At 72.4% G+C, this 56,983-nt stretch carries 53 protein-coding genes and 5 pseudogenes (2 of these 58 cut by a window edge); 10 read left to right on the plus strand and 48 right to left on the minus strand.

Features of this window, described 5'->3' with window-relative positions; all coding sequences use genetic code 11:
- The 3 genes in view from trpA to trpC are tightly spaced (at most 38 nt apart) and all read right to left on the minus strand, a layout consistent with a single transcriptional unit that may run on beyond the window.
- Nucleotides 1-283, minus strand: the 5' end (the start) of a protein-coding gene (gene trpA / locus PCA76_RS23580; protein WP_272612649.1) for a tryptophan synthase subunit alpha. The gene continues 521 nt to the left of window position 1, outside the view; 283 of the gene's 804 nt are visible here — the first part of the coding sequence; it begins with the start codon at nt 281-283; its stop codon lies off the left edge, out of view.
- Between the two features lies 1 nt (nt 284).
- Nucleotides 285-1,523: a tryptophan synthase subunit beta gene (trpB, locus tag PCA76_RS23585; RefSeq protein WP_272612650.1), complete on the minus strand. Its 1,239-nt coding sequence runs from the start codon at nt 1,521-1,523 to the stop codon at nt 285-287.
- A 38-nt stretch (nt 1,524-1,561) separates the two neighbouring features.
- On the minus strand, nt 1,562-2,365 hold the full coding sequence (gene trpC / locus PCA76_RS23590; protein ID WP_172862221.1) for an indole-3-glycerol phosphate synthase TrpC: 804 nt from the start codon (nt 2,363-2,365) through the stop codon (nt 1,562-1,564).
- 487 nt (nt 2,366-2,852) lie between these two features.
- On the opposite strand from trpC, the gene PCA76_RS23595 reads away from it, so the two are divergent.
- Nucleotides 2,853-3,122 (plus strand): hypothetical protein, encoded by a 270-nt coding sequence (locus PCA76_RS23595; RefSeq protein ID WP_272612651.1) that lies wholly within the window; start codon nt 2,853-2,855, stop codon nt 3,120-3,122.
- Between the two features lie 27 nt (nt 3,123-3,149).
- Here PCA76_RS23595 and PCA76_RS23600 read toward each other — a convergent pair whose 3' ends face one another.
- The 4 genes and pseudogenes from PCA76_RS23600 to PCA76_RS32685 all read right to left on the minus strand — a co-directional run.
- Nucleotides 3,150-3,740 (minus strand): Trp biosynthesis-associated membrane protein, encoded by a 591-nt coding sequence (locus tag PCA76_RS23600; protein ID WP_272612652.1) that lies wholly within the window; start codon nt 3,738-3,740, stop codon nt 3,150-3,152.
- A gap of 350 nt (nt 3,741-4,090) precedes the next feature.
- On the minus strand, nt 4,091-5,644 hold the full coding sequence (locus PCA76_RS23605; protein ID WP_272612653.1) for an anthranilate synthase component I: 1,554 nt from the start codon (nt 5,642-5,644) through the stop codon (nt 4,091-4,093).
- On the minus strand, nt 5,641-6,075 hold the full coding sequence (gene hisI / locus PCA76_RS23610; RefSeq protein WP_272619557.1) for a phosphoribosyl-AMP cyclohydrolase: 435 nt from the start codon (nt 6,073-6,075) through the stop codon (nt 5,641-5,643). Before hisI ends, PCA76_RS23605 begins: the two co-directional genes overlap by 4 nt.
- 180 nt (nt 6,076-6,255) lie before the next feature.
- Nucleotides 6,256-6,942 (minus strand): annotated as a pseudogene (locus PCA76_RS32685) (phosphoribosyl-AMP cyclohydrolase); the annotation flags it as partial.
- Between the two features lie 195 nt (nt 6,943-7,137).
- Between PCA76_RS32685 and PCA76_RS23620 the strand changes: the two are divergent.
- The 3 genes from PCA76_RS23620 to PCA76_RS23630 all read left to right on the plus strand — a co-directional run bounded on the left by PCA76_RS23620 (nt 7,138) and on the right by PCA76_RS23630 (nt 9,291).
- Entirely contained in the window at nt 7,138-7,881 is a 744-nt protein-coding gene (locus tag PCA76_RS23620) for an ABC transporter ATP-binding protein (protein ID WP_272612654.1), read from the plus strand.
- Nucleotides 7,878-8,633 (plus strand): ABC transporter permease, encoded by a 756-nt coding sequence (locus tag PCA76_RS23625; RefSeq protein ID WP_272612655.1) that lies wholly within the window; start codon nt 7,878-7,880, stop codon nt 8,631-8,633. Before PCA76_RS23620 ends, PCA76_RS23625 begins: the two co-directional genes overlap by 4 nt.
- A gap of 61 nt (nt 8,634-8,694) precedes the next feature.
- Nucleotides 8,695-9,291 carry a TetR/AcrR family transcriptional regulator gene (locus tag PCA76_RS23630; protein WP_272612656.1) on the plus strand — a complete coding sequence of 199 codons (597 nt, stop codon included), beginning with the start codon at nt 8,695-8,697 and terminating at the stop codon, nt 9,289-9,291.
- Between the two features lie 3 nt (nt 9,292-9,294).
- On the opposite strand, the pseudogene PCA76_RS23635 reads toward PCA76_RS23630, so the two are convergent.
- From PCA76_RS23635 to PCA76_RS23645, 3 genes and pseudogenes are all read right to left on the minus strand, one after another.
- Nucleotides 9,295-10,043: pseudogene (locus PCA76_RS23635) on the minus strand (DUF2470 domain-containing protein).
- A gap of 85 nt (nt 10,044-10,128) precedes the next feature.
- Entirely contained in the window at nt 10,129-11,910 is a 1,782-nt protein-coding gene (locus tag PCA76_RS23640) for an ABC transporter ATP-binding protein (RefSeq protein ID WP_272612657.1), read from the minus strand.
- 232 nt (nt 11,911-12,142) lie between these two features.
- Nucleotides 12,143-14,026 (minus strand): ABC transporter ATP-binding protein, encoded by a 1,884-nt coding sequence (locus tag PCA76_RS23645; RefSeq protein WP_272612658.1) that lies wholly within the window; start codon nt 14,024-14,026, stop codon nt 12,143-12,145.
- 173 nt (nt 14,027-14,199) lie between these two features.
- On the opposite strand from PCA76_RS23645, the gene PCA76_RS23650 reads away from it, so the two are divergent.
- From PCA76_RS23650 to PCA76_RS23660, 3 genes are all read left to right on the plus strand, one after another.
- Complete coding sequence (locus tag PCA76_RS23650) at nt 14,200-14,829, plus strand: TIGR03085 family metal-binding protein (RefSeq protein ID WP_272612659.1); 630 nt, start codon at nt 14,200-14,202, stop codon at nt 14,827-14,829.
- Between the two features lie 199 nt (nt 14,830-15,028).
- Nucleotides 15,029-15,904 (plus strand): terpene synthase family protein, encoded by an 876-nt coding sequence (locus tag PCA76_RS23655; RefSeq protein WP_272612660.1) that lies wholly within the window; start codon nt 15,029-15,031, stop codon nt 15,902-15,904.
- 138 nt (nt 15,905-16,042) lie between these two features.
- Nucleotides 16,043-17,869 (plus strand): AMP-dependent synthetase/ligase, encoded by a 1,827-nt coding sequence (locus PCA76_RS23660; protein WP_272612661.1) that lies wholly within the window; start codon nt 16,043-16,045, stop codon nt 17,867-17,869.
- Nucleotides 17,870-17,914: 45 nt separating this feature from the next.
- On the opposite strand, the gene PCA76_RS23665 is transcribed toward PCA76_RS23660, so the two are convergent.
- Nucleotides 17,915-19,219 (minus strand): low temperature requirement protein A, encoded by a 1,305-nt coding sequence (locus PCA76_RS23665; RefSeq protein WP_272612662.1) that lies wholly within the window; start codon nt 19,217-19,219, stop codon nt 17,915-17,917.
- Between the two features lie 159 nt (nt 19,220-19,378).
- Nucleotides 19,379-20,836: a MocR-like transcription factor YczR gene (gene yczR / locus PCA76_RS23670; protein WP_272612663.1), complete on the minus strand. Its 1,458-nt coding sequence runs from the start codon at nt 20,834-20,836 to the stop codon at nt 19,379-19,381.
- 59 nt (nt 20,837-20,895) lie between these two features.
- On the opposite strand from yczR, the gene yczE reads away from it, so the two are divergent.
- Both yczE and PCA76_RS23680 read left to right on the plus strand, forming a co-directional pair.
- Nucleotides 20,896-21,558: a membrane protein YczE gene (yczE, locus tag PCA76_RS23675; protein WP_272612664.1), complete on the plus strand. Its 663-nt coding sequence runs from the start codon at nt 20,896-20,898 to the stop codon at nt 21,556-21,558.
- 101 nt (nt 21,559-21,659) lie between these two features.
- Nucleotides 21,660-22,121, plus strand: a complete 462-nt coding sequence (locus PCA76_RS23680) for a hypothetical protein (protein WP_272612665.1) — start codon at nt 21,660-21,662, stop codon at nt 22,119-22,121.
- 5 nt (nt 22,122-22,126) lie between these two features.
- Here the strand turns inward: PCA76_RS23680 and hisF are convergent, their stop codons facing one another.
- The 12 genes from hisF to hisD form a co-directional block, all read right to left on the minus strand.
- Nucleotides 22,127-22,894 (minus strand): imidazole glycerol phosphate synthase subunit HisF, encoded by a 768-nt coding sequence (gene hisF / locus PCA76_RS23685; RefSeq protein WP_272612666.1) that lies wholly within the window; start codon nt 22,892-22,894, stop codon nt 22,127-22,129.
- A 75-nt stretch (nt 22,895-22,969) separates the two neighbouring features.
- Nucleotides 22,970-23,968, minus strand: a complete 999-nt coding sequence (locus PCA76_RS23690; protein ID WP_272612667.1) for an NADP-dependent oxidoreductase — start codon at nt 23,966-23,968, stop codon at nt 22,970-22,972.
- 47 nt (nt 23,969-24,015) lie between these two features.
- Entirely contained in the window at nt 24,016-24,447 is a 432-nt protein-coding gene (locus PCA76_RS23695; protein WP_272619559.1) for an organic hydroperoxide resistance protein, read from the minus strand.
- Between the two features lie 5 nt (nt 24,448-24,452).
- Nucleotides 24,453-24,899 carry a MarR family winged helix-turn-helix transcriptional regulator gene (locus PCA76_RS23700; RefSeq protein ID WP_272612668.1) on the minus strand — a complete coding sequence of 149 codons (447 nt, stop codon included), beginning with the start codon at nt 24,897-24,899 and terminating at the stop codon, nt 24,453-24,455.
- Between the two features lie 84 nt (nt 24,900-24,983).
- Complete coding sequence (locus tag PCA76_RS23705; RefSeq protein ID WP_272612669.1) at nt 24,984-25,373, minus strand: Rid family hydrolase; 390 nt, start codon at nt 25,371-25,373, stop codon at nt 24,984-24,986.
- Nucleotides 25,370-26,095 (minus strand): bifunctional 1-(5-phosphoribosyl)-5-((5-phosphoribosylamino)methylideneamino)imidazole-4-carboxamide isomerase/phosphoribosylanthranilate isomerase PriA, encoded by a 726-nt coding sequence (gene priA / locus PCA76_RS23710; protein WP_272612670.1) that lies wholly within the window; start codon nt 26,093-26,095, stop codon nt 25,370-25,372. The genes PCA76_RS23705 and priA overlap by 4 nt, the downstream gene beginning before the upstream one ends.
- Before the next feature lie 14 nt (nt 26,096-26,109).
- Nucleotides 26,110-26,472 carry a hypothetical protein gene (locus PCA76_RS23715; RefSeq protein ID WP_272619561.1) on the minus strand — a complete coding sequence of 121 codons (363 nt, stop codon included), beginning with the start codon at nt 26,470-26,472 and terminating at the stop codon, nt 26,110-26,112.
- Nucleotides 26,469-27,101: an imidazole glycerol phosphate synthase subunit HisH gene (gene hisH / locus PCA76_RS23720; protein WP_272612671.1), complete on the minus strand. Its 633-nt coding sequence runs from the start codon at nt 27,099-27,101 to the stop codon at nt 26,469-26,471. The genes PCA76_RS23715 and hisH overlap by 4 nt, the downstream gene beginning before the upstream one ends.
- A 13-nt stretch (nt 27,102-27,114) precedes the next feature.
- The gene (locus PCA76_RS23725; RefSeq protein ID WP_165435803.1) at nt 27,115-27,285 is read right to left on the minus strand and encodes a hypothetical protein; all 171 of its coding nucleotides are present in this window, start codon (nt 27,283-27,285) and stop codon (nt 27,115-27,117) included.
- A gap of 58 nt (nt 27,286-27,343) precedes the next feature.
- The gene (hisB, locus tag PCA76_RS23730) at nt 27,344-27,955 is read right to left on the minus strand and encodes an imidazoleglycerol-phosphate dehydratase HisB (protein WP_272612672.1); all 612 of its coding nucleotides are present in this window, start codon (nt 27,953-27,955) and stop codon (nt 27,344-27,346) included.
- A 117-nt stretch (nt 27,956-28,072) separates the two neighbouring features.
- A complete protein-coding gene (locus tag PCA76_RS23735; RefSeq protein ID WP_272612673.1) occupies nt 28,073-29,143 on the minus strand; it encodes a histidinol-phosphate transaminase in 1,071 nt (356 codons plus the stop codon).
- A complete protein-coding gene (gene hisD / locus PCA76_RS23740; RefSeq protein ID WP_272612674.1) occupies nt 29,140-30,462 on the minus strand; it encodes a histidinol dehydrogenase in 1,323 nt (440 codons plus the stop codon). The genes PCA76_RS23735 and hisD overlap by 4 nt, the downstream gene beginning before the upstream one ends.
- A 105-nt stretch (nt 30,463-30,567) precedes the next feature.
- On the opposite strand from hisD, the gene PCA76_RS23745 reads away from it, so the two are divergent.
- On the plus strand, nt 30,568-31,272 hold the full coding sequence (locus PCA76_RS23745) for an LON peptidase substrate-binding domain-containing protein (RefSeq protein ID WP_272612675.1): 705 nt from the start codon (nt 30,568-30,570) through the stop codon (nt 31,270-31,272).
- On the opposite strand, the gene PCA76_RS23750 is transcribed toward PCA76_RS23745, so the two are convergent.
- The 24 genes and pseudogenes from PCA76_RS23750 to rsmH form a co-directional block, all read right to left on the minus strand.
- Nucleotides 31,187-32,050 carry a DUF2567 domain-containing protein gene (locus PCA76_RS23750; protein ID WP_336298019.1) on the minus strand — a complete coding sequence of 288 codons (864 nt, stop codon included), beginning with the start codon at nt 32,048-32,050 and terminating at the stop codon, nt 31,187-31,189. The genes PCA76_RS23745 and PCA76_RS23750 overlap by 86 nt on opposite strands.
- A 56-nt stretch (nt 32,051-32,106) precedes the next feature.
- Entirely contained in the window at nt 32,107-33,804 is a 1,698-nt protein-coding gene (locus tag PCA76_RS23755; RefSeq protein WP_272612676.1) for a MinD/ParA family ATP-binding protein, read from the minus strand.
- A 74-nt stretch (nt 33,805-33,878) separates the two neighbouring features.
- The gene (locus tag PCA76_RS23760; protein WP_272612677.1) at nt 33,879-34,907 is read right to left on the minus strand and encodes a hypothetical protein; all 1,029 of its coding nucleotides are present in this window, start codon (nt 34,905-34,907) and stop codon (nt 33,879-33,881) included.
- A gap of 42 nt (nt 34,908-34,949) precedes the next feature.
- Nucleotides 34,950-35,894, minus strand: a complete 945-nt coding sequence (locus PCA76_RS23765; RefSeq protein ID WP_272612678.1) for an RluA family pseudouridine synthase — start codon at nt 35,892-35,894, stop codon at nt 34,950-34,952.
- On the minus strand, nt 35,891-36,505 hold the full coding sequence (lspA, locus tag PCA76_RS23770; RefSeq protein WP_272612679.1) for a signal peptidase II: 615 nt from the start codon (nt 36,503-36,505) through the stop codon (nt 35,891-35,893). The genes PCA76_RS23765 and lspA overlap by 4 nt, the downstream gene beginning before the upstream one ends.
- Nucleotides 36,506-36,569: 64 nt before the next feature.
- Complete coding sequence (locus PCA76_RS23775) at nt 36,570-36,989, minus strand: TraR/DksA family transcriptional regulator (RefSeq protein WP_272612680.1); 420 nt, start codon at nt 36,987-36,989, stop codon at nt 36,570-36,572.
- Nucleotides 36,990-37,214: 225 nt separating this feature from the next.
- Complete coding sequence (locus PCA76_RS23780) at nt 37,215-38,714, minus strand: potassium/proton antiporter (RefSeq protein ID WP_272612681.1); 1,500 nt, start codon at nt 38,712-38,714, stop codon at nt 37,215-37,217.
- A 22-nt stretch (nt 38,715-38,736) separates the two neighbouring features.
- On the minus strand, nt 38,737-39,042 hold the full coding sequence (locus tag PCA76_RS23785) for a DUF167 domain-containing protein (RefSeq protein ID WP_272612682.1): 306 nt from the start codon (nt 39,040-39,042) through the stop codon (nt 38,737-38,739).
- Nucleotides 39,043-39,052: 10 nt separating this feature from the next.
- Nucleotides 39,053-39,751: a hypothetical protein gene (locus tag PCA76_RS23790; protein ID WP_272612683.1), complete on the minus strand. Its 699-nt coding sequence runs from the start codon at nt 39,749-39,751 to the stop codon at nt 39,053-39,055.
- An 80-nt stretch (nt 39,752-39,831) separates the two neighbouring features.
- Nucleotides 39,832-40,641, minus strand: a complete 810-nt coding sequence (locus tag PCA76_RS23795; protein ID WP_272612684.1) for a DivIVA domain-containing protein — start codon at nt 40,639-40,641, stop codon at nt 39,832-39,834.
- Nucleotides 40,642-40,685: 44 nt separating this feature from the next.
- Nucleotides 40,686-40,991 carry a YggT family protein gene (locus tag PCA76_RS23800; protein ID WP_030334503.1) on the minus strand — a complete coding sequence of 102 codons (306 nt, stop codon included), beginning with the start codon at nt 40,989-40,991 and terminating at the stop codon, nt 40,686-40,688.
- Between the two features lie 30 nt (nt 40,992-41,021).
- Complete coding sequence (locus PCA76_RS23805) at nt 41,022-41,714, minus strand: cell division protein SepF (RefSeq protein ID WP_272612685.1); 693 nt, start codon at nt 41,712-41,714, stop codon at nt 41,022-41,024.
- 190 nt (nt 41,715-41,904) lie between these two features.
- Nucleotides 41,905-42,648 carry a YggS family pyridoxal phosphate-dependent enzyme gene (locus tag PCA76_RS23810; protein ID WP_272612686.1) on the minus strand — a complete coding sequence of 248 codons (744 nt, stop codon included), beginning with the start codon at nt 42,646-42,648 and terminating at the stop codon, nt 41,905-41,907.
- A gap of 9 nt (nt 42,649-42,657) precedes the next feature.
- On the minus strand, nt 42,658-43,773 hold the full coding sequence (gene ftsZ / locus PCA76_RS23815) for a cell division protein FtsZ (protein WP_110564078.1): 1,116 nt from the start codon (nt 43,771-43,773) through the stop codon (nt 42,658-42,660).
- 245 nt (nt 43,774-44,018) lie between these two features.
- A pseudogene (locus tag PCA76_RS23820) lies at nt 44,019-44,834 on the minus strand (cell division protein FtsQ/DivIB).
- A complete protein-coding gene (gene murC / locus PCA76_RS23825; RefSeq protein ID WP_272612688.1) occupies nt 44,831-46,396 on the minus strand; it encodes a UDP-N-acetylmuramate--L-alanine ligase in 1,566 nt (521 codons plus the stop codon). The pseudogene PCA76_RS23820 and the gene murC overlap by 4 nt, the downstream one beginning before the upstream one ends.
- Entirely contained in the window at nt 46,393-47,499 is a 1,107-nt protein-coding gene (murG, locus tag PCA76_RS23830) for an undecaprenyldiphospho-muramoylpentapeptide beta-N-acetylglucosaminyltransferase (protein WP_272612689.1), read from the minus strand. The genes murC and murG overlap by 4 nt, the downstream gene beginning before the upstream one ends.
- On the minus strand, nt 47,499-48,938 hold the full coding sequence (locus PCA76_RS23835) for an FtsW/RodA/SpoVE family cell cycle protein (protein WP_272619565.1): 1,440 nt from the start codon (nt 48,936-48,938) through the stop codon (nt 47,499-47,501). The genes murG and PCA76_RS23835 overlap by 1 nt, the downstream gene beginning before the upstream one ends.
- 319 nt (nt 48,939-49,257) lie before the next feature.
- Complete coding sequence (gene mraY / locus PCA76_RS23840; protein WP_272612690.1) at nt 49,258-50,382, minus strand: phospho-N-acetylmuramoyl-pentapeptide-transferase; 1,125 nt, start codon at nt 50,380-50,382, stop codon at nt 49,258-49,260.
- Complete coding sequence (locus PCA76_RS23845; protein WP_272612691.1) at nt 50,379-51,830, minus strand: UDP-N-acetylmuramoyl-tripeptide--D-alanyl-D-alanine ligase; 1,452 nt, start codon at nt 51,828-51,830, stop codon at nt 50,379-50,381. The genes mraY and PCA76_RS23845 overlap by 4 nt, the downstream gene beginning before the upstream one ends.
- Nucleotides 51,827-53,389, minus strand: a complete 1,563-nt coding sequence (locus PCA76_RS23850) for a UDP-N-acetylmuramoyl-L-alanyl-D-glutamate--2,6-diaminopimelate ligase (RefSeq protein ID WP_272612692.1) — start codon at nt 53,387-53,389, stop codon at nt 51,827-51,829. The genes PCA76_RS23845 and PCA76_RS23850 overlap by 4 nt, the downstream gene beginning before the upstream one ends.
- 52 nt (nt 53,390-53,441) lie before the next feature.
- Nucleotides 53,442-55,322: a peptidoglycan D,D-transpeptidase FtsI family protein gene (locus PCA76_RS23855; RefSeq protein ID WP_272619567.1), complete on the minus strand. Its 1,881-nt coding sequence runs from the start codon at nt 55,320-55,322 to the stop codon at nt 53,442-53,444.
- Between the two features lie 329 nt (nt 55,323-55,651).
- Nucleotides 55,652-56,256, minus strand: a pseudogene (locus PCA76_RS23860) (hypothetical protein).
- Nucleotides 56,246-56,983 (minus strand): annotated as a pseudogene (gene rsmH, locus PCA76_RS23865) (16S rRNA (cytosine(1402)-N(4))-methyltransferase RsmH) (it continues 372 nt past the right edge of the window). The pseudogenes PCA76_RS23860 and rsmH overlap by 11 nt, the downstream one beginning before the upstream one ends.

Here is a 56,983-nt window from a genome sequence, read left to right on the forward strand (position 1 = left end):
CTGGAGCGCCGGTGGCCGCCACCGCCTCGATGATCCGCAGCGTGTCCGCCGTGCGGACACCCCCGGCCAGCGCGATGTCACTGGCCTTCTGGATCACCGGCCCGTCCATCACCGGGTCGGAGTATGGGATCTCCACCTCGATGACGTCGACGCCGGCCTCGACCATGGCGGTCATCGCGGCGATGCTGCCCTCGACGGTCGGGAAACCAGCAGGCATGCAGCCGACCAGCAGTGCCCGTCCGTCGGCGCGGGCCTTGTCGAAGGCCACCCCGATCCGGCTCATCTCACCGCTCCTTGTCGAGGATGCCGAAGTAGTCGCCGGCGGTGTGCACGTCCTTGTCGCCCCGCCCCGAGAGGTTGACCACGATGGTGGGCTCCCGGCCCAGCTCGGCCGCGAGCTTCGGAGCCAGCGTGAGGGTGCCGGCGAGCGCGTGCGCGCTCTCGATCGCCGGAATGATCCCCTCGGTGCGGCAGAGCAGCTCGAACGCGGCCATCGCCTCGTCGTCGGTGACCGGCAGGTAGCTCGCCCGGCCGGTGTCGTGCAGCCAGGCGTGCTCGGGCCCGACACCCGGGTAGTCCAAACCGGCGGAGATCGAGTGCGACTCCAGGGTCTGCCCGTCGGCGTCCTGCAGCACGTAGGTGCGGGCGCCGTGCAGCACGCCGGCCGACCCGCCGGTGATGCTGGCCGCGTGCCGGCTGGTGGCCACACCGTCGCCGCCGGCCTCGAAGCCGTACAGACGCACGTCCTCGTCGCCGACAAAGGCGTGGAAGATGCCCAACGCGTTGGAGCCGCCGCCGACGCAGGCGGTGACCGCGTCCGGCAGCGTGCCGGTGAGGTCGAGGCACTGCTGGCGGGCCTCGTCACCAATGCCCCGGACGAAGTCGCGGACCATCGCCGGGAACGGGTGCGGGCCGGCGGCGGTGCCGATCAGGTAGTGCGTCTCGTCGACGTTGGCCACCCAGTCACGCATCGCCTCGTTCATCGCGTCCTTGAGGGTGCGCGAGCCGTTCGTGACCGGGACGACGGTGGCGCCGAGCATCCGCATCCGGGCCACGTTGAGCGCCTGCCGCTCGGTGTCGACCTGGCCCATGTAGACCACGCATTCCAGGTCGAACAGGGCCGCGGCCGTCGCGGTGGCCACGCCGTGCTGGCCGGCACCGGTCTCCGCGATCACCCGGGTCTTGCCCATCCGCTTGGTGAGCAGCGCCTGGCCGAGCACGTTGCGTACCTTGTGCGCGCCGGTGTGGTTGAGGTCCTCGCGCTTGAGCAGCACCCGCGCGCCGATCCTCGCGGAGAACCGCCGGGCCTCGTAGAGCAGCGACGGCGTGCCCGCGTAGTCGCGCAGCAGCGCACCGAACTCGGCCCGGAAGGACTCGTCCGCCATCGCCGTGCGCCACGCCCCGTCGAGCTCGTCCAGCGCGGCCACCAGGGCCTCGGGAACGAACCGACCGCCGAAGCGGCCGAAGTGGCCGGCGGAGTCGGGCTGCGAGCCGGCCAGCGGGGCCAGCGCGTCGGCGCTCATCGGAATTCCTCTCGGTGGGAGGTCACGCCGGTGCGGGGTCAGCGCACCGGCCGGGGCGTTGCCGGGTGGTTGCCCGCGTTGACCAGCTCAGCAACCGCCTCGCGCGGGCTCTTCTGGGTGACCAGGCCCTCGCCCACGAGGACCGCGTCGGCACCCGCGGAGGCGTACCGGATCAGGTCGTGCGGGCCACGAACGCCGGATTCGGCGATCTTGACGACGCTGCTGGGGAGGCCGGGCGCGATCCGCTCGAACACCGACCGGTCGACCTCCAGGGTACGCAGGTCACGGGCGTTGACCCCGATCACCTGCGCGCCGGCCTCCAGGGCGCGGTCGGCCTCTTCCTCGTCGTGCACCTCGACCAGCGCGGTCATGCCCAGCGACTCGATCCGCTCCAGCAGGCCCATGAGCACGTTCTGCTCGAGCGCTGCGACGATCAACAGCACCAGGTCGGCGCCGTGCGCGCGCGCCTCGTGCACCTGGTAACTGGAGACCACGAAGTCCTTGCGCAGCACCGGCACGGTGACCGCGGCCCGGACGGCCGCCAGGTCGTCCAGTGAGCCGCCGAACCAGCGCCCCTCGGTCAGCACGCTGATCGCCCGCGCCCCGCCGGCCGCGTAGTCGACCGCCAGATCGGCCGGATCGGCGATCTCGGCCAGCCGGCCCTTGGACGGCGACGAGCGCTTCACCTCGGCGATCACGGCCACGCCGGGCTTGCGCAGCGCCGCGTACGCGTCCAGTGGCGGCGGCGCAGCCGCTGCCAGTTCACGGATCCGCTCCAGCGGAACCTGCTCCTGGCGTCGGGCGACGTCCTCACGCACCCCAGCCAGAATCTCGTCGAGCACGCTTACGGACGCTGCCTGACCGGCCTCGTCCCCCTCCGCGTGCGCATGCTCAGCAGTCACCAACGGACTCCCCTCTCCGGGCGTCATGGGCCGATGCTAGGGGCACCCGACCGACGCCGGACGCCGGGGGTATGGCGCTGCTCACGAAAAGGGCTGCGGCATAATGGCCGACTTGCCGTGAACGGGATGTCACGCAGCGCCACCTCCGGTATCGACCACCGTCACGCGGTATGGAGCCTGGCGGCCACGGTCAGACCGGGCCGATCCATCGATCATGCCACCACTTTCCGGCCGACGCCTCACGACAACGACGCCGGTCGATGCTGTGAGCAAGCTCAAGGCCGAACGGACGGTCCCTGTTCACGGCCGAGACGGGACAGTTGACCGGGCGGTCACCGCGGCGAAACGTCAGCGGGCCAGCATCGTCCTCAGGCAGACTCGATGGCGCGCCTGCCCCGACCGTCGCAACTCCTCGTGCGAGGTGACCGTGAGCATTTCCGAGCCGCAACCGACCATCGGGCTGACCACCATTTCGCGGACGGTGGCGTCGCTCGCCGTCGGGGTGGTGCACACCCTGGAACGGGCCGTGGTGGGCGAGGGACGGATGCGAACCGCACGCGGCAACGCCTGGGAGGCCGTCTGCGCCGACCGCGCCCGCGCCGACCAGCGCGCCGAGCTGAACCGCCTGGTAGCCGAACTGACCACCGCGCGCGCCGCCAGTCGCTCAGTGCAGCGGGAGCGCCAGCCCGTCGGCTGACACCCGTCGGCCGCACTGGCCGTCGCGTCAGTCGGCCGTCGGGTCCTCGCCCCGGTCCAGCGCCTCCCACGCCTCGGTGGTGCGCCGCCCGGCCATCGGAGTCGGCGATACCGCCGGGCCGGCCGGCGTCGACGCGGTCTCCGGGGCGGTCCGCATCGGCCTTTCGTACCGGGCGCCCATCGCCGGCCAGTCGCCGCCGCGCAGCGCCGTCCACAGACCGCCCGCAGCGGCCAGCAGGCCACCGACCAGGCAGAGCGCCGGCCACTGCCGGCTCACCGAACCGCCGACGTCGGCAACGAGCCCGTACCCGCCGCCGGCCGCCACGGCCAGACCGAGCGCGCCGAGCAGCACACCGAGCACCCGGCGCAGTCGACCCCGGGTGGCCAGCACCGCGCCACCGCCGGCCAACGTCACCAGGGCCAACGCCGGCAGCCAGGGCAGCAGGCCCGCACCGCTGCGGGTGTCGCGCACCGGCGGCAGCGGCGCCGGGCGTACCGTCAGCTCGACCGACCAGTTCCGCGTCGCAGCCCACAGCGCCAGGCCCGCGCCGGCCAGACAGAGCAGGACGGCGTACGTCAGCTCGCGCCGGCCCACCGCGGACCTCTCGCCGGCACTCACCGGTCGTGCCTTTCGCTCGCGACTGCGGGGCTCCGCTGCGCTGCACTCCTCGCGCTCACCGAACTGGCCTTTCGCTCGCGACTGCGGGGATCCGCTGCGCTGCACTCCTCGCGCTCACCGAACTGGCCTTTCGCTCGCGACTGCGGGGCTCCGCTGCGCTGCACTCCTCGCGCTCACCGAACTGGCCTTTCGCTCGCGACTGCGGGGATCCGCTGCGCTGCACTCCTCGCGCTCACCGAACTGGCCTTTCGCTCGCGACTGCGGGGCTCCGCTGCGCTGCGCTCCTCGCGCTCACCGAACTGGCCTTTCGCTCGCGACTGCGGGGCTCCGCTGCGCTGCGCTCCTCGCGCTCACCGAGCTGGCCGCAAAGTCTCGGCGGCGGCAATCGCCGCCAGCACGGCGGCGGCCTTGTTCCGCGTCTCCTGGTCCTCGGCGGCGGGATCCGAGTCGGCGACGATCCCTGCCCCGGCCTGCACGTAGGCACGGCCGTCGCGAATGAGCGCGGTCCGGATGGCGATCGCCATGTCCAGGTCGCCGCCGAAGCCGAAGTAGCCGACCGTGCCGCCGTAGAGGCCGCGGCGGACCGGCTCCAGCTCCTCGATGATCTCCATGGCCCGCACCTTGGGCGCGCCGGAGAGCGTGCCGGCCGGGAAGGTCGCGGCGAGCGCGTCGAAGGCCGTCTGGTCGTCACGCAGCGTGCCGGTGACGGTGGAGACGATGTGCATGACGTGGCTGTACCGCTCGATGGTGGCGAACTCGGGCACCTCCACGCTGCCGGGCTGACAGACCCGGCCCAGGTCGTTGCGGCCGAGGTCGACAAGCATCACGTGCTCGGCCCGTTCCTTCGGGTCGGCGAGCAGCTCCGCGGCGAGCGCGGTGTCGGCGGCGGGGGTGCCCCCGCGCGGACGGGTGCCGGCGATCGGGTGCAGCAGCGCCCGGCGCCGCCCGTCCGCAGCTCCGGTGACCTTCAGGTGCGCCTCCGGGGACGAGCCGACGATGTCGAACCCGTCGAAACGCAACAGGTACATGTACGGGCTCGGGTTGCTGGTACGCAGCACCCGGTAGACGTCCAGCGGGTCGGCGTGGGTCGACCGCTCGAAGCGCTGGGAGAGCACGATCTGGAAGCACTCGCCGGCCCGGATCGCCTCCTTCGCCGCCTCCACCGCCTTCGGGTAACCGCCGTCCGGCGTACGACAGAGCACCTCCCCGGCCGGCGGACGCTCCACAGTGGAGATCATCGGTGGGATGGGCCGGGACAACGCGCTGGTCATCGAGTCCAGCCGGCCCACGGCGTGGTGGTACGCGGCGGCGACCTGCGGGGCGCGGTCCGGGGCGTCCAGCGGCGGCAGCACCGCGTTGGCGACCAGGATCGCCGAGCCGTCGTAGTGGTCGAGCACCACCAGGTCGGTGGCGAGCATCATGCCCAGCTCCGGCACGCCCAGGTCGTCCTCGATCAGCTCGGGCAACCGCTCGAAGCGACGAACCAGGTCGTAGCCGAGGTAGCCGACCATGCCCCCGGTCAACGGCGGCAGACCGTCGGACGGGTCCCCGACCGGGCCGGCCAGCGCCGCCACCGTCTCCCGCAGCACGCGCACCGGGTCACCCTCGGTGGGCAGCCCGGCCGGCGGCTGACCGAGCCAGGTCGCCACCCCGTCCCGCTCGATGAGGGTGGCGCTGCTGCGTACGCCGATGAACGAGTACCGCGACCAGGCCATGCCGGCCGAGCCGACGCCCTGCTCCGCCGATTCCAACAGGAACGTGCCCGGTCCACCGGCCAGCTTCCGGTAGACCCCGACCGGGGTTTCCGCGTCGGCCAGCAGCCGCCGGGTGACCGGCACCACCCGCCAGTCGGCGGCCAGCTCGGTGAAGGTGGCCAGGTCGGGGCTGACGGTGCCGTCGGTCATGGCCGTGCCTCCGGGGCGGTGACGGGCAGTTCGGTGAAGAAGCAGGTCCGGTGCCCGGTGTGGCAGGCGGCGCCGACCTGGTCCACGCTCACCAGCAGCGCGTCCCCGTCGCAGTCCAGTGCGACCGAGCGGACGTACTGGTGGTGCCCGGAGGTGGCGCCCTTGACCCAGTATTCGCGTCGGCTACGCGACCAGTAGGTGGCCCGGCCGGTGGTGAGGGTGCGGTGCAGGGCCTCGTCGTCCATCCAGGCGACCATCAGCACCTCGCCGGAGTCGTGCGCGCGGACCACGGCGGCGACCAGACCGTCGGCGCTGCGGCGCAGCCGGGCCGCGATGGCCGGGTCGAGCCGGGACGGGCGGGCCGGGACGGGCGCCACCGGGTCGCTCGGAACGCTGGGGTCGCCGGTCACCGGCGGGTCAGGTACGGGCACAGTGACCAATTGTCCCGCACGCGGTGCGGGCACCGGCGACCGCTCCCGTCTGGGCTGCGACGGAAACCCCGCGGGCCGGGCCAACTGGGCCACGTAGCGATCCAGCCGGCCGTCGACCAGGGCGGCGGCCAGGTCCGCGCCGGCCGTGTCGGCGATCTCCTCGGCGTACGGCCGGATCAACGGCAGTGTGCCGGCGACCAGCCGCACGGCGGCGGCCCAGAGCTGGCCGGTGGCACTCGGGCGCAGTCCGAGGCAGAGCAGCATGTCCGCCCGGTAGCCGGGTGGGGCCACCGGCAGTTCCAGGGCCGCCGCGAAGGCCGCCCGGCGGGAGTAGACCCGCACCGACGGGTTGGCCGGGCGCAGCACCGATGGGCAGAGCCGGGCCAGGTCGGCGACGGCGAGCCGGACCCCGAGGCGGTCGTTGGCGGCCCGGGCGGATGCGGCCTTACCCAGCGTGGCGATCAGCTCCTCGAGTCGGGGTGGCTCGGCGGGCTGGCAGAGCACCGGGAGGTCGATCCGGGGCCGCCAGTGCGGGTCGGCCCAGAGCAGCCGTGCTGGCGCGGTGACCGGCAATCCGAACGCCCAGTCGGCAGGTTCTCCGAGTCGGTGCACCCAGGAGCGGACGTCGCGGGCGGCTACCGAGACGTGAGTGACCTGGCCTGCGGATTCGGCCAGGTAGGCCCGCCGGGCGGCGTACGGGGCGCCGCCGACCAACACGTCGAGGTCGACGTCGCTGTGCGCGGTGGCGGCGCGGCGGGCGTGACTGCCGCGCAGCAGGATGCCGACGACCGGCCGCTCGGCGGCCTGCCGCAATCGCGCGGCCCAGTCTTCAAGAAAACCGCTATCCGGTAACGGAGCGTGACCCACCGAGCCATCGTGCCGTACGTCCGATCGGTACGCAATGCCCGTTGGCGGACTCGGTGTCCGGTCCGGAGCCTACTGCCCGTTCTCGCGCTCGGCGCAACGGTAGGCGGTCAATCGCCGGTCGTGGCGGTTGCGTCGGGATCCGAATTTCATCTAGCGTTGAGTTCAACGGATGATGAGTTTCCTTGGAGGTGCGTGATGGACGACGCGATAGCCGTCCACGACCTGGTCGTCGACCGGGGCGGACGACGGGTGCTGGACGGCATCAGCTGCACCGTTCCGCGCGGCGCCGTCACGGGGCTGCTCGGCCCCAGTGGCAGCGGCAAGACCACGTTCATGCGCGCGGTGGTCGGGGTGCAGATGGTCAGTGGCGGGACGGTCACCGTCCTCGGTCAACCGGCCGGCTCCCCCGCGCTGCGGCACCAGGTGGGCTACCTGACCCAGGCGCCGAGCGTCTACGCCGACCTGACCGTCCGGGAGAACGCCCGCTACTTCGCGGCCCTGTACGGGCGGGGCCGGGTCGAGGCCGACCGGGCGATCAGCGACGTCGGGCTGGCCCAGGCGGCCGGCCAACTCGTCGCCACCCTCTCCGGCGGTCAACGCAGCCGAGCCTCACTGGCCTGCGCCCTGGTCGGGGAGCCGGAGCTGGTCATCCTCGACGAGCCGACCGTCGGTCAGGACCCGGTGCTCCGGGCCGATCTGTGGGCCCGGTTCCACGCGATGGCCGCCGCCGGCACCACCCTGCTGGTGTCCAGTCACGTCATGGACGAGGCGGCCCGCTGCGACCGGCTGCTGCTGATCCGCCAGGGCCGGTTGATCGCCGACGACAGCCCGGCCGCCGTCCGCGCCGCCGCCGGCGTGGACGACCTCGACGAGGCGTTCCTGCGCCTGATCCGCGCCAGCGAGGCCGGTCACGCGACGACCGGACAGGAGAAGTCATGAACCCCCGGATCCTGGCGGCCACCACCGGCCGCATCCTGCGTCAACTCCGGCACGACCGGCGGACCATCGCGCTGCTCGTGGTGGTGCCGGCGGCCCTGCTCACCCTGGTCTACTTCATGTACGCCGACCAGCCGACCCCACCCGGGCAGCCGACGACGTTCGACCGGATCGCGCTGGTGATGCTGGGGATCTTCCCCTTCGTGATCATGTTTCTGGTGACCAGCATCGCCATGCTCCGGGAACGCACCTCCGGCACCCTGGAACGGCTGCTCACCACGCCGCTGGGCAAGCTCGACCTGCTCTTCGGGTACGGCATCGCGTTCGGGCTGGCCGCCGCCGTGCAGGCCGCGGTCGCCGCCGGTGTGGCGTACTGGATCTTCGATCTGCACACTGCCGGCAGCATCGGGCTGGTGATCGGGATCGCGGTCGTCGACGCCGTGCTCGGTGTCGCCCTCGGGCTGCTCTGCAGCGCCTTCGCCCGCACCGAGTTCCAGGCAGTACAGTTCCTGCCAGTCGTGGTGATCCCCCAACTGCTGCTCTGCGGGCTGTTCGTGGCCCGCGACCAGATGGCCGGCTGGCTCCAGGCGCTCAGTGACGCCTTCCCCCTGTCGTACGCCGTCGAGGCGTTGCAGGAGGTCGGCGCCCACGCCGAACCGACCGGCAGGATGTGGCGGGACGTGGCGGTGGTGCTCGGCGCGGCGGTGCTGGCTCTGGTGCTCGCGGCGGCCACCCTGCGCCGGCGCAGCGGCTGAGACTGCGACGCCGTGGGCCGGCCGGCCCACGGCTGCCCAGGTGGACGAACGAAGGGCGGCGATGACGCGGCGGACCGGCCGGCGACCCGGCAACCCGGACACCCGGGAGGCGATCCTCGACGCCGCGCGGACGGCGTTTGGCGAACGCGGCTTCGACGCCGCCTCGATCCGCGCCATCGCCGCCACCGCCGGGGTCGACCCGGCTCTCGTGCATCACTACTTCGGCAGTAAGGACCAGCTCTTCCTCGCCGCGATGAACGCGCCGATCGACCCGGCCGAGATGCTGCCGAAGGTGCTCGCGGGCGACCGGGACGGCATCGGCGAACGGCTGGTACGCGCCTTCCTCGCCATCTGGGACTCGCCAGCCGGCACGGCCGCGCAGGCACTGTTGCGCTCCGCGGTGAGCAACGAGTGGACCGCCCGACTGCTGCGCGAGTTCGTCACCACCCAGGTGCTACGCCGGGTGCTGGAGCACCTCGACGTCGATCCGGCCCAGCTGCCGATGCGCGGCTCCCTCGTGGCCACCCAGATGATCGGCCTGGCCATGATGCGGCACGTGGTGCGCCTGGAACCGGTCGCCTCGGCGGACCCGGAGACCCTGGTCGCCGCGATCGGGCCCACGATCCAGCGCTACCTCACCGGACCGCTGCCCTCCTAGGGGTCAGCGCGGCGGGCGGGCGTCGGCCGGAAGTCGCAGCGGCGGCAGCAGCCGCGGCAGCTCGGCCGGGTCGGTCACCGGGCCGGGGAACGCCAGCCGGATCCGACGCCGGGCTCCGGGTCGGCCGATGGCGACCACCAGCCCGTAACGGTCGATGCGCACCACCCGCGGCGGCCCGTCCGGGGTCTGCTCGGTCAACCCGAGCTGGCGGCGCAGGTACTCGGTCACCTGGGCGCCGTCGCGCTCGGCGAGGTCGGCGAGCAGGCGCGCCTCGACCGGGTGCACCGGGTCCGGCTCGGCCTCGGCGTACGCCACCGGGTCGACCCGGTGCACGACGCCGGCCCGCTCCCAGCGGACCTCGACCACCTCGAAGCGGAACAGCCGGAACCGGGTGCCCAGGTCGAGCAGGTCGCCGGTCGGCTCCACCACGGCGAAGTCGACCGCCGCGTCACGGGCCTCGTCGCCGCGCAGCTCGGCAGCCCAGCCGGAGACCCACGCCCGACCCAGGCCGGGCGCACCGGCGGCGGGCGGCAGGTCGAGCACGTCGAGCACCACCGCGACGTCGCTGCCCCCTCGGCCGGTTGCAGTGCCGCGGCCAGGTGGCTGGCCACCGGCACCAGCAGCAGCACCTGCCCGTCCGGGTCGGTCACGTGCCGGGCGTGGTGCGGGCCCGGCCGGTGGGCCAGGTGGACGAGACCGGGCAGGCGGCCGGCGACGAGGGTCCGAACGATCTCGGCGGGGTTGGGCCGCATGGGCGCGACTCCTTCAAAGGTTAGGCTTACCTAACCCGGAGCCTAGAGCACCCGGCCAGCGACGTCCACCACAACAGCGCCCTCGTTACCGGGTCTGCTCCAGCCAGGAGGCGTAGAGCAGCCCGTACACCGAGTCGGCGTCGCGGACCAGCTCGTCATGCGGACCGCGTTGCACCACCCGTCCCCGGTCCACCACGATCACCTCGTCGGCGGCCTGCGCCGTGGAGAGCCGGTGCGCGATCGCGAGGGTGGTCCGACCTCTGGTGACCGCGTCCAGGGTGCGTTGCAACCGCACCTCGGTCGCCGGGTCCACCGCGCTGGTCGCCTCGTCCAGCACCAGCAGATCCGGATCGGCCACGTACGCCCGGGCCAACGCGACAAGCTGCCGCTCCCCGACGCTGAGCGCCTCACCGCGCTCCCCGACGGGCGTGTCCAGACCCGCTGGCAGCCCGTCCAGCCAGTCCGACAGGCCCAGCTCGGTGAAGGCGGCACCCAACTGCTCGTCGGTCAGCTCCGGCCGGGCGAACCGGACGTTGTCCCCCACCGTGGCGTCGAAGAGGAACCCGTCCTGCGGCACCATCACCACCCGGGAACGCAGCGAATCGAACCGGACCTCCGCCAGCGGCACCCCGGACAGCAGCACCGCCCCGGCCGACGGGTCCATCAGACGCGTCAGCAACTTGGCGAAGGTGGTCTTGCCACTGCCGGTCTCGCCGACCACCGCCACCCGACTCTTCGCCGGGATCTCCAGGTCGATGTCGTGCAGCACCGGCGGGCCACCCGGGTAGGCGAACCGCACACCCGCGAACCGAATGTCCAGCGGCCCGCCCGGCAGCTCCCGACCCTGCTCCCCCGGGTCGGCCACGTCCGGAGCGACGTCCAACACGTCCAGCACCCGACGCCAGCCGGCGATCGCGTTCTGCGCCTCGTTCAGCACCTCGGTAGCGATCTGCACCGGCTGGATGAACAGCGTCACCAGGAAGAGGAACGCGGTCAGCTGGCCGATCGACAGCGTGCCGTCCACCCCCAGCGTCACCCCGAGCACCACCACACCGGCCAGTGCCAGCCCCGCGGCCAGCTCACCGACCGAGCTGCCCACGATGCTGATCCGGATCGCCCGCTGCTGCGCCAGGCGCTGCCCGTCGATAGCCTCGTCCAGCCGCCGCGCGGTACGCCCCGCGATCCCGTACGCCCGGATCACCGGCGCGCCCACCACGCTCTCGCCGATCGCGCCGAGCAACGTGCCGGTGCGCTGGCGCACCGTCGCGTACGCCGCGCCCAGGCGACGTTGCAGCTGCCGGATCACGAGCACCGCCGGCAGGAACGCCGCCAACACCACCAGGGTCAACTGCCAGGAGTACGCGAGCATGACGGCGGTCGTGACCACCAACTGACCGAGGTTGACCAGCAGGATCACCCCGCCCCACTGGAGGAACTGGGTGATCTGGTCGACGTCGCTGGTCACCCGCGAGACCAGCGAGCCGCGCCGCTCGGACTGCTGGTGCAACATCGACAGGTCGTGCACGTGCCGGAACGCCCGCGTCCGTACGTTGGCCAGCGCGGTCTCGCTGACCGTGAACAGCCGGCGCATCATCAGGTAGCCGCAGATCGTCGTGATCGTCAGGATCGCCGTCGTGATCGCCGCCACCGACCAGACCACATTCAGATTCAGGCCACCGACGATCCCCCGGTCGATGCCCTGCTGGACGGCGACCGGCACGGCCACCCGACCGACCATGTAGACCAACGCCAGGGCCAGCGTGCCGGCCAGGCCGGTCCGTAGCTCCGGCGAGAGCGCCAGGCCCCGACGCAGCGTCTGCCAGGTCGTCTCGGCCCTCTCGTCCCGCTCATCAGTCTTGGCGCTCACCGGGCTGGCCTTTCGTTCGCGACTGCGGGGCTCCGCTTCGCTGCACTCCTCGCGCTCACCGGGCTGGCCTTTCGTTCGCGACTGCGGGGCTCCGCTTCGCTGCACTCCTCGCGCTCACCGGGCTGGCCTTTCGTTCGCGACTGCGGGGCTCCGCTTCGCTGCACTCCTCGCGCTCACCGGGCTGGCCTTTCGTTCGCGACTGCGGGGCTCCGCTTCGCTGCACTCCTCGCGCTCACCGGTCCACCTCGATTTCCAGGCCCGAGGGCAGCGGTGCGACCTCGTCGCCGTACGAGCTTTCCTGCGCGCGTTCGACCTCTGCCTGTTCGTAGGCGGTGACCAGGTCGACGTAGCCGGGCACGCTGGCCAGCAACGCGGTGTGTGTGCCCCGGGCGACCACCCGCCCCTGCTCCACGTAGATGACCTCGTCGGCGAGCGCGATGGTGGCCCGGCGGTACGCCACCACCAGGATCGACGCCGCCGGGACCCCCGGCTCGGCCGTCGACGATCGCAGCCCGGCCAGGATGGCCGCCTCCACCCGCGGGTCCACCGCGCTTGTCGCGTCGTCGAGCACCAGCAGACGCGGTCGGCCGGCCAGCGCGCGGGCCAGGGTGAGCCGTTGCCGCTGCCCACCGGAGAGCGAGGTGCCCCGCTCGCCGACCATGGTGTCCAGACCATCGGGCAGCGCGGCGACGAACCCGTCCGCCTCGGCCAGCCGCAACGCCGCCCAGACGGCCTCGTCGTCGATGCCCGCCCGGTCCAGGGCGATGTTGGCGCGGACCGTGTCGTCGAAGACGAACGGCACCTGGGCGACCAGGGCCACCGTGCCGGCCATCGACGCGGCCGTCAGCTCGCGCACGTCCAACCCGTCGAGGGTGACCGCGCCGGAGTCCGGGTCGACGAGGCGCACTGCCAGCGAGGCGATGGTGGACTTACCGGCACCGGTCGGCCCGACCAGGGCCACCGTCCGGCCGGCCGACACCGTGAAGCCGACCTCGCCGAGGACCTGCGCGCCGGGCTGGTGCGCCTCGGCCGGCGGGTAGGAGAAGTGCACGTCGCTGAAGGTGAGGGTGGCCGGGCCAGGGCTGGCCGGGTCGAGCACGCGCTGTCCGTACGGCATCTCGCCGGTCGCGTCGAGCACCCGGCGGACCCGGTCCCAGCCGGCGACGCTGCGCGGCAGCTCGGCCAGGACCCAACCGATGGCCCGCACCGGAAAGGCCAGCACGGTGAAGAGGAAGGCAACGCTGACCAGCTCGGTCACGCTGATCGCGCCCTGGCGCAGCCGGAACGCCCCGACCACCAGCACGGCGAGGGTGCCGAGGCTGGGCAGCGTCTCCAGCAGTGGGTCGAAGACGCCGCGCAGCCGGCCGACCGCGATCAACGAATCGCGCAGCTCGCCGGCGCGGCCCGCGAACCGGGCGGTCTCCTGGGCCTCGCGGCCCATCGTCTTGACCACCAGGGCGCCGTCGAAGCTCTCGTGGGCGATCCCGCTGACCTCGGCGCGCAGGCGCTGCGCTCGGGCCTGCCGGGGTGCCATCCGGCGGGAGTAGACGACGTTGAGCGCGAACAGCGCGGGGAAGACCGCGAGGCCGACCAGGGCGAGCGCCCAGTCGGTGGCGAAGAGCGACACGATCGCGCCGACCAGCATCACCAGCGTGCCGACGGCGAAGGGCAGCGGCGCGATCGGGTACCAGGCCGCTTCCACGTCCGAGTTGGCGTTGGACAGCAGGGTGCCGGTGGAGTTGCGGTGGTGCCAGGACAGCGGCAGCTCCAGGTACCGACGGGTGACCCGGCGGCGGTAGGAGGCCTGGAGCCGGTACTGCATGTAGCCGGCACCGATCCGGCGGCCGAAGATGCCGACCACCCGCAGCACGCTGATCCCGAACAGGGCGGCCGCGGCCAGCCACAGGGTGCCGGCGCCCACCTCGCCGCGCTCGATGGACGGAAGCGCCACCTCGCCGATGACCGTCCCGACGACCCGGGCACTGACGATGATCATTCCACCGAACAGCACGCTACCGACGACCGCCACCGCGAAGATCCGCGGCTGCTCGCGGATCGCCTGCCGCAGGACCCCCAGCCCTCGACTGAGCACGTCCCGACTTGTCCTGCTCGCCACGCTCTCCCCCGCCGTAAGCCGCAATTATCTCCCTCATCCTTACCGGTCCGGGCCAGCACCGCCGACCCCGAAGGGATATGTCGACCGTCACGTACCGGACGGCGGCGAGCGGCAGACATCGACCCGACGTCCGCTGTCGCGCGCCGACGGGACGACGGGCCTACGATCGGGTCATGCCCCGTTATGCCCGAGCCGAGCGCGAGGCGCTGGCCGATCTCCTGCTGGCCCTCGGACCGGACGCCCCGACGATCAACGAGGGCTGGGCCACCCGTGACCTCGCCGCGCACCTGGTGTTGCGGGAGCGCCGCCCGGACGCGGCGGGCGGCATCGTGCTGCCACCGCTGCGCGGCTATGCCGAGCGGGTCCGTCAGCAACTCGCCGCGCGGCCCTACCCCGAGCTGGTGGCGCAGGTGCGACGACCGCCGCTGTGGAGCCCGATCAGCAACCCGGTGACCGACGAGCTGGCCAACACGATGGAGTTCTTCATCCATCACGAGGACGTGCGGCGGGCCGGCACGGGCTGGCAGCCCCGCGACCTGCCCGCCGGCCTGCAGAGCGTGCTCTGGAAGCGTGCGGCCCCGATGGCCCGCCTGGCACTACGCCGCTTTCCGGCGGACCTCCACGTGCAGGCGCCCGGTCATGGCGAGATCTCCGTCGGCCGCGGCGGCGAACCGCTGCGAGTGGTTGGTGCCCCGGCTGAGCTGGTCCTTTTCCTCTCCGGCCGGCAACGGGTGGCGAGGGTCCAACTTGACGGTCCGGCGGAGGCCGCGCGACGACTGCGCGTCGCCAGCCTGGGCATGTGACCGTCTGTACATAAACGGTCGCAAGTCCTGTGTGGAGTTCCGCACACCCAACGAAACATGCCGATACCTCCTCCCGTACGCTTCACCGCGCCGCTCCGCGCCGGGCGGCAAGAAGTGGGGGCGCACTGTGCGGAGTTTCGCGATTTCGGCGCTGCGGCAGCCCCCGTTTCCCACGGGGCGCCATGGGGCCACGGAGCAGGTGGCGAGCGAGAGCGTCGAGTGGGCGCGCACGTTCGGGCTGGTCGATTCCAGCCATCGCGTGCACCGACTGCAACGGGCCGACGCGGCCGGCCTGGCCGGCCGCGCCTGCCCGGACGGATCGGTGGACGGGCTGCGGCTGCTCACCGATCTGATCAGCTGGCTCTTCGTGATGGATGACGCCTGCGACGAGGACGGCCTCGGCGCCGACCCGGTCCGACTGGGGCCGGCGATCAGCACCCTGCTGGACGTGCTGGACCACTGCGGCGACCCGGACGTCATACCACCCGCCGTGGGGCCGCTGGGTGACGCGTTGCACGACCTGTGCCGACGGGCCCGGCTCAACGATCACGCGCCACTGCTGCTGCGGTTCGTCAGCCAGATGCGGGAGTACCTGCTGGCGCTGCTCTGGGAGGCTGCCAACCGGGAGCGTCGGCGCGTGCCCGAGGTGGCGGAGTACGTCCAACTGCGCCGGCACATCGGCGGCGTGCACCCCTGCCTCACCCTCACCGACCTGGCGTCGGCGCAGCCACCAGGATCGACCCAACGCGCCGATCCGGCGCTGGTCGCCCTGGATCTGCTGGCGGTGGACCTGGTCTGCTGGTGCAACGACCTCTTCTCCTACAGCAAGGAGAGCCAGGCGGATCCGGACGCGCACAACCTGGTGACGGTGATCGCCCAGGACAGCGGTGCGGACGAGGCCGCTGCGCTGCAGGCTGCGGCGAACCGGTTCAACCAGGGGCTGGCGACGTACCTGGATGCGGAGGAAGCGCTACTGTCCGCCGGGGACGACGGGATCCGGAACGCGCTGGCCGCCCGGCGCAACTGGGTCCGGGCCACCTACGACTGGTCACTCACCGCTGCCCGGTACGCCTGATCCGACCGCACCAGCTGGTGGAATGGGACGGCCAGACGATCACCAGGGCTAGCCGATGCACGGTGCCAGGCAATACTCTTCGGTAACCATCATGACGTGACGACCGTCACGCCACCACCCCCGAAGGCGGCTACAGCGATGGCTCTCGATGTACCGTACCGTTCCATCCCGGACATGTTCCTCAAGCGTGTGGCGGCCACCCCCGACCGGAATGCGTTTGCGTCCCCGAACCCCGACGACTCGGGACCCGTCTGGCTGACCTGGGACCAGGTCGGCCAGCGCGCCAAGGCGGTCGCCGCCGGCCTGCACGGCCTGGGCGTCGGCCAGGAGGATCCGGTAGCGATCCTCGCCAACACCCGGCTGGACTGGGTGGTCGCCGACCTCGGCATCATGTGCGCCGGCGGAGCGACCACCACCGTCTACCCGACCACCGAACCGGCGGACGCGACGTTCATCATCGCCGACTCCGGGTCGAAGGTGTTGTTCGCGGAGAACCCGGCCCAGGCGGCGAAGATCGCCGGCGCCACCCTGCCCGCGCTGACCCACGTGGTGCTCCTCGACGGTGCCGCCGACCCCAGCGCGGCGATTCCGCAACTGACGCTCGCCGAACTGGAGGAGCGGGGCACCAGCGCGCTGGCCGCCGAGCCGGATCTGATCGACATGCTCGTGGCCGGCATCGGCCCGGACCACCTGGCCACGCTGATCTACACCTCCGGCACCACGGGCCGACCCAAGGGCGTCGAGTTGCTGCACGGCGGCTGGTGCTGGGAGGCCGTGGCGCAGGCGGAGGTCGGGCTGCTGCGTGACGACGACCTGCAGTACCTGTGGCTGCCGCTGGCCCACTCGTTCGGCAAGACGCTGCTCTGCGGCGCCATCCACGTCGGGCTGCCGACCTACGTCGACGGGCGGGTGGAGAAGCTGGTCGACCTGCTGTCGGTGATTCGTCCGACGCTGATGTGCGGTGCCCCCCGCGTGTTCGAGAAGGTCTACAACCGGGCGGTGACCACCGCGCAGAGTGGCGGCGGCGCGAAGGCGAAGATCTTCGCCTGGGCCGTTGGCGTCGGCAAGGAGAAGGTGACCCTGGAGCAGGCGGGCAAGCCGGTGCCGGCGGGGCTGAAGCTGCGCTACGGGCTGGCCGAGAAACTGGTGTTCAGCAAGCTCCAGGCCCGCCTGGGCGGCCGGATGCGGGTGCTGGTGTCCGGCGCCGCGCCCCTCAGCCCGGAGATCGCCACCTTCTTCGCCGCGGCGAACCTGCCGATCTCCGAGGGCTACGGCCTGACCGAGACCAGCGCCGGCAACTTCGTCAACCCGCCGTCGGGGCTCCAGATCGGCACGGTGGGCCAGGCGATGGGTGACCTGGAGTGCCGGATCGACAGCGACGGGGAGATCCTGGTGCGTGGTCGGCCGGTGATGCGCGGCTACCACAACCTGCCGGAGGAGACCGCCGCCTCGTTCACCGAGGACGGCTTCTTCCGTACCGGCGACATCGGCACCCTCGACGAGCGGGGCTACCTGCGGATCACGGACCGCAAGAAGGACCTGGTCAAGACCTCGGGCGGCAAGTACATCGCACCGTCGCACATCGAGGGGATGTTCAAGGCCATCTGCCCGTACACCTCGCAGGCGGTCGTCGTCGGGCAGGCTCGCAACTTCTGCACGATGCTGGTCACGCTGGACCCGGACGCGATCCAGGGCTGGGTCGCCGGCGGCCCGTTGGAGGGGCGCAGCTACACCGAGATCGTCGCCTCGCCGGAGGCCCAGACGATGGTCGAGGGATACGTCGCCCAGCTCAATGCGCAGCTCAACCGCTGGGAGACGATCAAGAAGGTGGCCATCCTGCCACGCGACCTGACGATCGAGGATGGCGAGATCACCCCGTCGTTGAAGATCAAGCGGCGTGGTGTGGAGAGCAACTTCGCCGCCCAGATCGACAAGATGTACGCCGGCACCCTCGCCGAGCTCTGATTCCACCGAGGGTCCCGTGCCCGGCTCCCCCCGGGCACGGGGCCGTCACAGGTGGCGGCCCCGCCACCTCGTCTGTTCCTCCTCCACGGCGAGCTGCTCCGCCAGCGCCACCTCACGGACCCCCCGCCGACGCCGGGAGTCGACGATCGTCTGCGCCCCCACGGCCAGCCAGGTGGCCACGGCCAGCATGGTCAACGCAAACATCTCCGGCAGCGAACCGGCCACCGGCACCAGCGCGAGCAGCAGCAGGATCCCGCCGATCGTGGGCCAGCGGGGGGCGGCGAGCATCAGCCGGCCGAGCACGATGAGCGCAAGCAGGTAGAGCGCGACCCCACCGTAGAGCGCCAGCAGGTCGAAGCTCGGCAGCGGAATGCCCCAGCTCGGTGTGCTCAGATCGGCGCCCTCGTGGATCAGCCCCTTGAGTCCGAGCGCGAACAGGATGACGCCGGCGATGACCGGCAGGTGCAGGTAGCTGTAGGCGTTCCGAGCCAGGGTCGCGCGGGCGACCGGGTCGCGAGTCCGGTGCAGGGTCTGTTCCATGCCGAGCGCCAGGGTGTCGAAGTACGCCCACCACAGCGCCGCTGCCACCGCGATGCCGAGCACCGCGGCGATGAGCACCGGCCAGGTCAGCGGCAGAACGGCGGCGCCGCCGGGAGCGAGCCCGAGCGCGATGATGGCCTCGCCGAGGGCGACCAGGACGATCTGACCGTGCCGCTCCGCCCAGTGCCCGGCGGAGAGCACCGTCCACCCGGTGCCACGCAGCGCCAGCCCGGCCCCGTACTCCACGGCCAGGGCCGCGAGCCAGAACACCAGCCGGGCCACCATCTCGGCCGTTCCGTCGAAGAGCCGTTGTGGCAGCAGCGCGGCGGTGACGATGAGCGACGTGGCCAGCAGCGGCGGCAGGGCGAGCCGCAGCCAGCGTTGACGCACATCCCGGTTCCGGCGGCCCAGCCAAATGAAGATCGACGTCTCGCTCACCCGGACCAGAAAGTAGCCGGCCGCGAAGACCAGCGGGCCGGGCAGCCCGCCGGGGCGGTCGACGAACGCCTTCGGCAGGCTCAGCGCCAGCACGAAGGCGGCGGCCATGGTGGCGAAGCCGACCAGCGGGACGATGCCCTGGTCGGCACGGATCAGGTTGCCCAGCACGGCGAAACCTGTCCAGCACCACCAGAGCAGCGCCAGCACCACCAGGCACTGGACCAGACCACGGACGGTCGGATTGCCGGCGGCGGCCGTGGTGACGTTCAGGAAGGCGAAGACGAAGATCAGGTCGTAGAAGAGTTCGAGGCGGGTCGCCCGGGAGCCCGGCGCGCTCCGCTGGACCCCGCGCACCCACGCACCCTCGCCCACCAGCAGATTGTGGCAGTCACGAGCGGGTCGAAGACTCGTTCCCGGCAGACCGGCGGACGGCGGCGATGCCCGCTCACCCGGCCTCGGTGGTCCGCGACGAGCGCGGACCGGTTCGGAAACCTGGCCGGGCTGGGTCCGGTCGGTCGCGAACCCGGCGGCTCAGGCGATGACGGCCGGCTCCCGCCAGCGCTGCCGGTCGGTGCGGTCCAGGTCGTAGCGGACCGCCGCGATCCGCCCGACGGCCTCCACGAGGTCTGCGGCGGGCAGGGTGAACGGCAGCCGCAGGAAGCGCTCCAGGGTGCCGTCCAGGCCGAACCGGGGGCCGGGTGCCAGTCGTACGCCGACCTCCTCGGCGGCCCGGGCCAGTGCGCTGGAGACCGGGCCGTCCAACTCGGCCCAGAGCGTCACGCCACCCCGTGGCACGGTGACCCGCCAGTCCGGCAGCCGGTGCGCCAGGGCGCCGAGCAGGGCGTCGCGCTGGGCGGCCAACTGGACGCGGCGGTCGGCGACGATGGCGTCGGCATCGGCGAGCAGGTGCACCGCGACCAGTTGGTCCAGCACCGGGCTGGCCATGTCCACCCCGACCCGGACGGCGGCCAGTCGCTGCACCTGTGGCGCGGAGGCACGCACCCAGCCGATCCGCAGGCCACCCCAGTACGGCTTGCTCATCCCACCGATGGTGATCACCCGGGAGTGCCGGTCGAAGGTGGCCGTCGGCGGGGGTAGTTCGGTGCCGTCCAGCGGAAGGTCCACGAAGGACTCGTCGATGACCAGGTCGGTGCCGACAGCGTGGGCGGCGGCCACCACCCGCTCCCGCAGTGACGCCGGCATCAGGTGCCCGGTCGGGTTCTGGAACTCCGGGATCAGGTAGGCCAGCTTGGGCCGGGTCTGCCGGAGGCTGCCCAGCAGCAGGTCGGACTCCCAGCCACCGGCGTCGGCGGCCAGGCCGTGGGTGGTGATCCGGGCCCGCCGGCCGGCCAGCGCGGCGAGCGCGTTGGGGTAGGTCGGGGACTCGACCAGCACACTGCCGCCGGGGGCCAGGGCGAGTCGCAACACCAGGTCGAGTGCGTGCTGGGTGCCGCTGGTGACCATGATCTGGTCGGCCGAGGTGGGCAGACCCCGGGCGGTGTAGCCGTCGGCCACCGCCTCGCGCAGCTCGATGATGCCGGTGGGGTGGTAGCCGGCACCGCCCAGATAGCGGGGCAGGTCCTCGGCGGCGGCCCGGGCGGCCGCCAGTAGTTGCGGCGGGGCGGCCAGCGCCGCGACACCGAGGTCGATCATCTCCCTGTCGTCCAGCGGGGTCCAGAGGCCGGTGCTGGCCACCCGGTGGTTACCGGGCAGCATGGTCCAGCTCCCGGCACCACGACGGCTGGCCAGGTGCCCCGTCTCGCGCAACTGCCGGTACGCGGCGGTGACCGTGGTGCGGCTGATCCGCAGCGCCTCTGCCAGCTCCCGTTCGGCCGGCAGGCGGACACCCAGCGGTAGCCGGCCGTCGGCGAGCAACCCGCGCACCGTGCCGGCCAGGGCGGCGTAGTCGGGGCTGCGCCGACGGCCCGGCAGGGCGTGCCACTGCCCGAGTAGTCGGGCCAATTGGACGCCCCGTAGCTCACCCGTCATGGCCACTCCTCCGATATTGGCCTCTCCCTCCGGGAGGATTGGCACCTAGGGTGGCATGCATGGCACTGATTGGCAATCTTCGGCACCGGCCGGTGCGACGGCTGGCCCAGCTCTACGTCGGGCTGGTCCTCTACGGGGTCAGCATGGCCCTGATGATTCGCTCCGGCCTGGGCCTCGACCCGTGGGACGTGTTCCACCAGGGGTTGTCGAAGCTGACCGGGCTCTCCTTCGGCACGGTCACCATCGCGGTCGGCGCGCTGGTGTTGCTGCTCTGGATCCCACTACGGCAGCGGCCCGGTCTCGGCACGGTCAGCAACGTGGTCGTGATCGGCCTGGTGGTGGACGCCACACTGGCCCTGATGCCGTCCGGCGGCCCGCTCGGCCTGCGGATCGTGCTGCTGGCTACCGGGATCGTCGCCAACGGGGCCGCCACGGGCATGTATCTCGGCGCTCGGCTGGGCCCGGGCCCACGCGACGGCCTGATGACCGGCTTCGTGGCCCGCCGGCCCGGCTTGTCCGTCCGGCTGGTGCGCACGGTCATCGAGGTCACCGTGCTGGCGCTGGGCTGGCTGCTTGGCGGCAAGGTCGGTCTGGGGACCGTCGCGTACGCGCTGGCAATCGGTCCACTGGCCCAGCTCTTCATCCCGCTGTTCGCGGTGCCCGAACCGGACACCGCCGCACCCGCGCCGACGACTGTCGCGCCGGCCACGCCGGCCGTCTGAGCCCTCACCGACCGTCCGCGAACCGGCACGCCGTGGTCGTGCAACGTGCCGGATGGAGGGTGGGTGTTCCCTTCCGCGACGCGCGCCGTCATCATCTCTGCATGGGGGAGAATGGTTGGCGTTGGTCGGACGCCTGGATCTTCGTGTCGCTGGTCATCGCGAGCGGGGCCGGGCGACACCATCGGTCGGCGACGAGCCGACGGCCGGAGGGTGTCCGCCTGACCGATGTGCTCTCCACAGCCGACCATCTCAACCACGCGATCCCGCAGCGGCACGAGGTGGAGGCCGCAGTCCAGCGGCTTGTCGGCGCCGGGTTGGTCAGCGTCGCCGACGGCTGGTTTCGGATCACCGCCGAGGGTGAGCAGCTCTGGCGTACCCGCCCGCGCGCGGGTGTGGCGACCATGGTGGACACCGTGCAGGGTGTGCTGACCCGCCGGCACGCCCCCGGAAGCGCCGACTGGAGCCTGGACGAGGCCGACCACGCGGCGGCCGTTCAGGAATACGCGGTCCGCTCGATCCCTACGCCCCGCCGGTCACCGGAGGGGCAGTCGGGCGGGCACTGACCGGCTCAGCGCACCGCGTGGCCGCTGTGGCGCAGCGCGTCCTTGACCTCGGCCACGGTCAGCTCGCCGAAGTGGAAGACACTGGCGGCGAGGACGGCGTCCGCGCCAGCCCCGATGGCGGGCGGAAAGTGGGCCACCTCGCCGGCGCCCCCGCTGGCCACCACCGGCACGTCCACGACCGCTCGCACCGCGGCGATCAGCTCCAGGTCGAAGCCCGCCTTGGTGCCGTCGGCGTCCATGGAGTTGAGCAGAAGCTCCCCCGCGCCCAGCTCGGCGCCCCGGTGCGCCCACTGCACCGCGTCGATCCCGGTGCCGCGCCGACCGCCATGCGTGGTGACCTCGAAGCCACTGGGCGTGCCGCCGCCCGGTGCCCGGCGCACGTCGAGGGAGAGCACGAGCACCTGCCGGCCGAACCGGTCGGCGATCTCGGCGATCAGCTCCGGCCGGGCGATGGCGGCGGTGTTCACGCCGACCTTGTCCGCCCCGGCGCGCAGCAGCGTGTCCACGTCGGCGACCTGCCGGACCCCGCCGCCGACGGTCAACGGGATGAACACCGACTCGGCGGTGCGGCGTACCACGTCGAGCATGGTGCCCCGGTCGCTCGAGGACGCGGTGACGTCGAGGAAGGTCAGCTCGTCCGCGCCGGCCCGGTCGTACGCGGCGGCCAACTCCACCGGGTCACCGGCGTCGCGCAGGTCGAGGAAGTTGACCCCCTTGACCACCCGCCCGGCGTCCACGTCCAGACAGGGGATCACGCGTACCGCCACCGACATGCCGTCAGCCTATCCCTCCGTGCGGCGACGGTGGCCGACCCGTCGGGCCGGCCACCGTCGGTGCTGTTGCCGTGCTCAGACGCGGACGAGCATCTTGCCGAGGTTGTCGCCGCGCAGCAGGCCGAGGAACGCGGCCGGGGCGTTCTCGATGCCGTCCACGATCGTCTCGTCGTAGGACAGCGTGCCCTCGCGGAGCCAGCCCGCGACGTCGCGGACGAACGCCGCACGCACGTCGTTGTGGTCGTTGACCAGGAAGCCGCGCAGGGTGAGCCGCTTGCCGATGACCAGCGCCAGGTTGCGCGGCGCGGCCGACGGCTCGGTGGCGTTGTACTGCGAGATCATGCCGCAGATCGCGGCCCGACCGTGCAGGTTCATGGCCGAGATGGCCGCCTCCAGGTGGTCACCGCCGACGTTGTCGAAGTAGACGTCGACGCCGTCCGGGGCGGCCGCCCGCAGCGATTCGCGGACCGTCCCGTCGTGGTAGTCGAAGGCGGCGTCGAAGCCCAGCGCCCGCAGCCGCTCGACCTTGGCCGGCGAGCCGGCGCTGCCGACCACCCGGCCGGCGCCCTTGAGCTTGGCGATCTGACCGACGAGGCTGCCCACCGAGCCGGCCGCGGCGGAGACGAAGACCGTCTCGCCGGGCTTCATCGCGGCCACCTCCAACAGGCCGGCGTACGCGGTCAGGCCGGGCATGCCCAGCACGCTGAGGTATGCGCTGACCGGGGCGAGGCTCGGGTCGACCTTACGGGCGGCGGTGGCGTCGAGCAGCGCGTACTCGCGCCAGCCCAGCCCGTGCAGGACGGTGGTCCCGACGGCGACGTCCGCCGCCTCGCTGGCCACCACCTCGCCGATCGCGGCACCGTCGAGCGGCGCGTCGAGCGCGAACGGTGGCACGTACGACTTGACGTCGTTCATCCGTCCGCGCATGTACGGGTCGACGGACATGTACTGGTTGCGGACCACGATCTGGCCGGGTCCGGGCGCCGGGACGTCGGTGTCGACGAGCCGGAAGGTGTCTTCGGTGGGCCAGCCCTGCGGGCGGCTGGCCAGGTGGATCTCGCGGTTGCTGGTCACGGGGTGGTGGTCCTCTCGTCCGCGGTGGGGGGTCTCGGTCCGCGACGTCACGCGGCCGAGGTCTCCCGGACGGTCAGCGTGACGTCGATGTTGCCGCGGGTCGCGTTCGAGTACGGGCAGACCTGGTGGGCCTGCTCGACGATCTGCTCGGCGGTCTCGCGGGAGACGGCGGGCAGGTCGACGACGAGCTGCACGGTGAGCCCGAAGCCACCATTGCCGTTCGGGCCGATGCCGACCTCGGCGGCGACGACGGAGCCGGTCACGTCGGCCTTGGCCCGGCGGGCCACCAGCCGCAGGGCGCTGTGGAAGCAGGCCGCGTAGCCGGCGGCGAAGAGCTGCTCGGGGTTGGCCGCGCCACCGGCGCCACCCATCTCCTTCGGCACGGCCAGGTCGAGCGCGAGGGTGCCGTCGGAGGTCTCGACGTGGCCGTCGCGGCCGTCGCCGCTGGCGGTCGCGGAAGCGGTGTAGATAACCTGCATGATGGTCACTGCTCCTTCTGTCGGTGGATGGTTTCGGTGACCCGGGTGAGGGTGTCGCGCAGCGCGACAAGCTCACTGATGCCCAGCCCGGTGGCCTGCGCGATCCGCAGCGGGACGTCGCAGAGCTGCTCGCGCAGCGCCCGACCCTGCTCGGTGAGGCCCACCTCGACCCGCCGCTCGTCGCGCGCCGACCGCCGCCGCACCACCAGACCCGCCGTCTCCAGCCGCTTGAGCAGCGGGGAGAGCGTGCCGGAGTCGAGCCGCAGCTCGCCGCCCAGCTCGGAGACCGTGGGTGCGTCGTCGGGGCGCTCCCAGAGCACCAGCAGCGCCAGGTACTGCGGGTAGGTCAGCCCGACCTCGTCGAGGATCGGCCGGTAGACGTCGGTCAGGGCGCGCGACGCGGCGTAGAGCGCGAAGCACACCTGCCGGCGCAACAGCAGATCATCAGTCACCGCTGAACCGTAGCCCACAATTAGATTGCGCACAACCGATCGGCCTGCGAGCCGGCCATGACGACGGTCACCGCCGGGCCGACCTCAGCGATCGCCGAGGTACGCTTCCACCTCCACCTCGACCAGGTGCTCCGGGTCCAACAGACCGGCCACCACCACCAGCGTCGCCGCCGGCCGGACCGCGCCGAAGACCGCGTTGTGCGCCCGGCCCACCTCGTCGGCGTGCAGCCGGTCGGTCACGTACATCCTGGTCCGGACCACGTCGGCCGGCTCCACACCCACCTCGGCGAGCGCGGCCAGCGCGATCCGCAGCGCCTGCGCGGTCTGCGCGGCGGCATCACCGACGTGCACCACCCGCCCGTCCACCGTGGCCGTGCAGCCGGCCGTCCAGGCCCGATCGCCGGCCCGAACCACCCGGGAGTACCCGTACCGCTGTTCCCACGGACCGCCCGAGCCGAGCCGGGTGGTCGTCACGCCTCAGCCAACGTCCGCAGCGCCTCGGCCACCGTGAAGGCACCCGCGTAGAGGGCCTTACCGGCGATCACGCCCTCCACCCCGACCGACTCCAGGGTGGCCAACGCCCGCAGATCGTCCAACGTGGACACCCCACCGGAGGCGATCACCGGCCGGTCGGTACGGGCGCACACCTCGCGCAGCAGGTCCATGTTCGGCCCGCGCATCGTGCCGTCCTTGGTGATGTCGGTGACCACGTACCGGCTCGCGCCCGCCTTGTCCAGCCGCTCCAGCACCTCGTACAGGTCACCGCCGTCGCGGGTCCAGCCCCGCGCCGAGAGGGTGTGACCACGCACGTCCAGCCCGATGGCGACCCGGTCGCCGTACTCCTCGACCACCCGGTCACACCAGACCGGGTCCTCCAGGGCCGCGGTACCGATGTTCACCCGGGCCGCCCCGGTGCCCAACGCCGCGCGCAGGGACTCGTCGTCGCGGATGCCGCCGGAGAGCTCCACCTTCACGTCCAGTTGACGCACCACCTCGGCGAGCAGGTGCGCGTTGGTGCCCCGACCGAAGGCCGCGTCCAGGTCGACCAGGTGGATCCACTCGGCACCGTCCTGCTGCCAGGCCAGCGCGGCGTCCAACGGGTCGCCGTAGATGCTCTCGCTTCCGACGGCGCCCTGCACGAGGCGGACGGCCCGGCCGTCGGCGACATCCACGGCGGGTAACAGGGTGAGGCTCAAGGTCTTCTCCTCGATCAGGTACGACGGTCCAGGGCGATCACGACGATCGCCGGCAGTACAAGCAGCAACAGCACGATCAGCGCGACACGCAACGCCAGGTTGTCGACGAACGTCCAGATCAGCAGCAGCGCCGCACCGGTGAACAGCACGATCGTGGCCCGCTCACCCCGAGTGTGCCGGGCCAGCCGTCCGGAGCGGCCCCGCCGCACCCGCGGCGTCAACCGGCGGACCACCGCGCGACGACGCTGACGGCGGGCCACCTGACGCTGCCGGACCGCCCGCTCCCGGGCCTGTTCCGCCTCACGCTCCGCCCGCCGGCGGGCCGTTCCCGGCTCACCGCGACACCCCTCGGCAGGGCACCGGGCAACGACGCTCAGCCACCGCTGGGCAGCGTGGCGAGCCAGTTGCGCAGCAACGCGGCGCCGGTGTCGGCGGACTTCTCCGGGTGGAACTGGGCCGCCGAGAGCGGCCCGCGCTCCACCGCGGCGACGAAATCCGTGTCGTGGTGGGCGGTGGTCACCGTAGCACCGGCAGCGGCCAGCGCCGCCGGGTCGCCCATCGCGTACGAGTGGACGAAGTAGAACCGGCTCTGCTCCGGCAGCCCCGAGAAGAGCACCGACTCCCGAGGTGCGCGGACCGTGTTCCAGCCCATGTGCGGCAACCGGCTGGCGGCCAGCCGGGTCACCCCGCCGGGCAGCAGGCCGAGCCCCTTGGTCACCACACCGTGCTCGTCGCCGTGCTCGAAGAGCACCTGCATGCCCACACAGATGCCGAGCACCGGCCGACCGGCAGCCACCCGCTCGGCGATCACCGGGCCGGCGCCGAGCGCCTCGATCCCCGCCATGCACGCGGCGTACGCACCCACCCCCGGCACCACCAGACCGTCGGCGGCGGCCGCGACGGCCAGATCATCGGTGACCCGCACGTCCGCGCCGGCGGCGGCCAGCGCCCGCTCCGCCGAGCGCAGGTTTCCCGAGCCGTAGTCGAGCACCACCACGTCGCTCATGTCGTCACCCCGATCACCCGTTCTCCGGCAGCAGCCGCAGAACCCCGGCGACCGTGGCGAGCACCGCGAGCGCCGCGGTGACCAGCACGGCGGCCTTCGGCGCGCCCTGCCGGTAGAGCGACCAGGTGCCACCCACCAGCACCCCGGCCAGGATCAGCAACAACGTCGGCAACGCGGCACCCATCAGAGCCACCTTCCATTCGCGGCTGCGGGGCTCCGCTGCGCTGCACTCCTCGCGCTCATCAGAGCGCGCCCTTCGTGCTCGGGATCGCCCCAGCGGAACGCGGGTCGATCGCGGTGGCCTCGCGCAACGCCCGGGAGACCGCCTTGAACTGCGCCTCCACCACGTGGTGCGCGTCCGGGTGACCGCCCGGCCGGGCCGCCCGCAGCACGTCGACGTGCAGCGTGACCCGGGCCGCCTGACCGAAGGTCTCCCAGATGTGCCGGGTCATGCTGGTCGCGTACACCGGCCCGATGTACGGGGCCAGCACCGGCTCGTCGTGCACCACGTACGGCCGGCCGGAGAGGTCCACCGCGGCCCGGACCAGCACCTCGTCCATCGGCACGGTCGCCGAGCCGTACCGCCGGATGCCGGCCTTGTCGCCCAGCGCCTGGTCGAACGCCGCGCCCAGGGCGAGCGCGGTGTCCTCGATCGTGTGGTGCGCGTCGATCTCCAGGTCACCCACGGTGCGCACGGTCAGGTCGAAGCCGCCGTGCCGGGCGATCTGGTGCAGCATGTGGTCGTAGAAGCCGACGCCGGTGCTGATCTCGGCGGTGCCGGTGCCGTCGAGGTCGATCTCGACGAGAACCTTGGTCTCCTTGGTGATCCGCTCCACGCGGGCGGTCCGGCTCATTGCTGTGCAACCTTTCGTTCGCGACTGCGGGGCTCGCAACACCGGCTCACTCCTCGCACTGACCGGACCCTCCGGGTCGCGACTGCGGGGCTCACAGGCTCACTCCTAGCGCTCCCACTACACAGTCTCCATTGCCGCGAGGAAGGCGTCGGTCTCGGCGGCGGTGCCGGCGGTCACGCGCAGCCAGCCGGGCAGGCCGACGTCGCGAACCAGCACCCCCTGTGCCAGCAGAGCGTTCCAGACGGTGGTCTGGTCGCCGCCCACCTCGAAGAGCACGAAGTTGGCGTCGCTGTCGGCGACCCGCAACCCGCGCTCGCGAAGCGTCGACACGATCCGGTCCCGCTGCGCCATGATCGCGCTCACCGTGCCGAGGAGGGCATCGCGGTGGGTCACCGCCGCGCGAGCGGCGGCCTGGGTCAGCGCGGAGAGATGATACGGCAGTCGGACGAGCTGCACCGCCTGCACCACCGCCGGGTCGGCGGCCAGGTAACCCAGCCGCCCGCCGGCGAAGCCGAACGCCTTGCTCATCGTCCGGGTGACCACCAGCCGCGGGTGGCCGGGCAACACCGCGAGGGCGCTCACCGTCCCGGGTCGGGCGAACTCGGCGTACGCCTCGTCGACGACCACCATGCCGGGCGCGGCGTCGAGCACCGCGGCGATGACCGCCGGGTCCAGTGCCGTGCCGGTGGGGTTGTTCGGGGAGCAGAGGAAGACCACGTCGGGCCGGTGCTCGCGGACCTGGGCGACCGCCTCCTCGACGGTCAACCCGAAGTCGACGCCGCGCTGGGCGGGCACCCACCGGGTGCCGGTGCCGAGGGCCAGCAGCGGGTGCATCGAGTACGCCGGCACGAAGCCGAGCGCGCTGCGCCCCGGCCCGCCGAACGCCTGGAGCAGCTGCTGTTGGATCTCGTTGGAGCCGTTGGCCGCCCACACCTGCTCGACAGTCAACCCGTGCCCGAGATATTCGGCCAGGTCGGCGCGGAGCGCCACCGCGTCCCGGTCCGGGTAGCGGTTCAGCTCACGCAGCTCGGCCGCGAGCGCCTTGCCGATCGCCTCGACCACCGGCTCCGGCACCGGGTGGGAATTCTCGTTGGTGTTGAGCCGCACCGGCACGTCCAACTGCGGCGCCCCGTACGGCGACAGCCCCCGCAGGTCGGCACGGATCGGCAGATCGTCCAGGTCGCTCACGCCGGCCCTCCCGGAAAGCGGGCCTGGACGGCCTGACCGTGCGCGGGCAGGTCCTCCACGTTGGCCAGGGTGACCACGTGCGGGGCCACGTCGCGCAGCGCGGCCTCCGTGTACTCGATCAGGTGCACGCCGCGCAGGAAGGACTGCACGGACAGGCCGGAGGAGTGCCGGGCGCAGCCGCCGGTGGGCAGCACGTGGTTGGACCCGGCGCAGTAGTCACCGAGCGACACCGGCGACCAGGCGCCCACGAAGATCGCCCCGGCGTTGCGGACCCGCAGAGCCCACTCCCGGGCGTCGACCGTCTGGATCTCCAGGTGCTCGGCCGCGTACGCGTCGACCACCCGCAACCCCGCCTCAAGATCGTCGACCAGGACCACGCCGCTCTGCTCGCCGGTCAGCGCCGTGGTCACCCGCTCGGTGTGCTTGGTCGCCGGCACCTGCCGAGCCAGCTCCCGCTCGACCGACTCGACCAGCGCCAGCGACGGGGTGACCAGCACGCTCGCGGCGAGCGGGTCGTGCTCGGCCTGACTGATCAGGTCGGCGGCGACGTGCGCCGGATCGGCCGTGTCGTCGGCGAGGATGGCGATCTCGGTCGGCCCGGCCTCGGCGTCGATGCCGACCACGCCGCGCAGCAGCCGCTTGGCGGCGGTCACCCAGATGTTGCCGGGGCCGGTGATCAGGTCGACGGGGTCGCACCGCAGCTCGCCCGCCGGGTCGACCGCCGCGCCGTAGGCCAGCATCGCCACCGCCTGGGCTCCACCCACGGCGTACACCTCGTCGACGCCGAGCAGCGCGCACGCGGCGAGCACCCGCGGGTCGGGCAGGCCGCCGTTGTCCTTCTGCGGTGGGCTGACCACCACCAGCGACCGCACCCCGGCCGCCTGGGCGGGAACCACGTTCATCACCACGGTCGACGGGTACATCGCCAGGCCGCCGGGCACGTAGAGACCGACCCGGTCGACCGGCAACCACCGCTCGGTGACCGTGCCGCCGGGCACCACCTGCGTGGTGTGGTCGGTGCGACGCTGGTCGTCGTGCACCCGACGGGCCCGGGTGATCGACTCCAGGAGCGCGGCGCGCACATTCGGGTCGAGCACCCCCTCGGCCTCGGCGATCGCCTCGACCGGCACCCGTAACACCTCCGGGGAGATACCGTCGAACCGCTCGCTGGCCTCCCGGATCGCCGGGTACCCATGCTCGCGGACCGCCTCCACCAGAGGCCGGATCCGCTCGACGGCCACCGAGACGTCGAGCTGGGCACGGGGCAGCAGGCGGCGCGGGTCACCCAGACCGTTGCGCAGGTCGATCCGATTCAGCACCCTTACGAGTCTAGGCGGCCGGCCCGAGTCCACCCGAGCCGCCCGTCCGCCGCCACGGTGAGCCGGGCCACGCCCACCGGGGCGAGATTGGTTAGGCTCGACCATGTGACCGCACGGCTGCCGGTGTTCCCGCTCGCAACAGTGCTCTTCCCCGGGTTGGTGCTGCCGCTGCACATCTTCGAGGAGCGCTACCGGGCGCTGGTCCGACACCTGGTCGACCTGCCCGAGGGCGCTCCGCGTGAGTTCGGCGTGGTGGCCATCCAGTCCGGCTGGGAGGTCGCGTCCGCCGGTCCCGGCGCCCGTGCGACGCCGAGCGTGGGCGAGGTCACCCTGCACGAGGTGGGCTGCACCGCCGAGCTTCGCCAGGTGACCGAGCTGGCCGATGGTGGCTTCGACATCGTCACGGTCGGCCGGCGCCGTTTCCGGATCGCCGATGTCGACGACAGCGCCACGCCCTACCTGACCGCCGAGGTCGAGTGGCTGCCCGAGCCAACCGGGCCGGACGAGGTGGCCGAGCTGCTGGCCGCCCGGGTGATCGCGGTGTTCCGGCAATACCTCGGCCTGATCCGGTCCGACCCGGAGGAGCTCTCCGAGCAACTACCGGAGGACCCGACCGTGCTCTCCCACCTGGTGGCGGCGACCGCGGCGCTCACCGTCGACGACCGACAGCGGCTGCTGGCGATCGACGACACCGCCTCCCGGCTCCGCGCCGAGCTGCGGCTGCTCAACCGCGAGGCGGCTCTGCTGCGTCAGGTGCGGGCGGTTCCGGTGCCGCTGGCGGAGCTGGCGTCTCCGCCGACACCCAACTGAAGCCCGGCGGGTCGGGCTCCGGGCGCAGCCCTGGCCACCGCGACCAGCCGGCCAGCAGGGTGTACATGATCGCGGCGCCGAACGCCGGGAGCAGCAGGTTGCCGTGCGGCACCGGCAGCACGCCGAGCAGCCAGTCGACCCCACCGGCCCGCAGGTCGGCGGGTTTGGTGAAGGCCTGCCCGGCCGGGGCGGTGGCCAGCAGCCGGTCGAAGGTGGCCAGACCGACCCGCCGTCCCACCTGCCAGGCCACCGGCGCGGCGACCAACGCGCCGAGCACCACGGCGAGCAGCCCGACAGGGCCGCGCCGCCGACGCAGCACGAACCACAGGGCGAGCGCCGCGAGCAGCCCGAAGGCGAGCCCGAGCAGGCTGAACCACCCGTCCGCGGCGATCGGCTGCTCCGGCTGCGGGTCGGCGTAGATCGCCCCCTCGGCGGTCTTGAGCACCGGCGTGTCCGGCGCGAGCACGGCCCAGAGCAGCCCGAACGGCACACCCAGCACGGCCAGCGCGAGCACCGCTCCCAGCACCGCCACCACGGCGCGCAGCGGGCGCCGCGGCTCGTCGAAGGTCAACTCCAGCGAGCTCTGGTACGCCGTCGAGGGTGCGGCATCCGGCGAGTCGAGGTAGGCCGGCGGGCCAGCGTACGCCGACGGGCCAGCGTAGGCCGGCGGCTGGGCAGAGGGCTGCGTCTCCGGCGGTGTCGCCCCCGACTGGGCGGGCGGAGCGGCCCGGTCGGGATCGTCGACGGGCCGCTCAGGGTCGGGGTTGTCCGGGCTCACCCGATGATCCTCTCAGGCCCGGTGCGAGGGCGGGGCTCCGGTGGCGGCAGACCAGCTCACCGGGCGAACGGCTCCACCATCATGGCCGCCGCACGCAGCCACGCCTGCCGGGTCTCCGGCTGGAGTTGGTGGTATTCGATCGACGACCCGGTCTCCAGCGCCGGGTCGTACGGCACCACTGCCACTCCACGGGTACGGGTGGCGAAGTGCCGCTCCAGGTCGTCCTGCAAGGCCGAGCGGCCCGGGGTCGGGCAGGAGATGAGGGTGATCGCATTGTCCGCCAACTCGCCCATGCCCTCCTCGTGCAGCAGGTCGAGCATCCAGTCCGCACTGAACGCCGCGTCCTCACGGGGCACGGTGGTCACCACCAGCTGGTCGGCGGCCTGCATCACCGTGCGCCAGTTGGGGCTCTCCACGTTGTTGCCGGTGTCCACGCAGACCACGTCGTGGGTGCGCCGCAGCAGCTCCAGCACACGCCGGACGGTGAACTGGTCCAGTCGCTGGGCGAAGCGCGGGCTCTCCTCGCCGGCCAGCACGTCGTACGAGCCGTCGGAGGCGTGCCGCAGGTAGTCGTCCAGCCGATCCAGCAGGGTCGCGTCCTCGAGGATCTCGATCTGGGCCAGGTCGGTGATCAGGTGTCGGATCGTCCGGGCGTGCCGGGCGCTGCCCGCACGCAGCCCGAGGGTGCCGCGCAGCTCGTTGTCGTCCCAGGCCAGCACGCCCTGCCCGCGCACGCTGCCGACCGTGGCCGCGGCGAGCACGGTGGCGGTGGTCTTGTGCACCCCGCCCTTGGGGTTCGCGAAGGCGAACACCCGGGGTGTGCCCAGGTCACGCCGGAGCACCCCGTCGGCCCGCTCCTGCTCCTGGTCGACGCTCTGCGGGCGCCACTCGACACGAGTCGGATAGGCGCGCTCGGCGATCGCCGAGCCGACCGTCGGCGCGACCGGCGGGGCGGGTGGCGGGGCAACTGGCGGTGCCGGTGGCGGCGCGACCGTCGGTGCGACGGGTGGCGCGACGGGTGGGGGCGACGGTGCGGACACCGGGTAGCCGGTCTCCGGCTGGTAACCGGTCTGCAGCAGGGCGTACCGCGACTCCACCGGCGGGTCGCCCGGCCGGTAGCCGTTGTCCAGCAAGGCGTAGCGCGACTGGACCGGGTCGGTGCCGCGCGGCGGCGGCTCGGGCTCGGCCCGGTACGTCGGTTCGGCCCGGTAGCCAGGCTCGGCCCGGTAGTCCGGCTCGGCCCGATAGCCCGGCTCCGCGCGGTAGTCCGGCTCAGGCCGGTAGTCCGGCCCCACCCGATAGCCCGGCTCCGCCCGGTAATCGGGCTCAACGCGATAACCCGGCTCGGCCCGGTAGTCCGGCTCCGCCCGATAGCCCGGCTCGGTCCGGTACGCCGGCTCCGACCGGTAGTCCGGCTCGGGCCGATAGCCCGGCTCCGCCCGGTACGCCGGGTCGGCCCGGTAGGCGGGGTCGACGCGATAGGTCGCCTCGGCACGGTAAGCGGGCTCCGCGCCGTACGACAGCTCGGCCGGATGCCCGACGGCGGGTGCCCGCCCGGCGTACCCGTTCGGGGCCGCGCGCCGAGGCAGAGGGTCCGGCGGCGTCTCGTCGGCCCGCCGGTCCGCCTCGGTCTGCTCCGCGCCGCGACCGCCCAGCCGGGCGCGGTCCAACAACGCGCGCCACCGCGGCGCTGGTTCGGCCGGCCGGCCCCAGCCGGTGTCACTGCCCTCCACGGCCCGCCCTCCCAGCGCCATCGATCTCCGTCTGACAGGCTACGAACCAAACCCTATTCGGACCACACCTCAGAGCGCACACCAGCCGACGCCGATCACGACGCCATGGGTGCCGGCGGCTCGGCCTCGGCGGTGTCTGGCGAGGTGGTCACGCTCGGCGGCGCCGACTCGGTGGGCTCGGGCGACGACGGTTCGCGTGACGGAGTCGTCACGACCGGTGCGGGTTCCGACGATTCGCCCATAGACGCCGAGGGCCCCGGCAGGCCCGGTGTCGGCTCCGACCGTTCGACCGGGGTCGGCTCAGGGCTCGACCCGGTGTCGGCCGGCGGCCGCACCACATCGTTCTGCTCGGGCAGTGGCGGCGTGAAGACCGTGCGGTCCAGCCGGTACACCTCGGGGGCGGGGTCGACCGCCCGCACGTCCGGCCGGCCCGCCACGTCGCGAAGCGCCACCGGCGTCGCCCGCACCACCGCCGCGTAGACGCAGGCACAGCCGGTGCGGTACGCCGCCGCCTCGGCGGCCGCCACCTCGGCGCCGCTGGCGTAGCGCGCACGCAGCTCCCGCTCGCCCGCACCGTCACCGTCGACCGCGGCGGCCCTGGCCCGGTAGTCGGCGGCTTCGGTGTCCTTGCGGACCGCCACCTGCTTCATACCGGCGACCACGTCGTCCGGCACCCGCAGCGCGGGGATCTTGACGATCTCGGTCTGACGCCCGGGCAGCGGAACCCGCCCGAAGACGGTCGAGACCGGAACGTCGCCGAGCACCGTCACCAGGCGCTGCGGCGGCAGGTACGCGTCAAGCGTGACCAGCGCGTAGGTGCCGTCCCCGGGAGCCGGGGCCGACGCGGGCAGCGCCGCCAGATCGGCCGCGGCGGACCGCAGGTAGCCGGGGACGGAGTCGCCGTCGGTCACCCCGACCCGCGTCACCTCGCCCACCGTGCGGTCGCCAACCGACGTGTCGTCGGTGGCCCAGACCGCGGTGCCCAGCACCGCCGCCGCGGAGAACACGGCGGCCCAGGTGAGCACCCCGGACCGCGCCGACCGGTTGCCCAGCCGCGCCACGGCCCGGGTCAGCGGCGGCAGCAGCCGTTGGTCCAGCTGCCGCAGCAGGTTGCCGGCGCGCACGGGCGGGATCCCCTCGTTGGATCGGTGTCGGGCGGTCGCCGCTCAGTCACGCAGGATCTGGAGCGCGCGGTCCAGGTCGTCAGGGTAGTCGCTGACGAACCGGACCTCGTCCCCCGTTCGGGGGTGCAGGAAGCTCAGTTCGCGGGCGTGCAGCCACTGTCGGGCCAGGCCGAGACGAGCCGAGAGGGTGGGATCGGCGCCGTAGGTGAGGTCACCCACACAGGGGTGCCGCAGGGTGGAGAAGTGCACCCGGATCTGGTGGGTCCGGCCGGTCTCCAGTCGGACGTCGACCAGGCTGGCCGCCGGGAACGCCTCCAGGGTGTCGTAGTGGGTGATGCTCGGCTTTCCACCGGAGACCACCGCCCAGCGGTAGTCGTGGGTGGGGTGCCGGTCGATCGGCGCGTCCACCGTGCCGCGCAGCGGGTCCAGGTGACCCTGCACCACCGCGTGGTAGCCCTTGTCCACCTCGCGGTACTTGAAGGCCCGCTTCAACGCCGTGTACGCCTGTTCGCTCTTGGCCACCACCATGATCCCGGTGGTGCCCACGTCGAGCCGGTGCACCACGCCCTGCCGCTCGGCGGCGCCACTGGTGGAGATGCGGTGGCCGATCGCGGCGAGGGCGCCGATCACCGACGGGCCGGTCCACCCGGGGCTGGGGTGCGCGGCCACTCCCACGGGCTTGTCGACCACGACGATGTCGTCGTCGGCGTAGACGACCCGCAGTCCGGGCACCGCCTGCGGCACCACGGTCGGCGGTGCGATCGGGGCAGGCAGCGTGACGTCCAGCCACGAGCCGGCCTTGACCTTGTACGAGTTGGGCCGGGCGATGCCGTCGACCAATGCGTCCCCGGCATCGACCAGGGCGGCGGCGGTGGTGCGGGAGAGCCCGAACAGACGTGCCACCGCCTGGTCCAGTCGCATGCTGTCGAGACCGTCCGGCACGGGCAGGGAACGGTGATCGCCGCCAGCGGCGAACGCGGAGGTCATGCCCGCTCCCGCTGGTCGGCGGCCTGCACGGCGTCGGTCTCGGCCGGGTCGCCGTCGCGGCCGGCCCGCCGGCCGTCACGCTGGCGGCCGGTCAGCTCCAACAGGACGGCCAGCAGCACGCCGCAGACCAGCGAGCTGTCCGCCAGGTTGAACACCGGCCAGACCTGGCCGTACGGGTTGAACAGGCTGATCATGTCGACCACGTGCCCGTGGAAGGGGCCGGGCGCCCGGAAGATCCGGTCGACGAGATTGCCCAGTGCGCCGCCCAGCACCAGGCCGAGCGAGATCGCCCAGGGCAGCGAGCGCAGTCGCAGTGCCATCCAGACGATCCAGCCGACCACACCAATGGTGATCAGCGGGAAGATCCAGGTGTGGTCCGCGCCGATGCTCCAGGCGGCTCCGCTGTTGCGGGTCAGGCTCAGGTAGACGAACCCCCCGAGCAGCCGGACCGGCTCCCGGTCGGTCAGCGCGGCCAACGCGAGGTGCTTGGTGACCAGGTCGGCCAGCAGGGCCACCAGGGCGACTCCGGCCAGAATCGCGACGGCCCGGGGCCGGCGTGTGCCGCCTCCCGGGTCGGTGCGGCCGGGTTCGGCGGACGGTGCTGCGGTCATGCGCTCCCCATCGACAGTCTTGGCGGTGATCACTCACCGTCTCATCGCCGCCGGGGAACGGACCTCAGCGCCGCTCCTCCAGCTGCTTGCACGTCACACACTGGGTGGCCGACGGGAAGGCGGCGAGGCGCTCGACCGGGATCGGGTTGCCGCACCGCTCGCACCAGCCGTAACCACCCTCGTCGAGACGCTCCAGAGCGCGCTCAACCTGCGTGATCCGTTCCAGAATGCTGTTGGCGAGTGAAATCTCCTGCTCCCGCTCAAGCGTCTTGGTGCCCGTGTCGGCCTGGTCGTCCCCGGCCGAGTCGGTCAGCCGCTCGCGCTGCAGCTCGGTGATCTCACTCAGCGTCTGATCGTACTCGGCGCGAAGCTCGTCCCGCCGCGCCGCCAGCGCCGCCCGGATCTTCTCGGTCTCCGCCGTGCTGCGGGTGGCCTTGGCCACCGGCTTGCGCCCGGCGGTCCTGGTGTCGGCTGGCTTCGCCATGGGTCGCTCCCTCGGCCGCGGAACCGCGTGGTCTGCGGCACCTGGTCAGGGGGCGCCGACCAAGGCGTCCCCTATGTACGAAAAGGGGCGCACGGCGACGATGGCCGCGCACTCCCGAGGTTGGCAAGAATACGGAACGTACAGGCGTCCGACAACGTGCCGCACCGTCGCACCGCTTAACAGCCCCTAGCCCTGCCGAACTGGGGCAAAGGGAACGCTAGCAGATCAACCGACCGCCTCATCCCCGTACTCACCAAACCATCGGGCCAGGCGGCCCCGCCGACTGACCGCCCGCAGCCGCCGTTCCGCGGCGTCCCGCACCCCGGCTGTCGCCACGATCAGCAGACTGTCGCCGGTCTTCAGCCGGGTGTCCGGCGCGGGCACGAAACCCACCCCGTCGCGCAGCACCAGGGTGACCGATGCGCCCAGCGGGAGCCGCAGTTCGTCGACGTGTACGCCCGCCAACCGCGAGCCCGGTGGCACCTCCAACTGCAGCAGGTCCGCCCGCATCCGCTCCAGCGGCGCGGTCTCCACGTGGATCTCGGCGGCCTCGGCCGGCGCGGTCACCCGCAACCAGCGGGCGAACGGCCCCAGTGTCCCCGTCTGCACCAGCGTGAAGATCACCACCAGCACGAAGACCACATCGAAGAGGCGCTCCGCTCCGGGCACCCGCTCGGAGAGCGGAATGGTGGCCAGCACGATCGGCACCGCCCCGCGCAGCCCAGCCCAGGACAGGAACGCCTGTTCTCGGAGGCCGACCCGGAACGGCAGCGCCGACACGGCCACCGACAGCGGCCGGGCCAGCAGCACCAGAGCCAGCCCCGCGACCACCGCAGGCAGCACCGCCGCGTCCAACCGGCCCGGCGAGACCAGCAACCCGAGCAGCACGAACAGCCCGATCTGAGCGAGCCACGCCAGCCCGTCCGCGAAGCCGAGGATCGCCTGCCGGTGCGACAACCGGGCATTGCCGAGCAGCACCCCGGCCACGTAGACGGCGAGGAACCCCGAGGCGTGCAGCACCGCCCCCGCGGCGTACGCCAACACGGTGATGCCCACCGCGGCGATCGGGTAGAGCCCGGCCGAGGGCAGCGCGGCCCGGCGCAGCGCCCAGGTGCCGGCAACGCCCGCCCCCACGCCCACCGCCGCACCGACGCCCAGTTCGTAGCAGAGCAGCGCGACCTCGTACCACCATGGGTGCGACCAGCCGTGATGGGACAGCAGCACCACCAGCAGCACCACCGGGGCGTCGTTCATGCCCGACTCGGCCTCCAACGTCGCCACCAGCCGGGGCGGCAGCCGCAGCCGGCGCAGGGTGGCGAAGACGGCCGCCGCGTCGGTGGACGAGAGCACCGCGCCATAGAGCAGTCCCAACCGCCAGTCCAGCCCCAGCAACAGGTGCACGGCGACGCCGACCACCAGAATGCTGACGACCACCCCGACCGTGGAGAGCGCGGAGGCCAGCCCGAGCACCGGGCGCAGCGTGGTCCACCGGGCGGTGAGGCCGCCCTCCGCGATGATCACGATCAGCGCGCAGAAGCCGAGGGTCCGGGTCAGCTCGACGTCGTCGAAGCGGATGCCCAGCCCGCCCTCGCCGATCGCCACACCCAGCGCCAGATAGACCAGAAGGCTGGGCACGCCGAGCCGGGAGGAGAGTCGCACCGCACCGACCGCCACGAGCAGCACAGCCGCGCCCAACAGCAGCGCGATATCCAACCCGGGCGTCACGGCTTCCTGGCCTGGGCTTTCCTCACTCGGCGGATCCGTCGCGCAGTCGGCGCAGCACCCCGGACAGCTCCGGGCCGGGCCGATCGACGAGGAAGAGCTTGTCCCGACTCGCCGCGCCGGCGCGCAGTGACACCGCGGCCGGTCGGACCCCCAGGGCCCCGGCCAATGCCCGGCGAGCCGCCTCGGTCGCCCGGCCGTCGACGGCCGGGTCGTGCACCGCGATCACGAGGGCGGGCCCGTGCGGACCATCGAAGCGGCCGCCCACCCGGTCCCGGGAGGCACCAGGCTTCACTCGTACCGCCACGGTGAGCGTGTCCTGCGCGGGCACCGGCGCCGCTTCAGATCGGCCGGGCGTCGGCGAGCAGAGCGGTGGCTGGCGCGCAGTGCGCGCACGGAGTGAAACCGAGCTCCACGGCCTCGGCGACCGGCAGTGTCTCGGGTACCTGACCAACGAGGTGCGGGCAACTGTCGAGGTGGTAGCGGGGGCGACCGTCCACCACCTGGACCGGATCGGGAAGTCGAGCCACCCGGGCCGCCTCGGCGGGGGTGACCGGCTGCTCGGCCGGCTCGTCGACTGCCGGGGCGTCACGGCGGAAGGCGTCGTCGGTCGACGCCGCGAACGGCGACGCCGGGCTGACGGGTCTGGCACGAGCGGACGCGTCATCGGCCGGAGTCACGAACGGCGCCCCCTGGTCAACCGGCGGCGCGGGTGGTTGCCGCCACCCGGTGCCGCCGGTACCAACCGTCGTGGGCATGTGCTGGACCGGCACCTCCGGCTCGACCAGCGGTGGCCCGTACGCGACATCCGGCGTGGCCTGGCTGGCCGTGCGGGGTGCGTCGGGGTGCCGCCGGCCGGTCCGGCCGGGATCCGCCGTAGCGCGGTTGGCGGCTGCCTGGCGGGCGCCCACCACCAACGCCACGGCGGCCAGCAGACTGGCCGCGATGGAGATGATCAACATAAAGCTGGAACCACCGGCCAGACCGAGCACCAGCAGTACCACCGCGACGAGGATGAGCAGGAGACTTGCGACTATCACGGCTCACCCCCGCCGCGTCGTACCGTCCAGACAAGGCCGGCGACCGTCACCATTGGCGGACAGCGATCGCCGGCCGGTGCTCAGCGTCCGGCTTCGAGGGCGCCGGAGCGCCCGCCGCCGCCGTAGGACCCGGCGAGACCCGCAGCAGCGAGCCCGTTGCCGCCAGCGACCCGACCTGCCTCGGAACGGGTCATCTCGGCCTCGAGGCCCTGGCCGCGACCGTCGAGGTCACGCAGCTGGCTCTCCAGGTATGCCTTGAGCCGGGTGCGGTACTCGCGCTCGAACTGCTTGAGCTCCTCGATGTGCTTCTGCAGCGCCGTGCGCTTGGCGTCCAGGCCGCCCATGGCCTCCTGGTGCCGCTGGCGTGCGTCCCGCTCGAGGGCGTCAGCCTTCGCGCGCGCCTCCCGGGTCACCTCCTCGGCCTTGCCACGGGCCTCGGACAGCAGCTGGTCGGCCTCGCGACGAGCGTCGGACACGTGGTCGTCGGCGGTGCGCTGGGCCATCATCAGCACGCGCAGGGCCTGCTGCTCACCGTCACCGGTGACGCCGCCGGCCGGGCCGCCGGTCGCGCGGACCTGCTCCAGCTCGGACTGCATCGCGCGGGCCGCCTGCTCGGCTGCCGACTTGTCGCGCTGCACCCGGTCCAGTTGGGCCTTGACGTCGTTGAGCTCCGCCGCAAGTCGGGCGTCGCCGCCGGGGCCTGCGGGGGCACCGCCACGGCCGCCGCGCTCCACCTGGGCGCGCAGCTCGTTGTTTTCCTCGATGAGACGGGCGAGCTCGCGCTCGACCTCGTCCAGGAAGGCGTCGACCTCCTCCTCGTCATACCCCCGTTTGCCGATCGGCGGCTTTTTGAAGGCGACGTTGTGGACGTCGGCCGGGGTCAGCGGCATCGAAACTCCTCGGGTCAGTTGCGGCCGCGAAAGCGCGTCGGTCATCAGGCAGATGCCCTGATCGACGGCCCTAACACGAACTCCATCAGCACGAACAGGATAACCAGGAGCACAAGGGAGGCCAGGTCGATGCTCACGGTACCAATTCGCAGCGGAGGGATCACACGCCTCAACGCGTTGAGAGGGGGATCAGTGACGCTCCACACGGATTCCAATCCTGCCGATGCGCCACGCCCCGGTTGCCAGCGGCGGCCGTACTGCAGGACGGCGCTCAACACGAACCGGGACAGAAGAAGGAGCAGGAAGACATAAAGGATCAGGTACAGCACTTGCAGTAAGATCGACAACACGGTCAGCGACGTCCCTCGGGTCGGGCGGGGTCAACTCAGACTGAAAAAACCGCCCTCAGCGATCTTGGCCTTGTCCTCAGCGGTGACCTGGACATTAGCCGGTGAGAGCAGGAACACCCGATTGGTCACGCGCTCGATCGTACCGCGCAGGCCGAACGCCAGACCGGCGGCGAAGTCCACCAGACGGCGGGCATCGGCCTCATCCATCTCGGTGAGATTGATGATCACTGGAACACCGTCGCGGAAGTGCTCACCGATCGTGCGCGCCTCCCGGTAGGTGGTCGGGTGCAGGGTCGTGATCTGGTAGCGCTGCTCCTCCTCGGGCAGCGCCCGCTCCCGCGACGTGACCTGCGGCGCGAGGGCCAGATTGTCCCGGGTGTGGTAGGTCAGCGCGCCGGAGGTCTCGCCCGCCGACGACCGGGTGATCGATCGGACGCTGGCCCGCTCGACCCGCTCCGGACGCTCGACGTCACCACGCTCGGACTCGCTCAACCGCCCGCTCGCACGCTCGGAGAGTCGACCCCGCTCACTGGCACGCGGCCGGGGAGCCGGCGGCTCCTCGGTGTCGTCCTCATCCTCGTCGGCGAACTCCTCGGCGTACCGGCTCTGCCGGTAACGCGAGTCGCGGTAGCCACCCTTGTCGTAGCCACCGTCGTCGTAGGCCCGCTCGTCGTCTTCTTCGACCAGACCGAGCCAGACCCCCGCCTTGCGCAGTGCACCCATCCCGCGCCCTTCCGTCCGCCGTGCGGCACGCGCCCCCGTGCCATGTCGCCCGTCGCGAGTGGACAACCATGCCCATCGGACCGGGATGGCAATCCCCCGGCGCGCGATTCGCGTCGCACGCCACGACCCCCGACTAGGAGACGCCACCCCTGAAACAACACTGATGTAATTTGCATGTCTCGCGGTCAGGCTACCGCAGCGTGGGACGCATTCCGAGCAACGCGCTACCGACGCGGACATGTGTCGCGCCGTATCGGATCGCGATGTCGAAATCTCCGCTCATTCCCGCGGAGAGGTCAGTCGCTCCCGGATGGACTGCCCGAAACACGCCGGCAACCTCGGCGAGTCGGGCAAAGGCCCGGTCCGGCTCCCACCCCAGCGGCGCCACCGCCATGAGACCCACCAGACGCAGGCCTGGCGCTTCGGCGACCGCCTCGGCCACCGGTTCCAGCCCGGCACCCGGATCGGCCGAACCGGGCAGCGCTCCGCCCCGGGCCGCGTCGCCGTCGATGCTCACCTGGATCATGGCGTCGAGCGGCACCTCCCGGTCGGCGGCCGCGGTGGCCAGCGCCCGGGCCAGCCGGACACTGTCGACGGACTGCACCACGTCGGCGTACCGGACCACCGAGCGGGCCTTGTTGCGCTGCAGCTGGCCGATGAAGTGCCAACGGGGACGTACCCCGGCCGCAGCCACCTCGGCGGCCTTACCGGCTGCCTCCTGGTCGCGGTTCTCCCCCATGTCGGTCACGCCGAGCCCGGCCAGCGCCACCACGTCGCTGGCCGGGTAGGTCTTCGTCACCGCGATCATCGTGACCTCGGCGCGGTCCCGGCCGGCCTCCGCGCAGGCGTCGGCGATCCGGGATCGGACCTGGGCCAGGCCGGCCTCGAGTTCGGCGTGCCGGTCCGGCCGCACCGTAGCTGAGCTGTCGGTCATCGGCGGTGCTCAGGACCCGTTCTTGAGGAAGTCGGGAACGTCCACGTCGTCGAAGAGCACTCGGCGCGGCGACTGGGCCGGAGCCGGGTTGGTGGCCGGTGCCGGCACCGGGGTGCTCTGCGGCGCCGGCTGGTTGGTGTTGGTCTTGCGGGTCGGCTCGGCCGCCTTGTACGCGGGCGTGCCGCCGTCGAAGCCAGCCGCGATGACCGTCACCCGCACCTCGTCGCCGAGCGCGTCGTCGATGACCGCGCCGAAGATGATGTTGGCGTCCGGGTGAGCCGCGTCAGTGACCAGCTGGGCAGCGTCGTTGATCTCGAACAGGCCCAGGTCGGACCCGCCGGCGATGGAGAGCAGCACGCCGCGCGCGCCGTCCATGCTCTGCTCCAGCAGCGGGCTGGAGATGGCCGCCTCGGCCGCCTCGACCGCGCGATTTTCCCCGCGGGCGCTGCCGATGCCCATCAACGCGCTGCCGGCGCCGCTCATCACGCTCTTGACGTCGGCGAAGTCCAGGTTGATCAGACCCGGGGTGGTGATCAGGTCGGTGATGCCCTGCACACCCGAGAGCAGCACCTGGTCGGCCGTGCGGAACGCGTCCATCATGCTGATGTTGCGGTCACCCAGGGCCAGCAGCCGGTCGTTCGGGATGACGATCAGGGTGTCGCACTGGTTGCGGAGTTCGTCTATTCCCGTCTCGGCCTGCACCTGGCGGCGCTTGCCCTCGAAGGAGAACGGACGGGTCACCACGCCGATGGTGAGCGCGCCGAGCTTGCGGGCGATGTTCGCCACGACGGGCGCGCCGCCGGTGCCGGTGCCGCCGCCCTCACCGCAGGTCACGAAGACCATGTCGGCGCCCTTGAGCACCTCCTCGATCTCGTCGCGGTGGTCCTCGGCGGCGTTCTTGCCGACGTCCGGGTTGGCGCCGGCACCCAGGCCGCGGGTCAGCTCCCGCCCGACGTCGAGCTTGACGTCGGCGTCACTCATCAGCAGCGCCTGCGCATCGGTGTTGATCGCGATGAACTCGACGCCCTTGAGCCCAACCTCGATCATCCGGTTGACGGCGTTGACGCCGCCGCCCCCGATGCCGACGACCTTGATGACCGCCAGGTAGTTGTGCGGAGGTGTCATCTCCGGTCCTTTCCTTCGAGATTGGCTTCGGCCGACCGGGTACGGCGTGGCCAGACCAGCGGCCGACGACAGCTGTCACCAGCGAGGATCAGAGGTGAACCTTAACCCTCTACTAGAGGCTTACAGTTATGTCAACCACTGATCCTCTTCGGGGCAACGTAAGCGCCACCGCCCGATGAGCCAAGGACCCGAGCGGCGTGTCGCCGCGCGGAGCGTGACGGGTCACCTCCGCGCACGCTCCCAGGTCACCGAAAGGTCACCACGTCCGGCGCGCTCACGTCGATCCGGTCGGTGTCCTGATCGAGCAGCGCGGTGGCCACCCGGGCCTTGTCCGTACCCCGGGTCGCGTCGCCCCAGACCACCGTCCGATCGCCCCGCAACCGCAGGCTGATCCGGGCCAACCCCTCCACGCTCACGTCCACCAGCTCCGCGCGCAGCTGCGGGGTCAGCGCGACGAGCACCTCCAGCGCGGCCTTGGTGCCCGGGTCGTCGGCGGCCGGGTGGGCCACCGTCACCTGCGGCAGCTCGGCGGGGCGTCGGTCCACCGTCCGGAACGCCACCCCGCTCCGGTCGATCACGGCGAACACCTCGCCCTGCGGCACCACCGCCACCGGGGACCGCTCGGTCACCCGCACCACCAACGTGCCAGGCCAGTCCCGGGACACCGTGGCCCGCTCCACCGGGGGCAGCGCGCCAACCCGGCGGGCGGCGGCGGCCAGGTCCACCCGGGCCAGCGGCACCCCGTCCGGCACTCCGACCGCGTCGTGCACCTGGACCTGGGTGACCAGGTCGGCGCCCTCCACCCGGACCTCCCGGACACCGAACAGCCCGGTGCCGAGCACCGCCCAGGCGACCAGGCCACCCAGCGCGAACACCCCGGCAGCCACCGCCCACGGCAGCGCCGCACGCATGCGACGCTGCCGGGCACGGGCCATGAACCGGCGGGTCGAGGGGGCACCGCGTCACGGCCCGCCCGGACCAGCTGCCAACGCCGGGCCGGACCGCGGCGCGGGCGCCGCCGTCGGCGGCGCTGGTCCGCCCCGGGCCGGGCCGGGACTCATCCGGCCGTGGGCGCCGTGCCGCCGGGTGCGGCGGTGCGACCGAGGGCCGCCCCGTCGCCCCCGGCAGTGGCCCCACCCGGCACCGGATCACCGATCGCCGGGGCGATGGCCACCGGGTCGACGGTCGCGGTCGGCGCGGAGCCGGCGCTGCGCTCACCCAGCGCGGCCAGCAGCTCGTCACCCATCAGCGAGATCGGCGGGGCACCCATGGTCACCACCACGTCACCCGAGCGGGCCCGACGGGCCACCTCGACCGGCGCGGCCTCCCACGAGTCGACGAAGACCTTGCGGTCGGCGGGCAGCGCCACCGCCGCGATCAGCGCCGCCGAACCCTCGCCGGGCTGGCGCAGCTCACCCGGCCCGAAGACCTCCAACAGCACCACCTCGTCGGCGATGGCCAGCGCCTCGGCGATCTCCGCCTGGGAGTCGCGGGTGCGGTACAGCCGGTACGGCTGGAAGACGACGATCAACCGCCCGTCGCCGGCCACCTCGCGCAGCGTCTGCATCGCCAACGTCATCGAGGTCGGGTGGTAGGCGTACTCGTCGTAGACCAGCACGCCGTCCGCGATGCCCTTGCGCTCGAAGCGTCGTCGCACGCCGGGGAACACCGCCAGCGCGGCCTCCGCCGCCTCCAACGGCAGTTGCAGCAGGTACGTGGCCAGCACCGCGGCAGCGCTGTTCAGTCCCATGTGCCGCCCCGGCACCGGCAGCCGGAACTCCCCCAGCGACCGGCCGTCGATCGAGGCCAGGTAGCGCACGCCACGCGCCGAGGAGACGACCTCGGTCAACCGCAGGTCGGCATCGGCCGCCTCGCCGTAGGTGAACACCCGCCGCCCCTCGGCGCGCAGGCTCTCGGCCAGCCGGCGACCGCCCGGATCGTCTGCGCAGGTGATGATGAACCCGTCCGGGTCGGTGAGGCGGGCGAACTCCACGAACGCCGCCTCCAGCGTCGCGTAGTCGCCGTAGGTGTTGAGGTGGTCCGCCTCGACGTTGGTGATGATCGAGACGTACGGGCGGTAGATGAGGAACGAGCGGTCGCTCTCGTCCGCCTCGACCACGAAGTGCTCGCCGGTGCCGTGGTGGGCACCCGAGCCGACCTCGGAGATCTCCCCACCGATCACGAAGGACGGGTCCACACCGGCCTGCTGGAGCACCATCGTCACCATCGAGGTGGTGGTGGTCTTGCCATGTGTGCCGGCGACCGCCACCGCCCGACGGCCGGTCATCGCCGCAGCGAGCGCCTCCGAGCGGTGCAGCACCCGCAGGCCACGCCGACGCGCCTCGACCAACTCCAGGTGGTCCTGCGGAATCGCCGACGAGTAGACGACGGTGTCCACACCGTCGAGGTTGCTCACCTCGTGACTGAGGTGGATGGTGCCGCCGAGCGCCCGCAGGCCCGCCAGCGAGGGCCACTCCCGCAGGTCGCTGCCGGAGACCCGGATGCCACGGGTGAGGAGCAGCCGGGCCACGCCGAGCATGCCCACCCCACCCACCCCGATCAGGTGGACGGCGCCCAGATCCTCGGCGGTGAGCGTGCCGGCCGGGGTGAACTGCGCGGTCATCGGGCCACCGCCTCGATGACGAAGGAACGCAGCGCCTCGTCACCGTCGCGCCGCCCGTACGCTCCTGCGGCGGCGCCCATCGCGTACAACCGCTGTGGGTCGCGGATCAGTGGAATGACGGTGCGCTCCAACCAGTCCGGGGTGAGTTCGGCGTCGTCGACCAGGAGCCCGCCGCCGGCCTCCACCACGGGCAGCGCGTTGCGCCGCTGCTCCTGGTTGCTGTGCGGGTACGGCACGTAGATCGTGGGCAGCCCGATCGCGGCCACCTCGGCCACGGTCATCGCACCGCCCCGGGCCAGCATCAGGTCGGCGGCGGCGTAGCCCAGCTCCATCTCGGACAGGTACGGCAGCGTCACGTACGGCACCGGCAGGTCGGTGGGGATCGGCACCGGCTCGTTGCGGGCACCCATCACGTGCAGCACCTGCACGCCGTTGCGGGCCAACTCCTTGGCCGCCCCGGAGACCGCCAGGTTGATCGAGCGGGCACCCGACGAGCCGCCGGAGACGAAGAGCACCGGCAGGTCCGGGCGGAGCCCGAAGTGGGCGCGGGCGGCGTTACGCAGCGCGTACCGGTCCAGCCCGGCGATGGCGCGGCGCAGCGGCACCCCGACCACGGTGGCGTCGCGCAGCGACTCGGCCTGGCTCGGCTGGTGCGGGAAGCCGACGGCGATGTTCTTGGTGAACTTCATGCCCAGCCGGTTGGCCACGCCCGGGGGCACGTTCACCTCATGGATCACCATGGGCATCTCCCGACGCCAGGCGGCGAGGTAGGCCGGCACCGAGACGTACCCACCGAAGCCGACGACCACGTCGGCGCGCACCTCGTCGATCACCTTGCCCGCGGCGCGCGCCGCGGTCCACATCCGGCCCGGAGTACGGACCAGGTTCATGTTGACCGACCGGGGCAGTTGGTACGCCGGGATCTGCCGCAGGTCGTAGCCCTGCGGCGGGATCAGGTCGTTCTCCATGCCGCGTGGTGTGCCGAGGCAGGTGATCCGGACGCCCGGGTCGTGTCGGCGCAGGCAGTCGGCGAAGGCGAGCAGCGGGTAGACGTGCCCCCCGGTGCCACCTCCCGCGAGCACCACCGAACGCAGCGGACCCATCAGCGTCTCCTCTCGCTCGCCGTACCCCCGCGGCTCCGGTCCTGTCGGACCCCGCGCGGCGCGGCCTGATCGTCATGGCGCCGCTCGCGGGACCGGGGCACGGACCCTCGGCCAGCAGGCGGCGTCGCCGGTCGGCGGCGCCGGCCGGGAAGCGGCGGCAACGGGGCCCAGAGTAGTCGGACCCACCGGGCCGGCGGACGGGCATGCAGTGCTCTGGCCGCATCGGGTTCGGCGCGGGCGAAGGACGCCAGCATTCCGATCCCGGCCAACGTCACGACCAGGGCACTTCCGCCGTCGGAGATGAACGGCAGCGGCAGGCCGGTGATCGGCAGCAGCCCGACCACACCACCGATGTTGATCACGGCCTGGCTGGCCAGCCAGGTGGTCACGGCGGCGGCGGCGAGCCGGCGGAACGGGTCGTCGACCCGCCGGGCGATCCGCAACCCGGTGTACGCGAGGACCGCGAACAGGGTGAGCACCACGACGCACCCGATCACGCCCAATTCCTCGGCGACGATGGCGAAGATGAAGTCGTTGTGCGCCTCGGGCAGCCAGTCCCACTTCAGGCTGCCCTTGCCCAGCCCGACACCGAACCAGCCGCCGTGCTCGATGGCCAGTCGCCCCTGGTAGAACTGGAGGCAGTCGTCGAGCTTGCACGTCTCCGGGTCCGGTGGATTGAAGAACATGGCCAGCCGGGCGAAGCGGTAGTTTTCCTCGCCGCTCTCGCCGGAGCCAGCGCCGAGCGAGGCCACCGCGACGAGCAGGCCGACGCCGAGCAGACCGACCACCGTGAGCGCGCCGAAGACCCGCATCCGTACGCCGGCGGCCCAGAGCAGGCCCACCACCAGGGCCAGCAGGCAGAGCATCGTGCCCACGTCGTTGTAGCCGACCAGGACGAAGAGCAGGCCCATCACCGGGAAGAGCGGGGTGGCCAGTTCCCGCCACCACCCCAGCGCGGCGCCCTTACGGGCGATCAGGTGCGCGCCCCACAGCACCAGCGCGAACTTTGCCAACTCCGAGGGCTGCACCTGGACCCCGCCGATGAACAGCCAGAGCAGCCGTGCCTCGATCGGGCCGATCTGCGCCGATTTCTGGCCGCTGAGCCGAGCGTAGGCCAGCAGCAGGTTGAGCAGCAGCAGGAGCCCCATCGAGGTGAACAGCAGCGGCCGGCCCAGGGACCGGTAGGTGCTGGCGGGCAGGCGCTGACAGGCCCAGAACGCCCCGATGCCGATCACCGCGAAGATGGCCTGCTTGGTCACCGAGGCCGAGGCGTTGCCGTCCTCGGCGTAGTCCTTGACGCTGGTCGCCGAGAAGACCATGGTCAGCCCGATCAGCAGCAGCAGACCGGAGCAGGACAACAGCAGGTAGTAGGACGCCAGCGGCCGGTCCAGTAGGCCCCGCAGCGCGGCGAGCCCGCCGGCCGCGTCCAACCCGCGCAGCGGAACGGACGGCGCTGGTTCCGCCTCGCGCGGTGCCGCATTCGGTTCTCGGGCCCGCGCGTCGTCCGGCGGCGGGCCGGCCTCCGCGGTACGCGCCGCGCCCGGTGACCGTCGCGGCCGACCGGCTGTCCTGTCGTCGGTGCCTGAATCCTCCCCCACCCCGACATCATCACCGCTGGACGCGCCGCGCACGCCCACAACGGCACCTCGGGCGTGTCGAGCCCCCGACCTTCCCGCTGATCTTGCACTTTCGGCCCCGACGGAAGCCGCAGAACGGGGCATTCCAGGGGCCGAAAGTGCAAGATCGCGAGGGCGCGGGCTAGGTCATGTTGGCGAGGAACTCGCTGTAGAAGAGGCCTAGGGCGATGGCTACGCCGATGCCGGCGATGATCCAGAAGCGCACCACGATGTTGACCTCGCTCCAGCCGGCCAACTCGAAGTGGTGCTGCAGGGGCGACATCCGGAACACACGTTTACCGGTGGTCTTGAAGGAGATGATCTGGATCACCACGGACATCGTGATGATCACGAAGAGCCCACCGATGATCGGCAGCAGCAGGATGGTGCGGGTGGACATCGCCATGCCGGCGATCAGACCGCCCAGCCCCAGCGCGCCGGTGTCACCCATGAAGATCCGCGCAGGGGACGTGTTCCACCACAGGAAGCCCACACAGGCTCCGGCCGCCGCCCCGGCTATCAGGGCGATCTCCAACGGGTCCCGGACGGCGTAGCAGTAGTCCTGCGTGTAGCTCGGGTCGGCGCACCAGTGGCGGTACTGCCAGAACGCGATCAACGCGTACGCGGCGAGCACCATCACCGAGGCGCCGGTGGCCAGACCGTCCAGGCCGTCGGTGAGGTTGACGCCGTTCGTCGCGCCCATCACCACGAAGATGAAGATGATCACCGCGCCGACCTTGCTGACCTCCAGGACGTTGATGTCCCGGATGAAGCTCAGCGTGGTGCTGCCCACCGTCTCGGTGTTGGTCGCCAAGCCCGTCGCGTCGGTCATCGTGCTCGGGAAGTACAGCGCGACCACGCCGAAGACCGCACCGACCAGGATCTGGCCGAGCAGCTTGCCGCGTTTGTTGAGCCCGGCGCTGTTGCGCTTGCGCACCTTGAGGAAGTCGTCGAGGAAACCCACCGCGCCGGAGAAGACCATCAGCCCCAGCAGCACCAACGCGGTGATGGTCGGCTCCACCTGCGCGATCTGCTGGTCCGGCAGGGTGGTCAGGGCCAGGTGCCCGGCCACGTACGCGATCACCGTGGCCAGGATGAAGACCACGCCACCCATCGTGGGCGTGCCCTTCTTGCCCTGGTGCATGGCCGGGCCGTCGGATCGGATCGGCTGGCCGGCCTTGAGTCGGGTGAACACCTTTATCGCGATGGGCGTGCAGAAGAGCGAGACGAGGAAGGCCACGCCGATGGCGACGATGACCGCCCTCATTCGGTGCCACCTTCGGTCGGGACTGCGGGGCTCGCAAGCTCACTCCCCGCGCTCCGCGTGGAGTCCCCACCGGCCTCGGCGCGCAGGGCGTCGGCCACCTCCCACGTCCGGTACCGGGAGCCCTTGACCAGGACGACATCGCCCGGTCGTAGCTCGCTCCGCAGCACCTCGACGGCCGCCGCCTGATCGGTGAGCAGCACCGACTCTCCTCCCCAGTTCGCTACCGCTGTCGCGCCTTCGTGGATCGGCGCCGCCGGCTCACCCACCACGAGCAGCCGGTCCACACCCAGCTCGGCCGCCAGTTGGCCGACCTCGGCGTGGCCGTCGGACTCGAACGGGCCCAGCTCGGCCATGTAACCGAGCACCGCGACGGTACGCCGACCCTGGCCGATGCTGATCAGCGCCCGCACCGCAACCGCCATCGAGGCCGGGTTGGCGTTGTACGAGTCGTCGATGACGGTCACCCCGTCGGGGCGGTCGAAGACGTCCATCCGGCGGGTCGAGACCAGCCCCAACTCGCCGAGGGCCGTGGCCAGTTCGGCCAGCGGCATGCCCAGTTCCCGGGCTACCGCCGCCGCCGCGAGCGTGTTCCAGACCTGGTGACGGCCCGTCAGCCCGAGCCGGACCGGCGCGCGCCCCTCCGGGGTGACCAGGGTGTACGACGGGTGCCCCCGCTCGTCCAGGGTGACGTCCTCGGCGCGCACGTCGGCGTCCGGCGCCTCGCCGTAGCGGACCACCCGGGCCCGGGTGCGGCTCGCCATCGCGTCCACCCGGGGGTCGTCGGCGTTCAGCACGGCCAGCCCGTCCGCCGGCAGCGCCTCGACCAGTTCGCCCTTGGCCAGGGCGATCGCCTCCTGCGAGCCGAACTCGCCGATGTGCGAGGTGCCGACGTTGAGCACCACGGAGATCCGGGGCGGCACCAGCTCACAGAGGTAACGCACGTGCCCGACCCCGCGCGCGCCCTTCTCCATCACCAGGTAGCGGGTGTCCGGCCCGGCCCGCAGGGCGGTGTGCGGGTGCCCCAGCTCGTTGTTGAACGAGCCGGGCGGCGCCACCGTGGCCCCGAGTCGGGCGGTGAGCTGACCGATCAGGTCCTTCGTGGTGGTCTTGCCGGAGGAGCCGGTCACGCCGATCACGGTCAGCCCGGGCAGCCGGTCCACCGCCGCGCGCGCCAGCCGGCCCATCGCGGCCAGGGCGTCGTCGACCAGCACCATCGGCACCCCGGGCACCTCACGGCTGCCGAGCACCGCCACCGCGCCGGCCTGGATCGCCGTCGCCGCGTAGTCGTGCCCGTCGACCTTCTCCCCCGGGAAGGCCACGAAGAGCGAACCGGGCCCCACCTTCCGCGAGTCGAACTCCACGGAACCGGTGACGGTGGCGGCCGGGTCGGCGGCCACCAGCCGCCCGTCGACCGCGGCAGCCACCTCGGCCAGGGTCAGCGCGATCACCGCTGACCCGCCAGGTCCCCGAAGCGGGCCCGCAGCGCGTCGGCCAGCTCGATGGTGTCGTCGAACGGAAACACCTCGCCCGCCACCTCCTGGCCCCGCTCGTGCCCCTTACCGAGCAGCGCGATCACGTCGCCCGGCTCGGCCAGTCGAACCGCCTCGTCGATCGCGGCGCGGCGACCCGCCACCTCGATGATCCGGGCGGCCGTGCCAGCCCGGTACGCCCCGGCGAGCACCTCGGCGCGGATTTCCGCCGGATCCTCGGTACGCGGATTGTCGTCGGTCACCAGCACCACGTTGGCCCCCTCCGCCGCGGCGGCGCCCATCACCGGCCGCTTGCCCCGGTCCCGGTCCCCGCCGGCGCCGATCACGCAGATCAACCGGCCGGCGCTCAGCTCGCGCAACGCGGCCAGCGCTGCCACGATCGCGTCCGACTTGTGCGCGTAGTCGACGATCCCGCGCACCGGCGCGGCGACGTCGACCAGCTCCAGCCGACCCGGTACGCCACCGCAGGCAGCCACGCCCGCCGCCGCGGTCGCCGGGTCCACACCGGCGGCGACCAGCGCGGCGATGGCCAGCAGCGCGTTGGCCACGTTGTGCCGTCCGGGCAGCGCCACCCCGGCGGACAGGACCGCGCCGTTCGGGCCGTGCGCGGTGAACCGCTGGGCGTACCCCTCGCCGCCCACGCCGTCGGCCCACCAGGTCGCGCCCTGGTCACCGGCCGCCGAGTAGGTGACCGTCGCCGGCTTGTGCAGCGGCTGCAGTGCCGGGTCGTCGTGGTTGAGCACCTCGACCGCGCAGCGCCCGTCGAAGAGCTGGGCCTTCGCGGCGAAGTAGTCGTCGCTGTCGGCGTGGAAGTCCAGGTGGTCGGAGCCGAAGTTGGTGTAACCGCCGACGGCGAACCGGACACCGCCCACCCGGCCCATGGCCAGGGCGTGACTGGAAACCTCCATGACCACGGCGGTGACCCCACGCTCGCGGGCGGTGGCCAGCATGGCGTGCAGGTCGGTCGCCTCGGGGGTGGTGCGCACACTGTCGATCACCAGGTCCCCGAGCCGGGTCTCCACGGTGCCGATCAACCCGGTGGTGTGCCCGGCGGCCCGCAGCCCCGACTCGACGAGGTACGCGGTGGAGGTCTTTCCGGCGGTGCCGGTCACCCCGATCATGATGAGATCGGCGGTCGGGTCCCCGTACACGGCCGAGGACAGCTCGCCGAGCACGGCGCGCGGGTCGGGCACCACCAGGGCGGGCAGACCGCTCCCCGCCGCCAGCTCCGCACCCGCGGGGTCGGTCAGCAGGGCCACGGCACCCGCCTCGGCGGCGGCGGCGGCGAACTCCGCGCCGTGCCGACGGGCACCGGGCAGCGCCGCGTAGAGGTCGCCGGGGCGAACCTCCTGGCTGGCGTGGGTGGCCCCGGTGACGACCACCGCGGCGGCATCCGCCGGGAGGTCGACGGCGAGTCGGACGGCGAGATCACCGAGCCGGACTCCGGTCACGGTACGTGGACGTGGATTGCCGGGCACGGCGTCAGACCCTACCCGGTCGTCCGGTTCCGGCCGCACAGCCGCCCCGGTGGTTCGTCGGCACTCACCGATGATGTCCCGCCCTCGCTGCTCAGCGCGGATAGACCACGAACTTGGGGGCCGAACCGCCCGTGGAAGGCGGTACGCGGTAGTGACGCAGAGTGAACTGCATCATGTCCCGGAACGCGGGATTGGCGATCGCCGCGCCCCCGCCGTTCGGCGCGTAGACGAAGACGGCGATCACGTATCGGGGGTTCTCGGCGGGGGCCATCCCGATGAACGAGGACACCTCACCGGGCTGCTTCTTGCCGTTCACCAGCCGCCACCCGGTGCCGGTCTTGCCGGCGACCCGGTAACCGGGGACCGCGGCGGTCAGGCCGGTGGCATGGTCGACGCTGGTGACCGCCTCCAGCATCGTACGGAGGGCCACGGCGTTCTGCGGGCTGAGCACCGACCGGGTCACCGGGGCCGGTGTGGGGGTGCGCTTGCCGTCCGGGCCGATCACCTCCTTGACCAGGTGGGGCTGCACGTACGTGCCGTTGTTGGCGATGGCGGCGTACGCGGCGGCCATCTGCAGTGGGGTGGCGTCGACGCTGTGCCCGATCGGCACCGACCCGTGCGACGACCCGCTCCACTCGTCGGCCGGCAGCAGTCGCCCGCTGGCCTCCCCCGGCATCCCCTCGCCGGTGGGCTTACCCAGCCCGAACCGCTTCTGGTAGTCGATCAGCCGGTCCCGGCCGAGCTGTTCGGCGATGGTGATGGTGCCGACGTTCGACGAGTAGGCGAGCATCCCCGGCACGCTCATTCGCTTGCCGTCGGCCGGGTGCGTGTCGGAGAACCAGGTGTCGCCCATCTTGATGCTGTTGGCGATGGGCAGCGTGGTGTCCGGCGTGATCACGCCCTCCTGCAACGCCGCGCCGTAGGTGATCGCCTTGTGGATCGAGCCGGGGTCGACGACGAAGCTGGTCGCCGCGTCTTCCCGGGCGACCGGGTCGCTGGGCGTTGGCTTCGCCGCGTTGTAGGTGGGATTGCTGGCCTGGGCCAGCACCGCACCGGAGGGAATCTCGATGATCACGGCGACGCCGGTGCCGCCCGGCTGCTGGGCCATGCCGGCGCTGAGGATCTGCTGCGTCCGGAACTGCAGGTCGCGATTGATGGTGAGGGTCAGCGAGCTGCCCGGCTTGGCGGGCGTGGTCCGGCTGTAGCCGCCCGGGATCGGTGCGGCGAGGTCACCGAGGCCAGCCTCGTACACCCGCTTGCCGTCCTGCCCGGCGAGCAGGTCGTCGTAGCGGGCCTCCAACCCCTCCAGCCCGTCCATGTCCTGGCTGGTGAAGCCGATCAGGTTGGCCGCCAGGTCGCCGCCGGGCACGTCACGGCTCTCGTCGCGGTGCACCCCGATGCCGGGCAGCTCCAGCGCCTGCACCCGCTTGGCGGTCGCGATCTCCACCCCCCGGGCCAGGTAGGCGAACGTGGAATCCTTGCCGTTCTCCAGCTTGCGGGGCTTCATCAGCTCGACGAGCTTCGACGCCGGGATGCCGAGCAGCGGAGAGAGCGCCTTGGCGACGCCGGGCGGGTCCTTCACCTCGGTCGGGTCGGCGAAGACGTACCGCGCCTCGACACTACGGGCCAGCGGCGCGCCGGTGCTGTCGTAGATCGCGCCCCGCGGCGCCGGCAGCTCGACCGTGCGGAGGCGGTCGGCGGTGCCGCCACCGGCGTACGCCGGGGCATCGACCGCCTGGAGGAAGATCAGCCGGATCCCGATGCTGACAAAGAGCAGCAGGGCGAGCGCGGTGCCCAGTCGCAGGCGCAGCCGCGAGTCGGCCAGCTTCGGCGGGCGCGGTGGCTTGCGGGACGGCCGGCGGGCCGCAGGGCGGTCGGCGCGGCGCGGCGCGCGCGGTGTGGTCCGGCGGCGCGGCGGCGGCTCGTCGACCCCCGGGCCACGAGGGGTACGCGGCGCGACGGTGCGCACCACGCCTCCGCGTCCGGCGGCCGGAGCGTCGCGTCGGCCGGACCGGGCGGCGGCCCGACCTCCGTCGAGCACCTGCAACGCCGGCCGGAACGGATCGCCGGACCGGGTGCTGCGCGGCGTACGCCGCTGCTCGGCACCCCGCTCCGGGCCGGTGCGCCGCGCTCCTCGCGGACGGTCCGGCCCCTCGGGGTGTACGCCCGGGCGCCGGAGATGCCCCCGATGCCCGACTCGCCGGTGCGCGGCTCCCCGTCCGTGGGGCCGGCGTCACGCGAAGAACCGCGCCGGGACCCCGTGGGGTCCCGGCGCGGCTCGTCCGACCTTGGTGGCACCGGTCAGCCTCCCGCACCCTGGCTCGTCACCGACGGCTGGCCGGTCGCCGGCTGCGGCACGCCGATGGTCTTGCCGTCCGGCAGCCGGATGTAACCCGGCTCGCCGGCATCCACCAGGCCCAGCCGCCGCGCCTCGGCGGTCAGGTTGCCCGGCGCCTCGGACTCGGCGATCTGCTTGTCCAACTGCTGCTTCTCCAGGTCCAGTCGAGCCTGCTGCTGCTGCAACCGCTCGAGCCGGAACGCGTTCTCATTGATCTTGGTGTTGACCGCCAGGATGCCCAGCACCCCACCGACCACCAGCACCACGATCAGCGCCGCGAACGGCGCGCGCGGCACCGACACCGGCGGTGGCGGCGCCACCCGCAGCCGAGGCGGGCGGGCGCTGGTCGCGGTGCCAGCCTTCTCCACCGGCCGCAGCGCAGCGGTGCCCTGGGTCGGGAACTCGCGCGCCCCCGGGCGCGAGTCTCCCCCTGCCGGTTCACTCGATCGATGCGTGGCGTACCGTTCCCGAGGCGCGGAGCCCGCTCCGCCGCGGTCCGGCCCCCCGACCGCGGTGTGCGCTGCCCGCCGCCGGTTACGTCCCGGCGGTCGCGCTTGTCAATGTTCATGTCCCTCCCCCTCAACATCCGTCCCTCTGCCGTCCCGGCGCCCCTGACCCCCCACGGATCAGGCGGACCCCGTGCCCGGTTGGTGCATTCCCTTCACCCGTCGGCGAGACCGTTCGCGGTCGGTCCGCCCTTGCTCTGTCGCGTTCGGGTCGAGTCGCTCCGCGGCCCGCAGCCGCACCGAGGCGGCGCGCGGGTTCGTGGCGACCTCCGCCTCCCCGGGCAGTTCGGCGCCCCGGCTGAGTAGCCGGAACGTCGGACCGGACCCGGGTAGTTCGACCGGGAGGTCGATCGGGCCCTTGTTGCGGACCCGGTCCGCGAGCGCCGCCTTGGTGAGCTTGTCCTCCAAGGAGTGGTAGGACAGGACCACCATGCGACCGCCCACGGTCAGTGCGTCGAGTGCGGACGGCAGCGCCGTCTCCAGCGCTGCCAGCTCTTTGTTTACCTCGATCCGTAAAGCCTGAAACGTTCTCTTTGCCGGGTGCCCGCCCGTTCGTCGGGCCGGTGCCGGGATGGAGTCCCGAACGAGCTCCGCCAACAACGCGGACGACGTGATCCGAGCGCGTTCCCGCTCCCGGATGATCGCCGAGGCGATCCGGCCTGCGAACTTCTCCTCGCCGTAGACCCGCAGCACCCGGGCCAGGTCCGGATGTGCGTACGTGTTGACCACCTCTTCGGCGGTCACCCCCCGGGTCTGGTCCATCCGCATGTCCAGTGGTGCGTCCTGGGC

Origin of the sequence: Micromonospora sp. LH3U1 (assembly GCF_028475105.1) — a bacterium.
GTDB lineage: Bacteria > Actinomycetota > Actinomycetes > Mycobacteriales > Micromonosporaceae > Micromonospora.

Coding starts and splice junctions, on each gene's coding strand:
- trpB (WP_272612650.1), bottom strand. CDS start 1,523: ATGAGCGCCGACGCGCTGGCCCCGCTGGCCGGCTCGCAGCCCGACTCC.
- PCA76_RS23605 (WP_272612653.1), bottom strand. CDS start 5,644: ATGACCGACGGCACCGTCAGCCCCGACCTGGCCACCTTCACCGAGCTG.
- PCA76_RS23620 (WP_272612654.1), top strand. CDS start 7,138: ATGGACGACGCGATAGCCGTCCACGACCTGGTCGTCGACCGGGGCGGA.
- PCA76_RS23625 (WP_272612655.1), top strand. CDS start 7,878: ATGAACCCCCGGATCCTGGCGGCCACCACCGGCCGCATCCTGCGTCAA.
- PCA76_RS23630 (WP_272612656.1), top strand. CDS start 8,695: ATGACGCGGCGGACCGGCCGGCGACCCGGCAACCCGGACACCCGGGAG.
- PCA76_RS23650 (WP_272612659.1), top strand. CDS start 14,200: ATGCCCCGTTATGCCCGAGCCGAGCGCGAGGCGCTGGCCGATCTCCTG.
- PCA76_RS23660 (WP_272612661.1), top strand. CDS start 16,043: ATGGCTCTCGATGTACCGTACCGTTCCATCCCGGACATGTTCCTCAAG.
- yczR (WP_272612663.1), bottom strand. CDS start 20,836: ATGACGGGTGAGCTACGGGGCGTCCAATTGGCCCGACTACTCGGGCAG.
- yczE (WP_272612664.1), top strand. CDS start 20,896: ATGGCACTGATTGGCAATCTTCGGCACCGGCCGGTGCGACGGCTGGCC.
- PCA76_RS23680 (WP_272612665.1), top strand. CDS start 21,660: ATGGGGGAGAATGGTTGGCGTTGGTCGGACGCCTGGATCTTCGTGTCG.
- hisF (WP_272612666.1), bottom strand. CDS start 22,894: ATGTCGGTGGCGGTACGCGTGATCCCCTGTCTGGACGTGGACGCCGGG.
- PCA76_RS23695 (WP_272619559.1), bottom strand. CDS start 24,447: ATGCAGGTTATCTACACCGCTTCCGCGACCGCCAGCGGCGACGGCCGC.
- hisH (WP_272612671.1), bottom strand. CDS start 27,101: ATGAGCGACGTGGTGGTGCTCGACTACGGCTCGGGAAACCTGCGCTCG.
- PCA76_RS23725 (WP_165435803.1), bottom strand. CDS start 27,285: ATGGGTGCCGCGTTGCCGACGTTGTTGCTGATCCTGGCCGGGGTGCTG.
- hisB (WP_272612672.1), bottom strand. CDS start 27,955: ATGAGCCGGACCGCCCGCGTGGAGCGGATCACCAAGGAGACCAAGGTT.
- PCA76_RS23755 (WP_272612676.1), bottom strand. CDS start 33,804: ATGGCGCTGGGAGGGCGGGCCGTGGAGGGCAGTGACACCGGCTGGGGC.
- PCA76_RS23765 (WP_272612678.1), bottom strand. CDS start 35,894: ATGACCTCCGCGTTCGCCGCTGGCGGCGATCACCGTTCCCTGCCCGTG.
- lspA (WP_272612679.1), bottom strand. CDS start 36,505: ATGACCGCAGCACCGTCCGCCGAACCCGGCCGCACCGACCCGGGAGGC.
- PCA76_RS23775 (WP_272612680.1), bottom strand. CDS start 36,989: ATGGCGAAGCCAGCCGACACCAGGACCGCCGGGCGCAAGCCGGTGGCC.
- PCA76_RS23795 (WP_272612684.1), bottom strand. CDS start 40,641: ATGCCGCTGACCCCGGCCGACGTCCACAACGTCGCCTTCAAAAAGCCG.
- PCA76_RS23805 (WP_272612685.1), bottom strand. CDS start 41,714: ATGGGTGCACTGCGCAAGGCGGGGGTCTGGCTCGGTCTGGTCGAAGAA.
- PCA76_RS23810 (WP_272612686.1), bottom strand. CDS start 42,648: ATGACCGACAGCTCAGCTACGGTGCGGCCGGACCGGCACGCCGAACTC.
- ftsZ (WP_110564078.1), bottom strand. CDS start 43,773: ATGACACCTCCGCACAACTACCTGGCGGTCATCAAGGTCGTCGGCATC.
- murC (WP_272612688.1), bottom strand. CDS start 46,396: ATGACCGCGCAGTTCACCCCGGCCGGCACGCTCACCGCCGAGGATCTG.
- murG (WP_272612689.1), bottom strand. CDS start 47,499: ATGGGTCCGCTGCGTTCGGTGGTGCTCGCGGGAGGTGGCACCGGGGGG.
- mraY (WP_272612690.1), bottom strand. CDS start 50,382: ATGAGGGCGGTCATCGTCGCCATCGGCGTGGCCTTCCTCGTCTCGCTC.